This is a genomic window from Actinoplanes italicus, from assembly GCF_003001815.1.
Classification (GTDB): domain Bacteria; phylum Actinomycetota; class Actinomycetes; order Mycobacteriales; family Micromonosporaceae; genus Actinoplanes; species Actinoplanes italicus.
This window is the reverse complement of the sequence record NZ_PVMZ01000003.1, coordinates 279239-336909: the sequence shown is the minus strand read 5'-3', so window position 1 is coordinate 336909 and position 57671 is coordinate 279239. Positions and strand designations below refer to the sequence as shown.

General features: G+C 71.3%; 51 protein-coding genes and 1 other RNA gene (2 of these 52 running past the window's edge). 21 read left to right on the top strand and 31 right to left on the bottom strand.

All coding sequences use genetic code 11. From position 1 onward, the window contains the following. Positions 1-454: the end of a type VII secretion protein EccB gene (gene eccB / locus CLV67_RS09330; protein WP_106316771.1), read on the top strand. It extends 899 nt beyond the left edge of the window; 454 of the gene's 1353 nt are visible here — the last part of the coding sequence; its start codon lies off the left edge, out of view; the stop codon is at positions 452-454. A gap of 1253 nt (positions 455-1707) precedes the next feature. Here eccB and CLV67_RS09325 read toward each other — a convergent pair. From CLV67_RS09325 to CLV67_RS09310, 3 genes are all read right to left on the bottom strand, one after another. Next, complete coding sequence (locus tag CLV67_RS09325) at positions 1708-2883, bottom strand: S8 family serine peptidase (RefSeq protein ID WP_170153795.1); 1176 nt, start codon at positions 2881-2883, stop codon at positions 1708-1710. A 309-nt stretch (positions 2884-3192) separates the two neighbouring features. Beyond that, positions 3193-3477, bottom strand: coding sequence for a WXG100 family type VII secretion target (locus tag CLV67_RS09315; RefSeq protein ID WP_106316768.1), 285 nt, complete (start codon positions 3475-3477; stop codon positions 3193-3195). A gap of 47 nt (positions 3478-3524) precedes the next feature. Next, complete coding sequence (locus CLV67_RS09310; protein WP_239166265.1) at positions 3525-3881, bottom strand: WXG100 family type VII secretion target; 357 nt, start codon at positions 3879-3881, stop codon at positions 3525-3527. Positions 3882-4083: 202 nt separating this feature from the next. Here CLV67_RS09310 and CLV67_RS09305 point away from each other — a divergent pair, with 202 nt between their 5' ends. Both CLV67_RS09305 and CLV67_RS09300 read left to right on the top strand, forming a co-directional pair. After that, complete coding sequence (locus CLV67_RS09305) at positions 4084-5064, top strand: hypothetical protein (protein WP_106316766.1); 981 nt, start codon at positions 4084-4086, stop codon at positions 5062-5064. Positions 5065-5068: 4 nt separating this feature from the next. Beyond that, positions 5069-7279 carry a hypothetical protein gene (locus CLV67_RS09300; protein ID WP_106316765.1) on the top strand — a complete coding sequence of 737 codons (2211 nt, stop codon included), beginning with the start codon at positions 5069-5071 and terminating at the stop codon, positions 7277-7279. Here the strand turns inward: CLV67_RS09300 and CLV67_RS09295 are convergent. Then, a complete protein-coding gene (locus CLV67_RS09295; RefSeq protein ID WP_106316764.1) occupies positions 7265-7639 on the bottom strand; it encodes an RDD family protein in 375 nt (124 codons plus the stop codon). The genes CLV67_RS09300 and CLV67_RS09295 overlap by 15 nt on opposite strands. Before the next feature lie 190 nt (positions 7640-7829). Between CLV67_RS09295 and glnA (CLV67_RS09290) the strand changes: the two genes are divergently transcribed. Continuing rightward, entirely contained in the window at positions 7830-9254 is a 1425-nt protein-coding gene (gene glnA, locus CLV67_RS09290; RefSeq protein ID WP_106316763.1) for a type I glutamate--ammonia ligase, read from the top strand. 1557 nt (positions 9255-10811) lie between these two features. Then, positions 10812-11057, top strand: a complete 246-nt coding sequence (locus CLV67_RS09285; protein WP_146169032.1) for a hypothetical protein — start codon at positions 10812-10814, stop codon at positions 11055-11057. Here CLV67_RS09285 and CLV67_RS09280 read toward each other — a convergent pair whose 3' ends face one another. Next, positions 11058-11702 carry a YdcF family protein gene (locus tag CLV67_RS09280; RefSeq protein ID WP_170153794.1) on the bottom strand — a complete coding sequence of 215 codons (645 nt, stop codon included), beginning with the start codon at positions 11700-11702 and terminating at the stop codon, positions 11058-11060. A gap of 319 nt (positions 11703-12021) precedes the next feature. Between CLV67_RS09280 and CLV67_RS09275 the strand changes: the two genes are divergently transcribed. After that, positions 12022-15132 carry an AfsR/SARP family transcriptional regulator gene (locus tag CLV67_RS09275; RefSeq protein WP_106316760.1) on the top strand — a complete coding sequence of 1037 codons (3111 nt, stop codon included), beginning with the start codon at positions 12022-12024 and terminating at the stop codon, positions 15130-15132. Here CLV67_RS09275 and CLV67_RS09270 read toward each other — a convergent pair. The 5 genes from CLV67_RS09270 to mptB all read right to left on the bottom strand — a co-directional run bounded on the left by CLV67_RS09270 (position 15058) and on the right by mptB (position 21418). Next, positions 15058-15810 carry an ABC transporter permease gene (locus CLV67_RS09270; protein ID WP_106317131.1) on the bottom strand — a complete coding sequence of 251 codons (753 nt, stop codon included), beginning with the start codon at positions 15808-15810 and terminating at the stop codon, positions 15058-15060. The two genes, CLV67_RS09275 and CLV67_RS09270, sit on opposite strands and share 75 nt — an antisense overlap. A gap of 5 nt (positions 15811-15815) precedes the next feature. Then, positions 15816-16751, bottom strand: coding sequence for an ATP-binding cassette domain-containing protein (locus CLV67_RS09265; protein ID WP_203737049.1), 936 nt, complete (start codon positions 16749-16751; stop codon positions 15816-15818). A gap of 67 nt (positions 16752-16818) precedes the next feature. Next, positions 16819-18945 (bottom strand): esterase-like activity of phytase family protein, encoded by a 2127-nt coding sequence (locus CLV67_RS09260; RefSeq protein ID WP_106316758.1) that lies wholly within the window; start codon positions 18943-18945, stop codon positions 16819-16821. A gap of 9 nt (positions 18946-18954) precedes the next feature. After that, on the bottom strand, positions 18955-20043 hold the full coding sequence (locus CLV67_RS09255) for a glycosyltransferase 87 family protein (RefSeq protein WP_249037940.1): 1089 nt from the start codon (positions 20041-20043) through the stop codon (positions 18955-18957). After that, positions 20033-21418 carry a polyprenol phosphomannose-dependent alpha 1,6 mannosyltransferase MptB gene (mptB, locus tag CLV67_RS09250; protein WP_106316756.1) on the bottom strand — a complete coding sequence of 462 codons (1386 nt, stop codon included), beginning with the start codon at positions 21416-21418 and terminating at the stop codon, positions 20033-20035. Before mptB ends, CLV67_RS09255 begins: the two co-directional genes overlap by 11 nt. 57 nt (positions 21419-21475) lie before the next feature. Between mptB and CLV67_RS09245 the strand changes: the two genes are divergently transcribed. Continuing rightward, entirely contained in the window at positions 21476-23080 is a 1605-nt protein-coding gene (locus tag CLV67_RS09245) for a hypothetical protein (protein WP_106317129.1), read from the top strand. Between the two features lie 91 nt (positions 23081-23171). On the opposite strand, the gene CLV67_RS09240 is transcribed toward CLV67_RS09245, so the two are convergent. Then, complete coding sequence (locus CLV67_RS09240) at positions 23172-23387, bottom strand: hypothetical protein (protein ID WP_106316755.1); 216 nt, start codon at positions 23385-23387, stop codon at positions 23172-23174. A 65-nt stretch (positions 23388-23452) separates the two neighbouring features. Here CLV67_RS09240 and CLV67_RS09235 point away from each other — a divergent pair, with 65 nt between their 5' ends. Further along, entirely contained in the window at positions 23453-23893 is a 441-nt protein-coding gene (locus tag CLV67_RS09235) for a MarR family winged helix-turn-helix transcriptional regulator (protein WP_106316754.1), read from the top strand. Between the two features lie 158 nt (positions 23894-24051). Then, complete coding sequence (locus CLV67_RS09230) at positions 24052-24711, top strand: hypothetical protein (protein WP_146169031.1); 660 nt, start codon at positions 24052-24054, stop codon at positions 24709-24711. Here CLV67_RS09230 and CLV67_RS09225 read toward each other — a convergent pair whose 3' ends face one another. Together CLV67_RS09225 and CLV67_RS09220 are read right to left on the bottom strand one after the other, a co-directional pair. Next, entirely contained in the window at positions 24712-27663 is a 2952-nt protein-coding gene (locus CLV67_RS09225; protein WP_106317127.1) for a bifunctional [glutamine synthetase] adenylyltransferase/[glutamine synthetase]-adenylyl-L-tyrosine phosphorylase, read from the bottom strand. Beyond that, the gene (locus CLV67_RS09220) at positions 27663-28445 is read right to left on the bottom strand and encodes a type 1 glutamine amidotransferase (protein WP_106316752.1); all 783 of its coding nucleotides are present in this window, start codon (positions 28443-28445) and stop codon (positions 27663-27665) included. The genes CLV67_RS09225 and CLV67_RS09220 overlap by 1 nt, the downstream gene beginning before the upstream one ends. A gap of 34 nt (positions 28446-28479) precedes the next feature. Between CLV67_RS09220 and CLV67_RS09215 the strand changes: the two genes are divergently transcribed. Next, complete coding sequence (locus CLV67_RS09215) at positions 28480-29403, top strand: quinone oxidoreductase family protein (RefSeq protein WP_106316751.1); 924 nt, start codon at positions 28480-28482, stop codon at positions 29401-29403. On the opposite strand, the gene CLV67_RS09210 is transcribed toward CLV67_RS09215, so the two are convergent. After that, positions 29400-29846: a GNAT family N-acetyltransferase gene (locus CLV67_RS09210; protein ID WP_106316750.1), complete on the bottom strand. Its 447-nt coding sequence runs from the start codon at positions 29844-29846 to the stop codon at positions 29400-29402. The genes CLV67_RS09215 and CLV67_RS09210 overlap by 4 nt on opposite strands. Before the next feature lie 97 nt (positions 29847-29943). Here CLV67_RS09210 and CLV67_RS09205 point away from each other — a divergent pair, with 97 nt between their 5' ends. Continuing rightward, entirely contained in the window at positions 29944-30312 is a 369-nt protein-coding gene (locus tag CLV67_RS09205; RefSeq protein WP_106316749.1) for a VOC family protein, read from the top strand. A 14-nt stretch (positions 30313-30326) separates the two neighbouring features. On the opposite strand, the gene CLV67_RS09200 is transcribed toward CLV67_RS09205, so the two are convergent. Both CLV67_RS09200 and CLV67_RS09195 read right to left on the bottom strand, forming a co-directional pair. After that, positions 30327-31019, bottom strand: coding sequence for a helix-turn-helix transcriptional regulator (locus tag CLV67_RS09200; protein WP_106316748.1), 693 nt, complete (start codon positions 31017-31019; stop codon positions 30327-30329). 68 nt (positions 31020-31087) lie between these two features. Then, the gene (locus tag CLV67_RS09195; RefSeq protein ID WP_106316747.1) at positions 31088-31513 is read right to left on the bottom strand and encodes a DUF350 domain-containing protein; all 426 of its coding nucleotides are present in this window, start codon (positions 31511-31513) and stop codon (positions 31088-31090) included. A gap of 163 nt (positions 31514-31676) precedes the next feature. Here CLV67_RS09195 and CLV67_RS09190 point away from each other — a divergent pair, with 163 nt between their 5' ends. Then, entirely contained in the window at positions 31677-32312 is a 636-nt protein-coding gene (locus tag CLV67_RS09190) for an RNA polymerase sigma factor (protein WP_106316746.1), read from the top strand. A 59-nt stretch (positions 32313-32371) separates the two neighbouring features. Here the strand turns inward: CLV67_RS09190 and CLV67_RS09185 are convergent, their stop codons facing one another. Then, positions 32372-32818 (bottom strand): transposase, encoded by a 447-nt coding sequence (locus CLV67_RS09185; protein ID WP_146169030.1) that lies wholly within the window; start codon positions 32816-32818, stop codon positions 32372-32374. A 27-nt stretch (positions 32819-32845) separates the two neighbouring features. Further along, complete coding sequence (locus tag CLV67_RS50990) at positions 32846-33052, bottom strand: helix-turn-helix domain-containing protein (RefSeq protein ID WP_146169029.1); 207 nt, start codon at positions 33050-33052, stop codon at positions 32846-32848. Between the two features lie 158 nt (positions 33053-33210). Here CLV67_RS50990 and CLV67_RS09180 point away from each other — a divergent pair, with 158 nt between their 5' ends. Beyond that, positions 33211-33951: a hypothetical protein gene (locus tag CLV67_RS09180; protein WP_106316745.1), complete on the top strand. Its 741-nt coding sequence runs from the start codon at positions 33211-33213 to the stop codon at positions 33949-33951. Positions 33952-34732: 781 nt separating this feature from the next. Here CLV67_RS09180 and glnA (CLV67_RS09175) read toward each other — a convergent pair. Next, complete coding sequence (glnA, locus tag CLV67_RS09175; RefSeq protein ID WP_106316744.1) at positions 34733-36085, bottom strand: type I glutamate--ammonia ligase; 1353 nt, start codon at positions 36083-36085, stop codon at positions 34733-34735. 112 nt (positions 36086-36197) lie between these two features. Between glnA (CLV67_RS09175) and CLV67_RS09170 the strand changes: the two genes are divergently transcribed. Further along, complete coding sequence (locus CLV67_RS09170) at positions 36198-37940, top strand: NAD+ synthase (protein ID WP_106316743.1); 1743 nt, start codon at positions 36198-36200, stop codon at positions 37938-37940. A 62-nt stretch (positions 37941-38002) separates the two neighbouring features. Continuing rightward, a complete protein-coding gene (gene panB, locus CLV67_RS09165; RefSeq protein ID WP_106316742.1) occupies positions 38003-38833 on the top strand; it encodes a 3-methyl-2-oxobutanoate hydroxymethyltransferase in 831 nt (276 codons plus the stop codon). A gap of 96 nt (positions 38834-38929) precedes the next feature. On the opposite strand, the gene CLV67_RS09160 is transcribed toward panB, so the two are convergent. Together CLV67_RS09160 and CLV67_RS51765 are read right to left on the bottom strand one after the other, a co-directional pair. Next, on the bottom strand, positions 38930-40378 hold the full coding sequence (locus CLV67_RS09160; RefSeq protein ID WP_106316741.1) for an RNB domain-containing ribonuclease: 1449 nt from the start codon (positions 40376-40378) through the stop codon (positions 38930-38932). 91 nt (positions 40379-40469) lie between these two features. Beyond that, positions 40470-44459, bottom strand: coding sequence for a hypothetical protein (locus CLV67_RS51765; protein WP_170153774.1), 3990 nt, complete (start codon positions 44457-44459; stop codon positions 40470-40472). A gap of 952 nt (positions 44460-45411) precedes the next feature. Here CLV67_RS51765 and CLV67_RS09145 point away from each other — a divergent pair. Both CLV67_RS09145 and CLV67_RS50985 read left to right on the top strand, forming a co-directional pair. Beyond that, positions 45412-45858, top strand: coding sequence for a hypothetical protein (locus CLV67_RS09145; RefSeq protein WP_106316738.1), 447 nt, complete (start codon positions 45412-45414; stop codon positions 45856-45858). Between the two features lie 75 nt (positions 45859-45933). Then, positions 45934-46209 carry a hypothetical protein gene (locus tag CLV67_RS50985; protein ID WP_146169027.1) on the top strand — a complete coding sequence of 92 codons (276 nt, stop codon included), beginning with the start codon at positions 45934-45936 and terminating at the stop codon, positions 46207-46209. A 139-nt stretch (positions 46210-46348) separates the two neighbouring features. Here CLV67_RS50985 and CLV67_RS09140 read toward each other — a convergent pair whose 3' ends face one another. After that, the gene (locus CLV67_RS09140; protein ID WP_106316737.1) at positions 46349-46555 is read right to left on the bottom strand and encodes a hypothetical protein; all 207 of its coding nucleotides are present in this window, start codon (positions 46553-46555) and stop codon (positions 46349-46351) included. Positions 46556-46740: 185 nt separating this feature from the next. Continuing rightward, entirely contained in the window at positions 46741-47766 is a 1026-nt protein-coding gene (locus tag CLV67_RS09135; protein ID WP_106316736.1) for an aspartate-semialdehyde dehydrogenase, read from the bottom strand. 102 nt (positions 47767-47868) lie between these two features. Here CLV67_RS09135 and CLV67_RS09130 point away from each other — a divergent pair, with 102 nt between their 5' ends. Beyond that, positions 47869-48666 (top strand): class I SAM-dependent methyltransferase, encoded by a 798-nt coding sequence (locus CLV67_RS09130; protein ID WP_106316735.1) that lies wholly within the window; start codon positions 47869-47871, stop codon positions 48664-48666. Here CLV67_RS09130 and CLV67_RS09125 read toward each other — a convergent pair. The 5 genes from CLV67_RS09125 to CLV67_RS09105 form a co-directional block, all read right to left on the bottom strand. Further along, entirely contained in the window at positions 48663-49238 is a 576-nt protein-coding gene (locus CLV67_RS09125; protein ID WP_239166258.1) for a M15 family metallopeptidase, read from the bottom strand. The two genes, CLV67_RS09130 and CLV67_RS09125, sit on opposite strands and share 4 nt — an antisense overlap. A gap of 68 nt (positions 49239-49306) precedes the next feature. Next, positions 49307-49915 (bottom strand): GTP cyclohydrolase II, encoded by a 609-nt coding sequence (locus tag CLV67_RS09120; protein ID WP_106316733.1) that lies wholly within the window; start codon positions 49913-49915, stop codon positions 49307-49309. 89 nt (positions 49916-50004) lie between these two features. Further along, positions 50005-51153, bottom strand: coding sequence for an ABC transporter permease (locus CLV67_RS09115; RefSeq protein WP_239166257.1), 1149 nt, complete (start codon positions 51151-51153; stop codon positions 50005-50007). Between the two features lie 27 nt (positions 51154-51180). Next, positions 51181-52086 carry a serine/threonine dehydratase gene (locus CLV67_RS09110; protein WP_106316732.1) on the bottom strand — a complete coding sequence of 302 codons (906 nt, stop codon included), beginning with the start codon at positions 52084-52086 and terminating at the stop codon, positions 51181-51183. Positions 52087-52110: 24 nt separating this feature from the next. Then, positions 52111-53169, bottom strand: coding sequence for a type I glyceraldehyde-3-phosphate dehydrogenase (locus CLV67_RS09105; protein WP_106316731.1), 1059 nt, complete (start codon positions 53167-53169; stop codon positions 52111-52113). Positions 53170-53382: 213 nt separating this feature from the next. Between CLV67_RS09105 and CLV67_RS09100 the strand changes: the two genes are divergently transcribed. Beyond that, on the top strand, positions 53383-53838 hold the full coding sequence (locus CLV67_RS09100; protein ID WP_170153793.1) for a toll/interleukin-1 receptor domain-containing protein: 456 nt from the start codon (positions 53383-53385) through the stop codon (positions 53836-53838). Here CLV67_RS09100 and CLV67_RS09095 read toward each other — a convergent pair. Next, positions 53817-54584, bottom strand: a complete 768-nt coding sequence (locus CLV67_RS09095; protein WP_106316729.1) for a sulfite exporter TauE/SafE family protein — start codon at positions 54582-54584, stop codon at positions 53817-53819. The two genes, CLV67_RS09100 and CLV67_RS09095, sit on opposite strands and share 22 nt — an antisense overlap. 157 nt (positions 54585-54741) lie before the next feature. Here CLV67_RS09095 and rnpB point away from each other — a divergent pair. Next, positions 54742-55144, top strand: an RNA gene (gene rnpB, locus CLV67_RS09090) — RNase P RNA component class A. A gap of 103 nt (positions 55145-55247) precedes the next feature. On the opposite strand, the gene CLV67_RS09085 is transcribed toward rnpB, so the two are convergent. Then, a complete protein-coding gene (locus CLV67_RS09085; RefSeq protein WP_239166255.1) occupies positions 55248-55976 on the bottom strand; it encodes a DUF2637 domain-containing protein in 729 nt (242 codons plus the stop codon). A 182-nt stretch (positions 55977-56158) separates the two neighbouring features. Here CLV67_RS09085 and CLV67_RS09080 point away from each other — a divergent pair, with 182 nt between their 5' ends. Next, complete coding sequence (locus CLV67_RS09080) at positions 56159-56836, top strand: DUF6301 family protein (RefSeq protein ID WP_146169026.1); 678 nt, start codon at positions 56159-56161, stop codon at positions 56834-56836. 87 nt (positions 56837-56923) lie between these two features. Here CLV67_RS09080 and mctP read toward each other — a convergent pair whose 3' ends face one another. Beyond that, positions 56924-57671 carry the 3' portion of a monocarboxylate uptake permease MctP gene (mctP, locus tag CLV67_RS09075; protein ID WP_106316727.1) on the bottom strand. It continues 899 nt past the right edge of the window, so the window shows 748 of its 1647 coding nt (coding positions 900-1647); its start codon lies off the right edge, out of view — the gene reads right to left on this strand; its stop codon occupies positions 56924-56926.

The following is a 57671-nucleotide window of genomic DNA, read 5'->3' as shown; positions in this document are numbered from 1 at the left end:
CGCCGTCAACGACCTCACCGACATCCCGGAGAGCCGCGCCCTCCCCGCAGGCGCCCTCGGCGGCCCCGACCAGGTCCCCCCACTGGCCGCCATCGCCCGCGACGAATCCGCCTGCGCCGTCACCACGGACGCCGCCAAGCCCCCGGCCGTCTCGGTGGGCGGCCCGGCCAGCGCCTTCAACGCCGCCATCCCCACCAGTGGAAACGCCGGTGGCCGCCCCCTGGCCGACCGCGTCCAGGTTCCCGGCGGCCGGTTCGCCCTCGTCCGGGTTCCCGGCTCCGGCGGCTTCGCCCTGGTGACCGACGTCGGCCTGAGCCACCCCATCCCGAACCTCGACGCTCTCGCCGGTCTCGGCTACAACCCGGCGATCGCCGCCGAGGTCCCGACCGCCCTGATCAACTCCATCCCGGCGGGGGTCACCCTCGATCCCGCTGCCGCGGGCCAACCAGCCTGATCCGGTACGGCCAGAGCGTTCCCCACCGCACCCCCGCCGTCCCGGGGCTCCGCCGCGACCATCTCCCGGCGCAGGGCCCCAACGCCGCCGCCGGGCCGAATGCGCCACTCCCCGTTCGACCCCTCCCCGCAACCGCACGTGCTTCGCACGCGCGCACCGATCTCTGGCGCATCTGGTGGTCCTCGACCAGCCACACAGCCCTCCCCGGCGGGCCCCCTCACCACTCGCGGCCCCAGCCCCGCGTACACGGCGGACATGCCACGGGGCTCACGGACCATACTTTTCGGACAGACGGACCCACCGGTCCCGCCGATCACATCCTGCAGCGAATCGCGCATTCACCGGGCCGCGTGCCCGGTTGCATCACCTGCCTCCGAGGTCGAGGTCCCCGCCCGTCAGCCGCGGAATCCCCGCTGTCATGAGGTGCCCCGGGACAGCCGGCGGTTCTGGGCGGCCCGCGGGCCATACGGCAGACCGGTAATCCGAATGACGTGCCCCAGAGGGCCGAAGGGCTCCCAGGCCGCCCTTGACTCCGACTCCGGAGGCGCACCCCACCCGCAACAACTCAGTGCCAGGTGATCGTCTTGGCCGGTCTCCGGCACTGGGCCGCGAGCTACGGCTGCTACGCCGACCAGGAAAGGTCCACGAGCCACAGCCAACCGATCAACAGACCCACGGAGCAGTCTTCAAACCACAGCCAGCCGATCAACAGACCAGCGAAAGGGTCCCCAAGCCACAGCCAGCCGATCAACAGACCGGCGAAAGGGTCCCCAAGCACAGCCAGCCGATCAGCAGACCGGCGAAAGGGTTCACGAGCCACAGTCGACTGATCGGACAGAGGGAAAGGCGCACGATTCAGAGCCGACCGTTCAGCAGCGCTGGAAGCGTGCGCGCGCCGCAGCCGGACGATCAACAGATCGGCTAAGGGTTCGGGAGCCACTGGTGGCCGACAACGTCAATCGGCGGCTGGGGTTGTGGAGGCGTTCGCCTGGGTCGGTCGCACGTCGGGAACGGCGGCATGCCGGGGAACGCCGCGCACCAGGGACCACCCGGCGGGAGACCGCGGTACCAGGGACCACCCGGCGGGAGACCGCGGCACCTGGGACCGCCACGTGCCGGGACCGCCGAACACCGGGGACGACGGACACCGAGGGGACCGGCGCTGGGCGACTGCGCTGGGCGACTGCGCTGGGCGACTGCGCTGGGCGACTGCGCTGGGCGACGGCGGTGAGTCGGGTCTGGCGAGGTGGAGGTCAGGGGCGGCGGGCCGGTTCGGGGGGTGGGGTGTCGAGGAGCATGACGGGCGGGCCCGGTTCCAGGGGCTCGGGTGGGGACTTCGGGCGGACGGCCAGGCCCGGGCGCCACTGGCGGCGGCTTCGGCGGAAGGCTGCGGCGGCGAGCAGAAGGCCGACGACCAGGACGGCGGCGACCACGGCGCTGCTGATGGCGATGGCTCGGCGCCGCAGTTCGGCAGTGTCGTCGGGGAGTGGGGCCGCTTCCAGGGCGGGTAGCCGGCGGGCCTCGGTGTCGACCACGCGGGCGGTCAGGGCCGCGTAGGGATTGACGACTCCGGCGCCGAACGCGGGGCCGGTGGGAGCGGGGCTCGCGGTGGCGATCAGGCGGCGGGCCACCTCGGCCGGGGGCAGCCGGGGCTCGCGGGCCCGGAGCAGCGCCGCGGCGGCTCCGACGAAACCGGCGGCCACGGCGGTGCCGGACGTCTCGACGAGGCCTCGGCCGGTCTGGAGGGCCGGCACGGCCACGCCGGGTGCGACCAGGTCGACGTACTCGCCGAACTGGGAGGCCGGTGCGATCTGCCCGTTCTGGTCGACGGCTCCGACGCCGATCACGCCAGGATATGAGGCGGGGTACGGGTCGGGGTTGCCGTCGTCGCGGGAGCCGAGGTCACCTACGGCGGCGACGATGACCGTGCCCTGGGCGACGGCGGTGGCCACGGCGGATTTCAGGTCGGGGTCGTCCCGGTAGACGGGTGCGGCCACGACGACGACGTCGGCGTTCTGCTGTACGGCGGTGAGGATGCCGCGGGTCAGGGTGCCGGGTGTCGGCTCGGAGCCGGCCGGATCGTCGGGCATGACCCGGACCGGCAGGATCACGGCGCCCGGCGCCAGACCGGCCGCGTCACTGTCGCCGCCGTTGCGGAGTCCGCTGATGACGCCGGCCACCTGTGTGCCGGTGCCGGTGCAGTCCTGGTCTGCCGTGCCCGCGTTGTCGACGGTGTCGTCACCGGCGAGGACCCGGTCGCCGAGCTGCGGCTGTCCACGGTCGACACCGGTGGAGAGCACGGCGACACGCGTTCCGCCGCCGGTTTCGAGGGCGCCGATCGCGTCCGCCTGGAGCATGGCGCGGGCCCAGGAACCGTTGATCCGGTCCTCCCCCGGCTGCGCGCAATCCTGCCCGGGTACACCGCGCACGGAGGAGAGGCCAGGCACGCCGCGCACGGAGGAGAGGCCAGGCACGCCGCGCACGGAGGAGAGGCCGGGCACAACGGCCACGGAAGAAGATCCGGGTACAGCAAGCACGGAAGAAGACCCGGCAACGCCGAGCGCGGAAGAGGGAAGAACCGCGATCATGGTCACGGCCACCGAGAACGTCGTAATGATCGACGAGACGTTTCTCATGACGTACATAATGCACCCCCGAAAGCCCCAGAAATTCAACGGAGAGCATTGATCGGCCGCCGGAGGAATTCGGCGGCCGATCCGGGTGACGTTGTCGATTCGTCACATGTTGGAGGCGATCTGCGCGTCGACCTGCTGCATGCGCTCGGCCGAGGAACCCAGCTTGACACCGACGCTGGCGAGGGCCTGCTTGATCTCGGTGGCGCCCTGGTTCCACTTCTGCCGGGCCTCGTCGCAGGCGGTGCCGGCGGCGCCGGTCCAGTCCTGGGCGAAGAGCTGGGTGAACGCGGTGTACAGGTCGTTGAGCTGCTGATCCATCTGGCCCTGGAAGCTGTTGATGGATGACGAGACGTCAGCGATCTGGCCGAAGTTGTAGGTGATGTTCATGATTTCTCTCCCCGAATCTTGAAGTCCCGACCTTGAGATCAGGAGGGTCAGCCGCGAAGGGCGCTGAGGACGGCGCTGTCGCCACCGGCGGCGGCACCACGGATGGACTGGGCGGCCTCGTCGTCGTTCACTCCGTACGTCTGCGAGGCGGCCGACATCTTGCCGCCGAGCTCGTCCAGCGCCTGCATGATCTTGTTGAGACCGTCGTTGAGCTGCGCCGAGACGTCCTGGAGGGCGTTGTTCGCGGTTCCGGCGAAGGCGCCGCCGCTGAGTCCCTGGATCTGGCCGAGCAGCTGGTTCATGCCACGCGAGATGTTCTGGCCGGTGTCGGAGCACCGGTTCGCCATGGAGGTGAGCTGTTCCTGTGTGGCATGGACCTGACCCATGCCCGGAGTTGTCGCCACTGTCTCTCTCCCCGAATCTCGTGAGTGGGTTATGCATCTCCGTACGCCGTCCGCCCGTACTCGGTTCGAAGCTTTTTCAAAAGAATCTCGTCGAACCCGATCCGGGGTTCGGGCGTACTCTTCTGCGTCACCCGCTCATCGTGATCGACAATTATTTTGATCAATTGCGATGTGGCATCACCGACAGCCTGGGGGAGGCGTGATGGCCGCAGACGATCCCTACGCGGAGCAGACCGCGCAGAACACGAACGCGCCGTGGCTGGCCGGCGGTCCGTCCGTCGACGTCGACCTCGACGGTCTCCGCGAGTACGCGGCCTCCCTCACCAACCAGCAGATGGACATCGCGTCACGGGCGGCGTACCTGCGCCCGCTCGGGGACATCCCCGGCCAGGCGTTCACCGGCGAGGTGCTGGGCGAGGCCGACGCGGTGCGGGCCCGCCTGGTCGCGAACGCCGGCGAACTGACGGTCTACCTGCAGAAGCTGGCCGAGTCGGTGGGCAACATCGGCAGCGCGGCTCGCACGGTCGCCGACAGCTACGGTTCCGGTGACGCGATCTCCGCCGCTTCTCTCAACGACGTTCTCTTCGCGTACGGGGACAAGTCCGTACCGAGACCGGAAGGGCTGCCCCCGGGTGTCGGCGCGACGTTCTGGGAGCAGCAGTCGGCGTTCAGCACCGCGGTTCCGGCGGCGGGCAGCAGCGCCTGGCGGGTCACGTCGAACACACCGATCTCCGCCTATCAGACGCTGGAGACGGCGGCCGGGCCCAACGGGGAGCGCCGCGAGGTGATGACGTTCACGCCGCCGGGCGGCGCGACGACGGTCACGACGACGGTGTTCGGCGGCAACGGCGAGACGGTCTCCTCGGTGACGACCCGTACGTCGACCCGGTTCACCGGTGGCGCCGAAGTCACCGTGCAGGAGGTCTACGGGGCGGACGGCAAGCAGACCGGCACGACCGAGACGCGCACCGAGTTCGACGGCGACCGGGTGACCGGCCGCAGCACCGAGGTACGGGACGCGGCCGGCGAGACCGTGCAGAGGACGGTCGAGAGCACCGACCCGGCGACCCGTGAGCAGGTCCAGGTGGTCTCGGAACGCAACGAGAAGGGCGACCTCGTGGAGAAGAACCGGATCGTGACCGGCGAGGCCACCGGTGGCCGCACGCCCCGTGTGAACGGCTGATCCGATGGCTGACCACTACGGCGCCAGCGCGAACCCGAACTACGGGTACAGCCAGTACAGCGGACAGACGCACTACGGCAGCTACCCGCCGTCGACGCTGCCGTACACGGCACCGCCGGGGCCGGGCAACCAGACGACGATCGAGCAGATCTCGCACCGGATCTCGAACATGCATCCGGAGGAGATGGCCGCCCTGGCCGACCAGTGGCAGAACGCGTGGGCGTTCCTGGCCGACGTGCGCGGTTTCCTGATCAGGCAGAGCGATGTTCTGCGCGACGAGTCGTGGCAGTCGCCGGCCGCACGGGACGCGTTCCTGCGGAGGGGCCCGGGCGAGACGCTGACCTACCTGGACGTCTGGATGGACGCGGCCCAGCAGAACGTGACGGCGCTGCGGCATCTGGTCAACGTCTCCAACGAGGCCCGGTACGCGATGGCGCGGCTCGAGGTGAACTACGCGCGGGAGCTGAAGGACTCGGCCAACCTGGACTTCGCCGAGCACCTCGGCGTGTGGCTCAGCGAGGGGCAGGGCTGGGACGCCGCGGCCGAGGAGCACATCTCCGAGCAGCAGACGCAGATCCGGCAGCGGTACCAGCTGGAGGCACAGCGGCTGGCGCAGCACTACGGCGACCAGTTCTTCGACTACATCGCGGTGCTGTCCAACGGGGTCGGTCCGCCGGTGCAGCCGTTGAACGCGGTGCTCAACCAGCCGCCCGCGCTTCCGCCGGGAACGGGAGGGCCGGGCGGGATCGGCGGTCCCGGCCAGTTCGCGCCGCCGATCCCGGTGCTGCCGGTCGGCAACAATCCGCCCGCCGCGGAACTGCCGGGTGTGATCCCGCCCGGGCAGAACCAGCCGCCGGGACTGCTGCCGCCCGGCGTGCAACTCCCGGCCCCGGTGCAGCCTGGCGTCGTACCGCCGGGATCTCTGCCCCCCGGTGTGACGCCTCCCGGGACCCTGCCGCCGGGCGTCGCGTTGCCGCAGCCCGGTGGGGTCGCGCCGCCCGCTGTGTTCCCGCCCGGAACACTTCCCCCGGGCGCGCTGCCGGGTCAGCCACTTCCCGTTCCGGGAACCGGTGTCCCGGGCACCGGCGGGCCGGTCGTCATTCCGCCCGGCACCGTGCGCCCGGGCATTCCGCCGCAGGTCAACCGGCCGGGCGGACCGATCGTGGCGGTCCCGCCCAACCTTCCGGGACGGACGATCCGCCGACCGGCCGCACCGGTCACGCCGGTGGTGCCGCCGGGGGGCCGGGAGATCCGGCGTACCGGGCCCGTGGTGGTCCCGCCGCAGACCGGACGTCCCGGCGCGCAGCAGCGGCCGACCCGCACCACGCCCGGTGCCGCCCCGCAGCCGCAGACCGAGCGCCCCGGACGCGGCACGCCCGGCATCTTCGTCCCGCCGCCCGCCAACGGCAGGCCCGGCGTCACCCCGCCTCCCGCCACCGGAAGGCCCGGCGTCACCCCGCCTCCCGCCACCGGAAGGCCCGGAGAAAGGCGCAGATCCCAGCCGGGTACGCCGCCCGCACCGCCCCAGACGCAGAACGGCCGTCCCGGCCGCGACGCGCCCGGCGTGACGCCACCGCCCCCGGCGACGGGACGCCCCGGCGACCGCCGGAGCGCGCGGCCGGGCGGGACGACTCCGGTACCGCAGACGCCGGGCAGGTCGGACACGTTCGGCCGGCCGCCGGTGTCGGCTGCTCCGCCCGTACTCAAGAATCCGGTTGAAGATCGTGGTGCCCGGCCCGGAAGCGCCGCCGAGGTCCGGACGCCGTCAGCAACGCAGCGTCCCGGCGGCACCGCGCCGCCGGTGCTGAACCGGCCCGTCTCCCCTGCCGCTCCCCCGCCCTACCGCCCGCCCCGCCGGGAGCCCGGTGCGGCGGCCTGGTCGGATCTGTTCGGCGCCGAGGAGGCCCGCCGTCGCGGCGGAAACGGTGTGATCGACGCACCGGAGCGCGCCCGTCCGGACGGCGGGCCGTGGGGTCTGCGCAGCCGGGCGGCCACACGGCCGGAGGGTTACGCGGAGCCGAACAAGCCCGGCACCGTGGCTCCTGAGCTGGGAAAACGGCGAGGCGGTGGGGAGCCGATCCCGGTTCGCCAGACCGACGACCCCATCACCGACGATCAGGCCTTCGGCGTACGGACTCCGGGCGGCGGTGTGGTGGCCGGGCGCGGTGACGACCGTCCCGAGGAGGACATCGGCCGGGCGTTACGGGGCCGGTGACCGGGGTACACCCACGACGATCGAGCGGGCGAGCCGGTCGTGCAGGCCACGGCCCTCGCTGTTCAGGATGATCGCCGGGATGAACAGCCCGAGCAGGACCGCCCGAAGCAGGCCGCGGCCCAGGCCGATGACGCCGCCGTCCGGATAGGACGCACAGCGCACCCGGAACAGCCGCATGCCGGGTGTCTGCCCGAACAGGCCCAGGAAGAAGGTGTTGGCGAGGATCAGCACGAGAACCGCGGGCCACGACTTCTCGGCCGGGCTGGCGTAGAGACTCGCGATCAGCAGGCACAGCACCCAGTCGATGACCAGCGCGCCGAGCCGGGGGCCGAGCCCGGCAGGCTCGTTCAAAGCAACCACGGTCGCCGAGCGTACGCGATATGGTCCGAATGATCGGCTCGCGTACTGCCGTGCCTGCTCGAAGCACTACGTAACACGGCGGAAACAATAGGGATACGCCGGGGCAACTCCGGACCCATAACGTCGCGACCAGCCCTGCCAGGTGGCGGCTCGTGCCGCCCGGTATCGGAAAACTGTGCCAGGAGGACGTGTGTTCGCCAATCCCGAGGAACTCCTGCGATACCTCAAAGACGAGGACGTCAAGTTCGTCGACGTACGTTTCTGTGACCTGCCGGGTGTGATGCAGCACTTCAACATCCCGGTCGAGTCGTTCGACGACAGTGTTGCCACCGACGGCCTCGCCTTCGACGGATCCTCGATCCGCGGCTTCCAGGCCATCCACGAGTCCGACATGATGCTGCTGCCGGACGTCGCGACCGCCTTCATCGACCCGTTCCGGATCCAGAAGACGCTCGCCCTCAACTTCTTCATCCACGACCCGTTCACCCGCGAGGCCTACTCGCGCGACCCGCGGAACGTGGCCAAGAAGGCCGAGGCCTACCTGGCGGCCAGCGGCATCGCCGACACCGCCTACTTCGGCGCCGAGGCCGAGTTCTACATCTTCGACTCGATCCGCCACGAGACCTCGGCGCACCAGTCGTTCTACTACATCGACTCGATCGAGGGCGCCTGGAACACCGGCCGCGAGGAAGAGGGCGGCAACCGGGGTTACAAGACCGCCTACAAGGGTGGTTACTTCCCGGTCTCGCCGGTCGACCACTACAGCGACCTGCGTGACTCCATGGTCCGCCGCCTCGTCGACACCGGCTTCACCGTCGAGCGCTCGCACCACGAGGTCGGCACCGCGGGCCAGGCCGAGATCAACTACAAGTTCTCGACCCTGCTGCACGCCGGCGACCAGATGCAGCTGTTCAAGTACATCATCAAGAACACCGCGTGGGAGCACCGCAAGACCGCCACGTTCATGCCGAAGCCGCTCTTCGGTGACAACGGCTCCGGCATGCACACCCACCAGAGCCTGTGGCTGAACGGCGAGCCGCTGTTCTACGACGAGACCGGTTACGCCGGCCTGTCCGACACGGCCCGCTGGTACATCGGCGGCCTGCTGCACCACGCGCCGTCGCTGCTCGCGTTCACCAACCCGACCGTCAACTCGTACCGGCGCCTGGTGCCCGGCTACGAGGCCCCGGTCAACCTGGTCTACTCGCAGCGCAACCGGTCCGCCTGCACCCGTATCCCGGTGACCGGCAGTAACCCCAAGGCCAAGCGCATCGAGTTCCGCGTGCCGGACCCGTCGTCGAACCCGTACCTGGCGTTCTCGGCCCAGATGATGGCCGGCCTCGACGGCATCAAGAACAAGATCGAGCCCCCGGCCCCGATCGACAAGGACCTGTACGACCTGCCGCCGGAGGAGTGGGGCAGCGTCAAGCAGGTGCCCGGCTCGCTGGACGCCGTGCTGAACTCGCTCGAGGCTGACCACGAGTTCCTCACTGCCGGCGGCGTCTTCACCGACGACCTGATCTCCACGTGGATCGACTACAAGCGAACCAACGAGATCGACCCGGTCCGGCTCCGCCCGACCCCGCACGAGTTCGAGATGTACTACAACGTCTGATCTCGGTACCGCTCGACAAACGGCGGTCACGCCCGGCTTCGGCCGGCGTGGCCGCCGTTTCGCGTAGGCGCCGAGCCGGCGAACCCTTCTTCACCCCACCATCCTCACGCTCCCCCTCCGCGCCGCGCCGCTCCCCCTCCGCGCCGCGCCGCTCCCCCTTCGCGCCGCGCCGCCCTCACATTGACGCTCCGCGCCGCGCCGCCCTACGCGCCCCGTCGCCCTTGAGCTCGCCCTCCGCGCCGCGCCCACCCTCCGCGCCGCACCACCCTCCGCGCCGCACCACCCTCCGCGCCGCACCATCCTCCGCGGCGCACCACCCTCCGCGGCGCACCACCCTCCGCGGCGCTTGCCGTCTCCGAGGCGTGTAGCGGCGAAGCGCGATCGCCCGTCGCCATGACTATGAATCTTGGACACTCCGTCACCGCTTGTCCCCATCCTGTGCACGACTCGTCACCCAGCACCGACCAGCATTCAAGGTCCACAGAGGTCAGCCGAGATCGAGCACCTTCCCGTCAGGACGATGGTCATCACTCAAGAACCAACAGGCGACACCACCCGCCCAAGATCAAGCGCAAGCGGGTAAGCCGGCAGGCGATGACATGCGCACCTCACCCGGCCACACCTGATCGATCAGCAGTGACATGCGCACCCCTCCCGCCGATACCTGATCGATCAGCAGTGGCATGCGCACCCATCCGACAACATCTGATCGCCCAGCAGTGACATGCGCACCCCTCCCGCCGATACCTGATCACCCAGCAGTGGCATGCGCACCCATCCAACAACATCTGATCGCCCAGCAGTGACATGCGCACCCCTCCCGCCGATACCTGATCACCCAGCAGTGGCATGCGCACCCATCTCTGCCCAGGAAGCAGCCATATCAGAGGGCTGGCGTCCAGAAACGGTCCACGATGATCGTCCAGCACCGGGATATGGCGGTCAGCCGTCTCGCGAGCCGTCATTTACCACTGCAGGGAGCCTCTTCCGTGAGGCCCGCACCAAACACGGGTTGGCGGTGATGGAGGCAGAGTAGGGCGGCGCACTGCTGCCAGCGCGTTCCAAAGATTGCGGGTAACGGCCGGGATCGGAGCTAGGGCCATCCGTTTGCCCGTCAGCCGACATCGATCGGCGCGACGATGACGGCGGGCTTCGCACGCCGGCGAGCATGGCGAGAGCCGGGCCGTCGTAGCCGGTGACTAGCAGGTCGCAGGCCGCTTCGACGAACTCGGCAGCAGCAACAGCACAGCAGCGACAGCGACAGCGACGGTGGCGGCAACAGCGGTGGCGGCAACAGCGGTGGCGGCAATAGCGGTGGCGGCAACAGCGGTGGCGGCAATAGCGGTGGCGGCCGGCGATCCTAAGGGCGGCGACGTTACAGGCCCTGTCGAGGCTTCGGCGGAATCTACGGTTCGATGAGCGCGAATCGTCAGGCGGTACGCAAGGCCGGCATCGCGCGAGTATGCCAGTCGCTCTGGTGGTGTGCTGATGGTCCGGTGATCGCGGGCCGGATGCGGGGGACGGCTCCGGGCGTTTTGCGCTGCCACCATGATGGACATGTCTAAATTGCGCATGATCGCCCTGGTGGCCGCAGGTGCCGCCGCATTCGTCGGGATCAACGCCGGGCCGGCTTCGGCGCAGGCACCGGTTGCTGTGCAGGCCGCCTGGCCGGTCGCTCAGCCGAAGTGCGCGCACCTGGCGCCGGAGGGGGCGGTGTTCGTGACCCGGGTGCAGCCGCCGTTCGGGCTCGGGTACGACGTGTGGCGTCTGACGAACGGCCAGACCGTCAACATCTACTGCTGATCAGTGGTATGAGCGTTTGCCGAGTCGCTGGGCGGTTCTCCAGAGGCTTTCGGCTCGGCGGCTGGCTATCGCTATCGAGGCCGTCGGGTCGGACGGCAGGAACGCGCTGATCGCTCGGCTCACCGGGCCGGCCAGGGGGTTCTCCCGGGTCGGGCCGGGGGCCGGCACGACCACGCCCAGGTAATCGCGGCGTAGCGTGCGCGGAGCGACCACCGAGAGGATGCGGCTCAGGTGGCCGCGCTGGGCGACGATCGCCACCGGACGGCCGTCGCCGAAGTGGCCCTCGTGTTCGGCGCGCAGCAGGTTGGTGACGGTGTCGATCGAGCGGCGTTCGACGCGGATGGCGTCCGGGTCGGCACCCTCGGCCAGGAGCCAGTCGCGCATCAGGTCGGCCTCGGGCACGCCGCGGAAGGTCTCGCCGGGCGCTTCCGGTGTAGTCCAGGGGTCGCCCTTGCCGTCGACGGGAGACTTGTAGCCGGCGCAGACGATCAACCCTCGCCCCAGGTGGCGGTGCAGGGTCAGGGCGATCCGGCAACGGTCGGCACCACCGGGGTTCAGCCCGGCGCCGTCGGCGGACCGGCCGTGCCCGGGCACCAGGACGTGCGCGACCTGGTCCAGGGTCAGGCCGGGTGTCCCCGAAAGCACATGAAGCTCCACAAAAGATCATTTTGCCACTGGGTAGCCCCTGCCGCTCCGGGTACAGCGGCGGAAGAGGCCTGGGAGGCCCCGGCGGAGAAACCCGGGATGCCGCAGCGAGGGCGAAAGACCGCGACAAGAGCGCGAGCCCGACAACAGCGCGAGCCCAACAACAGCGGAAGAAACGCGGAGGAGCCCGAGAGGCCGCGGTGGGAGCGAGCGGAAGGCCACGGCCGAGGACGCCGGGAGGCCGCGGCGGGGCAAACGCGGCGGGAGCCAGAGCCGCGCCGGTACGGCGGTGGTGGCCGGGGACCGGCAGAATCGACGCGTGGAGATCGGGCTGCTCGGGCCGTTGGAGGTTCGGGACGGGGACGGGACGCTGCTGCCGGTGGCGGGCGCGCGGCTGCGTACCCTCGTGGTCCTTCTCGCCCTGGACGCCGGCCGGGAGGTCTCCGCGGACCGGTTGATCGACGGGTTGTGGGGTGAGACGCCGCCCGCCGCCGCACCGAACGCATTGCAGGCACTGGTCTCCCGGCTGCGGCGGGCCGTGCCGGGCCTCGAGGTGACCGCCGCACCGGCCGGATATCGCCTGGTCATCGACCCGGACCGGGTGGACGCGCACCGCTTCGCCCGGCTGGCCGCCACAGCGCCGGCCGAGGCTCTGGCGTTGTGGCGCGGTGACCTGGAGTTTCCGGAGCCGGCGCGGGCCGAGGCGGTCCGTCTGGAGTCGCTACGGCTCTCGGCGCTGCGTGCCCGGCTGGCCACCGAGTCGGTCACCCGGGACGTCGTTCCGGAGCTGGAGGCGCTGGTGGCGGCGCATCCGCTGGACGAGCCGCTGGCCGCGCTGCTGATCCGGGCGCTGTGGCGGGCCGGGAACCGGGGCCGGGCGCTGGAGGTCTTCGACGAGGTCCGGCGGGGGCTCGCCGATCAGCTCGGTGTCGACCCGTCGGCCGAGCTGGCCGGACTGCATCGGGAGCTGCTGCGCGCGGACGGCCCGGAGGGCAATCTGCCGGCCGAGGTGAGCAGTTTCGTCGGCCGGAACGCCGACGTCCGCGCGGTGTGTGCCCTGGTCGGCGCCCATCGGCTGGTCACCCTGACCGGTCCGGGCGGCAGCGGCAAGACGAGGCTTTCGGTCGAGGCCGGCGGTGCGGTTCCGGGTGCGGTGTGGCGGGTGGAGCTAGCTCCGGTACGCGACGCGGCTGATCTCCCGCAGGCGGTGCTGAGCGCACTGCGCCTGCGGGATCACGCGGCGCTGACCCGGCCGGGCACTCAGCGGCAGACCCCGCTGGACCGGCTCCGGGAGGCGGTGGCGAACCGGGAGTTGCTGCTGATCCTGGACAACTGCGAGCACGTGATCGAGGCCGCCGCCGGGCTGGCCGAGGCGCTGCTGCGGGCGGCGCCCGGACTGCGATTGCTGGCGACCAGCCGGGAGCCGCTCGGCATCACGGGTGAGCGGCTGTTCCCGGTGGAGCCACTGGCGCTGCCGGATGCCGGCGCGGATCCGGAGACGGCCGCCGCGGCTCCGGCGGTGCGTCTGCTCCTGGACCGCGCGTCCGGTCTCACGCTGAGCGCGGCGAACGTCGAGCCGGTCGTGCGGATCTGCCGTGCCCTGGACGGCATGCCGCTCGCGATCGAGCTGGCCGCGGCCCGGCTGCGGACCCTGCCGGCGGCGGTTCTGGCGGATCGGCTGGCCGACCGGTTCGGGCTGCTGACCGGTGGCAGCCGGACCGCGCTCCCCCGGCATCGCACGCTGCGTGCCGTGGTCGACTGGAGCTGGGATCTGCTGTCCGAGCCGGAACGGCGGGTGTGGCGGCGGCTCGCGGTGCTTCCGGCCGGAGCCGACGTGACCGCGATCGAGCGGATCTGCGGACCGGATCTGGATCAGCCGGCCGCCCTGGTCGACAAGTCGCTGCTGGTGCTGGGCCCGGACGGCCGCTACCGGATGCTGGAGACGATCCGGGAGTACGGCCTGGAGCGCCTGGACGAGGCCGGTGAGACCGACGAGGCACGCCGGGCGGTCGCGGCGCATCTGCTGGCCGTCGTCCGGGAGGCCGGCCCGTACCTGCGCGGCCCCGATCAGCTGGTGTGGCTACGGCGGCTGGACGAGGAGCACGACAACCTGCACGCCTCGGTCCGGGCCGCGATCGAGGCGGGTGACCGGCGGACGGCGGTGGCTCTCGGCGCCGCGCTCGGCTGGTACTGGTGGCTGCGCGGGCACCGGATGGAGGGCACCGCCCTGTACCGGGAGATGCTGGCCATGCCGGGCGAGGGGGACCGGTCCGAGACGGCGCTCGCTCAGGCGTACATGGCCCTCAACGGTTTTGAAGGGTTGATGAGCCTGCCGGAGATCCGGGAGTCGCTGCGGCGCGCCGATGATCTGGCCGATCCGGATCGTTCCGCGCATCCGGTGCTGCGCCTGCTGCCGACCCTGGTGACGCTCTCGTCCGGGGATCGTGGCGGTGACGGTTTCGGCGGGGCCGTCGGCCTGCTGGACGATCCGGATCCGTGGCTGCGTGCGGTGGCCCGCATGTTCATCGAGCAGATCCGGCTCAACTTCGGGGAGCAGACCGCCACGGCGGAGGACGGGCTGCTCGCGGCTCTGGACGGGTTCCGGGCGGTGGGTGAGCGCTGGGGCATCGGCATGACGCTCACCGCGCTGGCGGATCTCGCGGCCGCGCGTGGCGACTACGCCCGCGCGATCGGGTGGCAGCGGGAGGCGCTGGCGCTGGCCGAGGAGGTCGGCACCCGCGAGGAGTTGCCGCAGCTGACCGTCAAGCTGGCACATCAGTTGTGGCTGGCCGGTGACGCGGAGGACGCCCGCCGGTTGCTCACCCGGGCCGAGGGGTACGCCCGCGAGCCGGGCAACACGGAGATGCTGGCCGCGGTGCGGCACGGGCAGGCCACGTTCGCCCTGGCCGACGGCCGCCCGGACGAGGCCCTGCGGCTGGCCGCCGAGACGCTGCGCCTGGTCGGGCGTGCCACGGTCGCACCGCAGTTCCGGGCGCTGGCGTACAGCACCGCGGGCCGGGCCGAGAGTGCGGCCGGCAACCTGGTGCGGGCCGCTGAGCTGCACGCGGAGGCAATGCGGATCGCCGACGGCGCCCGTGACTCGCCGGTGGTCGCGGCGGTGCTGGCCGCGACGGCGGATCTGGCGATCCGGCAGGGCGAGCCGGTGCGGGCCGCGTTTCTCCTGGGGGCGGCCGATGCGGTACGCGGGACGCGCGACCGTTCCGACGTGGACGCGGAGCGGACCGCCCACGAGGCCCGCGACGCGCTGGGCGGCGCGGGCTTCGAGGCGGCGTACCGGGAGGGCGCGACGGTGACGATGGCGACGGCTCCGGCCGCCGCCGGGTGGGCGCCGGGTTCAGATCCGGCGTCGGAAGGCCCGCACCGCGAGCGGCGCGAAGACCACGAGCAGGCCACCCGCCCAGGCCAGTGACCAGGTGACCGGTCCGGCCACGGGTCCGCCGCTGAGCAGGCCGCGTACCGCGTCGGCCACCACGGTGGTCGGGTTGACCTCGGCGAACGCCTGCAGCCAGCCCGGCATGGTCGCCGGGTCGACGAACGCGCCGCTGGCCATGGTGAGCGGGAAGAACAGCACGAATCCGAAGATCTGCACCTTCTCCGGTGTGCTGACCAGCATCGCCACCAGCACGGACACCCAGGACAGGGCCACCGCGAAGACGAGCAGCAGGCCGATCGCGCCGAGGGTCGCGGCGGGGCCGGTCTCGATCCGGAAGCCCAGCACGATGCCGATCACCAGGAGCAGGGCGACCGCCCAGGCCTGTTTGATCACATCGGCCAGGATGCGGCCGGCGAGCGGCGCGGACCGGGCGATCGGCAGTGACCGGAGCCGGTCGAAGACGCCCTTGGTGATGTCGGTGTTGAGGCCGATCCCGGTGTTCATGGTGGCGAAGATCAGGTTCTGCACGACGATGCCGGGCAGGGCGAAGGTCAGGTACTCGGCGGGGCTGCCGGCCATCGCACCGCCGAAGACGTACGTGAAGAGCAGCAGGAACATGATCGGCTGGACGCTGAAGTCGATCAGCTCGAACGGGTTGTGCTTGATCTGCACCAGGGTCCGCCAGGCCAGCGTCCCGGTGTTGCGCAGCGCCATCGTCGTCACGCGCGTGCTCCCGTCAGGCTGAGAAAGACCTCGTCCAGACTGGGACTGCGCAGTGCCAGTTCGGCCACGGCCAGTCCCTGCTCGTCGAGGTCACGGACGAGTTTCGCGAGTGCGCCGGGGTCACTGACCGGTGCCAGGACCACGTCGCCGGACACGTCGACCGGCCCGGCGGCGACCCGGCCGACCGCTTCGCGGATCCGGCCCGTCTCGTCGATGACGGCCGGGCGCACGGTCACGGTCTGCGCGCCGACGCGCGACTTGAGGTCGGCGGGGGTGCCGGTGGCGATGACCCGGCCGTGGTCGATCACCACGATCTCGCCGGCCAGCTGGTCGGCCTCGTCCAGGTACTGGGTGGTGAGCAGCACGGTGACGCCGTCGGCGACGAGGCCGCGGACGATGTCCCAGACCTCGTTGCGGCTGCGCGGGTCGAGACCGGTGGTGGGTTCGTCGAGGTAGAGGACCCTCGGATCGCCGACCAGGCTGGCCGCCAGGTCGAGGCGGCGGCGCATGCCACCGGAGTACTTGCCGGCGGCCCGTCCGGCGGCGGCGGTGAGCTCGAAGCGTTCCAGCAGGGCGGCGGCGCGGGCGCGGGCGGCCGGGCGGGACAGCCCGAGCAGCCGGCCGATCATGAGCAGGTTCTCGGTGCCGGTCAAGGTCTCGTCGACCGAGGCGTACTGGCCGGTCAGGCCGATCAGCCCACGGACCTCGTGCGGCCGGCGGGCGACGTCGAACCCGCCGACCTCGGCGTGCCCGGCGTCCGGGCGGACCAGGGTGGCCAGGATCCGGACGGCGGTGGTCTTCCCGGCCCCGTTGGGCCCCAGCAGGCCGAGGACCGTGCCCGGGCGCACGGCCAGGTCGACGCCGTCGAGGGCGGTGGTCTCGCCGAAGCGTTTCACCAGCCCTTCGGCGTGGATCGCATAGGTGGTGTCCATGCCGGACACGGTGCTCCCCGGTGCTGACATGGCGCTGATACGTCGATCAGCGCCATGTCAGGTCACGTCAGAGCAGTCGGCTCAGGTCCAGGAAGACCGTCTCGCCGGTCGCGTCGTCGAGCCCGTCGTTGTCGGTGACGGCGTAGGTGCGGCCGTTCCCCGCCACGGCGAGGCCCTCGACCTTGTCCTGCACCCAGCCACCGTCCGCCCTCAACAGCGGCAGGAGGTCCTTGACCAGCTTCTTCGACACGGTCGGGGTGCCGGTCCAGGTCTTGGGCACGTCGAAGGTGTAGATGCGCTTGATCGCGGCGAGCGTGCCGCGCTGGTTGTCGCGCTCGATCACGGCGAACGTGTTCGCGTCGACGGCGACCAGCTCGGACAGTCCGACCCAGCCGGTGGGCGCGGTCTCGAGCGGGTAGAGCAGCCAGGACCAGGTCTTGCTGACCGTGTCGTAGCGGCCGATCCGGGCGGTGTTCGCCGGGTCGCCCTTGACGGCCCGCTGGACGGCCACCCAGACGCTGGCGCCGACCTCGGTGACGCCCTCCAGGCCGTTGCTGGTGATCGCGGCCGCGACGTCGGCGGAGAGCGGGATCTCCTCCTGCACCTCGCCGCGCGCGTTCAGGCGTACCAGAAGGTTGGGGTCCTTGCCCGCGCCGGTGCCCTCGACGGCCAGCCAGTAACCGCCTGCCTTGCGCACCACCAGGCCTTCGACGTCGTAGCCCACCGGCGCTCCGTCCTTGGTGACGGTCAGCTCGCTGTCGATGACGCCGCCGGTGGTGAGGCCGAGGACGCGGGTCGGCGAGTAGACGGCGTCGGTGACGCTCGCCAGCCGGTCCCGGCGGCCGGGAACCGCCGAGAGGGCGGAGAGGGCGCCCCACGGGATGTCGTTCCGCGAAACCAGGGCGGAGTTGCGCGGGGAGCCGAAGCCGTAGACCTGGACGGTGCCGCGGATGCCGATCGAGGCGTCCTCCTCCTCGGAGGAGACGACGACCAGGTTGCGGGACGGGACCGCGACGACGCCCTCGGGGCCGTTGGTGGTCGGCAGGAGCTGCTTGAAGCGCGGCTTGGCCGGGTTCGACACGTCGTAGACGGCGGTGAAGTTGCCGCGCTCCGAGTTGACGAAGACGTACGGGGTCCGGTTGAGGACGGCGAACGCGACGTTCTCGGCCTCGACACCCTTGGCGTCGGAGCGCTTGTCCGGGTACTGGCCGTGGGCGACGGCGAGGTGCTCGAGGCTGTTGCCGGCGTCCCAGACGACCTTGCCGGTCTTCTTGCTGAAGATCGACCAGCCGCGGGAGCCGCCCTCGTAGTCGCCCTCGTTGGCGGTGGCGAACAGGTCGTCGTTGATCCAGGCCACACCGTCGGGCTCGCGCTTCGCGGTGATCGTGCCGTCCAGCGAGATCTTGTCGTCGTCCGTGGTGTCGACCTGAGTGACGGTCACTTCACCGGCACTGAAGTCGGACAAAACGCGCCTGGAACCGAGCGAGACCACGACGAGGTGATTGTTCTCCTGCAGCGAGACGACGGCCTCGTCGCGGGAGTTGATGCTGACGTACTCCGGCTCCGGGTCGGTGGGCGCCACCGCCGACAGACCGGACAGATCAACCCGGGAGACCTTCCAGGTACGGGTGTCGATCACGGCGAGCCAACCGGCCGGGGCCTGCGGGATCGCGCCGCCGCCCGCGTCCTCGTCACGCTCGTTCTCGATGGCGACGGCGATGTAGCGGCCGCTCGGAGCGACGGCGACCGAGTCGGGCTGGCCGCCGAGGTCGATCTCCCTCTTCACCGCGCGGGTCGCGGAGTCGATCACGACGAGCTTGCCGGACGGGGCGGTGAAGCTGGTCCGGGTGTTGACACCGGCGAGCAGCAGGCGGCCCAGGTGCGCCACCGAGGTGGGCTCGCCGCCGACCGCGAGGGTGCCGGCCGGCTTCGGCGCGGACGGGTTGCTGATGTCGACGAATCCGAGGCGTTTACCAGGGCTGTCGGTGTAGACGACCGTGCGGCCGTCCTCGGTGACCGTGGAGATCTCGGCTGCCGCGGTGTCGTCGATCGACGAGTTCAGGTAGGCCGGGAACGTGGAGAGCCGGCGGAATTCCTGCGAGCGGCCGTGCGCGGCCGCCGCGGTGGGCACGGCACCCACCGCGGCCACGGCCACGACGGAGACGACCGCCGAGGTGGTACGGCGTAGAGACATGCGCTCTGACTACGCGATGATCTTGTCCTTCTCGTGGACATCGGACGAACGACGGGTGCCGAGAGGTGTCCAGAGCAGCAGAGCCAGGCCGAACCAGACATAAAGATTGCCGCCGAGCATGTGCAGCGGCGGCCGGGGCGCCTTCTCCCACAGCCACGTGACGTGCGAGGTCATCAGCACGTACGCGGAGGCGCCCAGATAGAACCGGGGCCGGTCGGAGTCGAACACCGACAGGCACCGCACCAGCGCCGGGAGCACCCACACCCAGTGGTGCACCCAGGTGACCGGGCTGATGAGGCAGCTCAGGATGCCGGTGAGGGCCAGGCCGCCGAGCACGTCGTCGGGCGCCTTCGCCACCCGCCACGCCCAGGCGCCGAGGGTCAGCAGCACGCACACGACCCACACCTTCGACTCGATCGTGTCGATCGGCAGACGGGCCAGCAGGCCGCGTTCGGACTGGTTGGACAGGTAGTGCAGCAGCCCGACCCGGTTGGTGTCCCAGAGCGCCGAGGTCCAGAACTCGCGGGACTCGTCCGGGAAGATCGCCCCGGCCAGCAGGGTGACACCGGTGGCCGTGCCGATCGCGGTGCCGGCGGCCCGCCAGCGCCGGGTCACCAGCAGATAGATGATGAAGACGCCGGGCGTCAGCTTGATCGCGGTGGCCAGGCCGATGCCGATTCCGGCCCACTTGCGGCCCTTGGCGAGCCCGAGCAGCATGTCGGCGGCGACCAGGGTCAGCAGGAGCGTGTTGACCTGGCCGAAACTGATCGTTTCGCGCACCGGCTCGAAGGACAGTGCCAGGCAGAGGAAGATCATGAACGTGAAGCCGAGCGGCCAGCCCCGGCTACGGATCAGCGGACCGGTCATCCACCAGACCAGCAGACCCGTGGTGATCACCGTGCCGATCGACGCGAGGATCATGACCATCAACACCGGCAGGGCCGCCATCGGCGACATCACCAGACCGGCGAAGGGCGGATAGGTGAAGCCGTACGGCGTACCCGGGCGAAGGAAGTCGTAGACCATGCCGCCGTCCCGGAACCAGTACACGATCGCCCCGTGATAGACCCGGGAGTCGAAGTACGAGTTACGGAACACCGCTAGAACGATCAGCCCCACCGTGATCGACAGCAAGCCGCCGACTATCGCTTTTCGTTTCATACAGAACTTTCCACACTAGACAACCAACGAGCACGGTCACGACGATCGCTCCCTGCGCTTTCGTCGCCAAGGCCAGGTTGTACCCGTCGGGCAAACAGAGGACTCCGGCCACCGCGCAGGGGGCGGCGAGCCACCGGGTGTCCCCGGGCAGGGTGACCGCCAGGACGGTCAGCGGCCACAGGGCGTACCAGGGATGGAACACCGGGGCCAGCAGGACGGTCGCGGCCAGGGCCAGGCCGGCGTGCAGCACCGGGTCCCGATGGCGCGCCCGCAGCCACAGCCACACCAGGACCGCGGACAGGACGATCATCCCCGCGATCCGGGCGCCGGTCACCGCGCCGGGCACCCCGAGCAGCTCCAGGGTCATGCCGACCGCGGTCGGCGGCGCCGTCCACTGCACCGACACCCCGCTGCCGGACAGGCCGGTCACCCAGCCGAGCCCCAGCCCGGTGCCGAACGACACGGCCGTCAGCGTCGCCACCGCTCCCCCGGCCAGCATCGCCTTGCGGGCCAGGCCCGGGAACAGCAGCGCCACGAACGGCAGCACCACGACCGCTGTCGCCTTCACGCCGACGGCCAGACCCAGCAGCACCCCGGCGAGCAGCACGCGCCGGGACACGGCGGCGAGCAGCCCGCCGGCCAGCAGCGCCACCATCACCGCCTCGTTGTGGGCGCCCGAGATCAGGTGGATCGGCACGAGCGGACAGGCCAGGGCCAGCCACACCGCGCGCTCCGGCGGGACACCGGTGTGGCGTGCCAGCCGCACCAGGCACCATGCCAGCGCCACCACCCCGAGCACCGCGATCCCCCGCAGCAGCGCGACGGTCCCGGTCAGCGAGCCGCCCAGCTCGGCGGCCGCCGCCGCCATCGCCAGGAAGACCGGGCCGTAAGGGGCCGGTGATCCGCGCCACGTCGGCGCCACGGCGTCGGTCCAGGGACAACCCAGAAGATCGACACCACCGGCGTACGGGTCGAGCCCGGCCGCCAGCTGCCAGCCCTGACACGCGTAGGAGTGGACGTCATAACTGCCGAGCGGCAGGAACGGCAGCAGAGGCAGCGCCCACAGAGCGGCAGTCACCAAGGCGTGGCGCAGCGACGGCACCACCCGCCGCCCGGCCCACCAGGCGCCGGTCAGCAGCAGCGTGCCGGCCAGCCAGCAGAGCGGCAGCAACACACCGTCACGCCCGGCGAGGATCGTTCGGGGCGTCACCGTGGGTTCCCACGGACTGCTCGCCCCGCCCAGCCACGCCGCCCCCGCGAGCAGCAGACTGCCTGCCAGCCCCGTGCAGCGGACGACGATCGGACGGGGCATGCCGCAGACCCTACCGTGACAGGCTGCTACCACCGACGTACCGGTATGGTCGGCGGGATGTGGGCCCGGCGACGGCTGGAGTGGAGCGCCGCGCTGGTCGCGACCGCGCTCGGCGTGGTCTACCTGCTGCTCCCGCCGATGGGGTCGGACCTGGCCGCGCAGGTCGCACGGGCCGGGTTCCTCGAAGCACACGGGACGGTGCCGGTCGACCTGCGCTGGTACGCCGGGGTCGAGCAGTTCGGCTACAGCCTGGTGTCACCGGCGGTGATGGCGCTGCTCGGCGTGCGGATCACCGGGGTGCTGACACTGGTCGCCGGTCCGGTGCTGCTGGCCGTGCTGCTGCGGCGCACCGGAGCCGTGCGGCCGGTGGCCGGCGCTCTCCTGGGTGTCGCCGCCTTCGCCGGGAACCTGATCAGCGGGCGGGTGACGTACGGCCTCGGGATCTGTTTCGGCCTCGCGGCCCTGATCGCGCTCACCCTGCCGAACCGCCGCACCCGAGTGGCGGCGGCTGTTCTCCTCGCCCTGCTGTGCGCCGCGACGAGCCCGGTCGCCGGCCTGTTCCTAGGCCTGGCCGGCGTGGCCCTGACCCTGTCAACCCCACCGGCTGGGTCACACCGCTGTCTCACCGCGCCCGGGACAGCGGTACGGCACCGCCGGGGGGCGGGGTTGCTGGTGGCGGTTCCGGCCGCCGTGCCGCTCGCGGTCACCTCGCTGCTGTTCGGGGACGGCGGGTGGATGAACATCAGCCGCACCGACACCGTGCACGCCGTGGTGACCGGCGTGGTCGTGGCTGTTCTCGTGCCGGTGCGGGCGGTGCGGATCGGTGCGCTCCTGTCGTCGGCCGGCGTGCTGGCCGCGTCGCTGATCCACACGCCGGTGGGGCTGAACGCGACACGGCTCGCGGTGATGTTCGCGCTGCCGGTGCTGGCCGCCTGGGCGGTGCTGCCCCGACGGAGATCGACTCCCTCGTGGGCCGTGGTCGTGCTGCTCGCGGTGGTGGCGTGGTGGCAGCCGCCGGTGGTGGCGAACGACATTCGTGACATCGGCAACCCGTCGGCGGATCCGGCGTACTTCCGGCCACTGCTGGACCGGCTGGCCGCCGAGACGCTGACCGGGCGGGTGGAGATCCCGCCGACCCGGTCGTACTGGGAGGCCGCGTCGATGGCGGAGATACCGCTGGCACGGGGGTGGCTGCGGCAGGCCGACATCGACCGGAACCCGCTGTTCTTCACCACCGTGCCGGGCGCGGCCGGGACCGGCGTCGAGCTGAACGCCGACAGCTACCGGGCCTGGCTCGATCATGAGGCCGTCCAGTTCGTGGCGGTGCCCGACGTGGAACTCGCGTGGCCCGGCCGGGACGAGGCCGCGCTGGTGACGGGCGGGTTGCCGTACCTCACCCTGATCTGGACCGGACCGCACTGGCGCCTGTACGCGGTGGCCGCGCCGCGTGCGATCGTCGGCGCCCCGGCCACACTGGTCCGGCAGGACGCCGCGACGATCGTGCTGGACGCGCCGGCCGCCGGGGAGATCGCCGTGCGGGTGCGCCACCACCGCTGGCTGACCGTCTCCGGCGGCGCCACAGTGACCGCCGCCGAGGGCGACTGGACCCGGCTCCGTGTCCCGGCCGCCGGCCGCTACACCCTGACCAGCAGTCTGTTCTAGGGTGCGCCAATGTTCGCGGGGCTCGACGACATCGACTGGGGTTCGCTGGGGCACGTCTCCCGCCTGAACGGGCAATTCGGCGGGGCGGCGCTCAGCTGACGCCGGAACGGCGGGCCTCGCGCTCGGCGCGTTTGCGCTCACGCTGCTCGCGGGTGTAGCGCTTGCGGTTCTCAAGGTCGCGTTTCCACTGCTCACGAGCGAAGTGGTCGGCCCCGTGCACGGCGCCCTTGGTCTGGGCCGGCCCGATCAGCGACCGGAAGAACCAGTCGTCGAACGTGCGGTGAAACCAGGCCTTGAAGCTCGACATGACGTCTCCCGATATGCTTGGTGGTCCAATCATTTGTACACCAACTATTGGTAGGCTGACCACCCATGAGTGACCCGGTCGAGGACCCCCTGGCGCTGGAGCAGCAGGTCTGCTTCGCGCTGTCGGTGGCCGCCCGCAGTGTCGTGGCGATCTACCGGCCCCTGCTCGAACCGATGGGCCTGACACACCCGCAGTACCTCGTGATGCTCGCCCTCTGGCAGCATGCCCCGCTTTCGGTGCGCCGGCTCAGCGAACTTCTGCAACTCGACCCGGGCACCCTTTCCCCACTGCTCAAAAGACTCGAGGCCATCGGGTACGTCCGGCGCGAGCGCGACCGGTCCGACGAGCGGAGCCTCGCGCTCACGCTGACCGAACGCGGCCGGGCCCTGCGCGCCGACGCCGAGAAGATCCCGCCCGCCGTGGTCGAGCGGCTCGGCATGCCGATCGAGGAGCTTCGCCGCGTGCACGAGGCACTGACGCGGGTGATCGCCGCCGCCACCGGCTGACACGGGCAGGTGACCCTCCGCGGCATCCATCCGCCGGCTTCGTTGAGCACGGTGGGAGGACGAGCCGGATGTGGATCTGCGTCAACTGCGGTGCACGCAACATCGGAATGCCGGACCCGTGTACGGCGTGCGAGCGGCCGCGCCGCGAGTCACGGGCCGTGGAGATCTGGAAGCCCGAGCCGGCCGCGCCGCTCTGGATACCGGAGCCGGCCGAGCCCGAGCCACCCTCACGCAGCCGCGTGCTGCCGGCCCTGCCGATCGTCGTGCTCATCGGCGCTCTGGGCACCGCGGCGGTGGTCGGCGGACCGCGCCTGATGGGTGCCGAGCGGCAACCCTTGGCCGCCGCCACCACGGCGCCGGCCCCGGCCGCCTCCCGGACCAGCTCCACGCCGATCCTGGAGGACGCCGAGGTCCGCCTGGTGACCGTGGACCCGGCCGTCGACGACCCCCGCGCCCGTGACGTGGCGGCCATGTTCGACGACTACTTCACCGGCATCAACGAGCGCGACTACCGGGCGGTGGCAAGGGTGCTCGACCCGGCCGGGGAGCTCGATCCGGGCGTACCCGGTCAGCTGAAGGCCTTCGCCAAGGGCACCTCGACCAGCCGGGACTCCGACGTCGTGCTGCGGAGGCTCAGCTCGACGGCGTCGGGGCGGCTGCGGGCCGAGGTGAGCTTCCGCAGCGAGCAGAAGGCCGGTCACGGCCCGCCGGAACGCCCCGACGAGAGCTGCACCCGCTGGGACGTCGTCTACATCCTCACCGTCGACGACGGCGACTATCGCATGCTGCGGAGCGACGGCACGAACCGACCGTGCTGATCAGGCCTCCAGCACCCGTTCCATCGCCGCCCGGGACCGCCGGGTCAGCCGCAGGTAGCGGTCCACGAACTCACCCGGGTCGCCGCCGTCCAGCAGGAGCACCACGCCCGCCAGCTCGACCCCGTGCCGGGGCAGCTGGTCGGTCGGACGGCCACGGACCAGGGTGAGGGCGTTGCGCACCTGCGCCGCGAGCGTCCAGCCGGCCGCCATCTCGGCCGCGTCCGACGCGGCGACCAGGCCCGCCTCCACCGCCGAGGCCAGCGCCTCCAGAGTCCGGGTCTTACGCAGCTCCGGAACCGCGTGGGCGTGCCGCAGCTGGGTGACCTGCACCGCCCACTCGACGTCGGCGAGACCGCCCCGGCCCAGCTTGGTGTGCGTGTGCGGGTCCGCGCCGCGGGGCAGCCGCTCGGTCTCCACCCGGGCCTTGATCCGGCGGATCTCGGTGACCTGTTCACGGGTCAGGCCGCCGGCCGGATAGCGCACACCGTCGGCCAGGACCTCGAACCGCCGTCCCAGGTCGGCGTCACCGCCGACGAACCGGGCCCGCAGCAGCGCCTGCGCCTCCCACACCTTCGACCAGCGCTCGTAGTACTGCCGGTAGGCCTGAAGGCTTCGCACCAGTGAACCCTGACGCCCCTCCGGGCGCAGGTCGGCGTCCACCCCGAGCGCCGGGTCGGGGGCGGGCGCGTTCAGCAGGCGGCGCATCTCCTCGGCGATCGCGTGCGCCGCCCCGCTGGCCTCGCCCTCCGGGCAGCCGGCCGGTGGCTCGTAGACGAAGAGCACGTCGGCGTCCGACGGGTAGCTCATCTCGTAGCTGCCTAGCCTGCCCATGCCGATGACGGCGAACCGCAACCCCTCCGGGCCGGGTTTCGCGCGATGGGCGATCCGCAGGGCCGCGTTGAGGGTGGCGTCGGTGACGTCGGAGAGCGCCACACCGATCTCCTCGACCGACAACGGGCGCTCCGGCGCCAGGTCACCGCCCTGACTCAGGATGTCGGCGCAGGCCAGCCGGAACAGCTCACGGCGGCGCAGCGCGCGGACCGCGGCGATCGCCTTGACCGGGTCGGCGTGCCGCTCCCCGGCCGCGGCGAACCCGTCGAGCAGCGACTCGCGGGGCCGTGGCTGCAGCTCGGCGTCGTCGGCGAGCAGTCGCAGCGCCTCCGGGTCGCGGGTCAGCAGGTCGGTGGCGTACCGGGAGAGGCTCAGGACCCGGGCCAGGCGGCGTGCCACCGGGCCGCCGTCGCGCAGCAGGCGCAAATACCACGGTGTGCTGCCCAGCTTGTCCGACACCTGGCGGTAGCTGAGCAGGCCACGGTCGGGTTCCGGGGCGTCGGCGAAGTCCTGCAGCAGCATCGGCAGCAGCGTGCGCTGAATCGCCGACGTCCGGGTCACGCCGCCGGTCAGCGCCTCCAGGTGACGCAGCGCGCCGGCCGGGTCGGCGAAACCGAGGATCTCCAGCCGCTTGCGGGCCGACTCGGTCGTCATCCGCAGTTCCTCGGCCGGCACCCGGGCGACCGCCTCCAGCAGCGGGCGGTAGAGCAGCTTCACGTGCAGGCGGCGGACGTTCGCGGCGTGGCCCACCCAGTCCGAGCGGAACGCCTCGACGGCGTCGCGGCCGGGCAGGGCGGTGTAGCCGAGGGCGGCCGCCAGCCAGCGCAGACCGCCCGGGTCATCAGGCACGGTGTGCGTACGTTTGAGCTGCTGAAGTTGGAGGCGGTGCTCGACACCGCGCAGGAAGCGGTAACCGCGCAGCAGCGTCTCGCCGTCCTCGCGGCCGACGTACCCGCCGGTGACCAGGGCCCGCAGCGCCGGCAGGGTCCCGCCGCCGCGCAGCGTCTCGTCGACCCGGCCGTGCACCAGCTGGAGCAGCTGGACCGCGAACTCGATGTCACGCAGGCCGCCCGGACCGCGTTTGATCTCGCGGTCCAGTTCCTTCTTCGGGATGTTGTCGATGATCTTGCGGCGCATGTCGCGGACGTCGGCGACCGCCTCGGGCCGTTCGGCGGCGTGCCAGACCAGCGGCGCCAGGTCGGCGATCCACTCCTGCGCCAGGGCCAGGTCACCGGCGGCCGGACGGGCCTTGAGCAGCGCCTGGAACTCCCACGTGCGGGCCCAGCGGCGATAGTAGGCCTGATGGCTGGCCAGCGTGCGGACCAGCGGGCCACGGCTGCCCTCCGGGCGCAGCGCGGCGTCCACCGGCCAGGCCACCTGGCCGCAGATCTCGATCAGCCGGGCCGCGATCGTGGTACCGGCCTGCAGATCCTCGTCGCCGGCGGCCACGAAGATCACGTCGACGTCGGAGACGTAGTTGAGCTCGTTGCCGCCGCACTTGCCCATCGCCACGACCGCGAGCCGCGGCTCGGCCACCGACGACGGCAGGGCGGCGACGGCGATCGAGTAGGCGACGGCCAGGGTCTCGTCGGCCAGGCGGGACAGGGCGGCCATGGTGGGCTCCAGGCCGCGGCCCGCCGTCAGGTCGGCGGCAGCGATACGCAAGAGCGAGATGCGGTACGCCTTACGCAGCGCCGGCACGGTCAGGTCCTCGAAGTCGGCCAGCCCGCCGTCGGCGTCCGGGGGCATGCCGCTGCGCCCGGTGGCCAGGGTGCGCCACTCCTCCGGGTTGGCGACCAGGTGGTCGCCGAGCGCCGACGACGCGCCGAGCACCGCGACGAGCCGCCGCCGCAACCCGTGGTCCTCGGACATCTCGCCGAGCAGCTCCTCGGCCTTCTTGCCGCTCCGCTCCGCCGACTCGACCACCCGGTGCAGCTGACGCAGCGCCAGGTTGGGGTCGGCGGCCTTGGAGAGCGCCTCCAGCAGGCTCGCGGCCCGCTCGTCGACCGGGGCCTGCGCCTCGGTGTCCCACAGCCTCAGCCCGCCCGGCCCGAGCAGGTCGGTGGCGCGGGCGCCGTTGTCGGCGAAGCCGTACCGGGCGAGGCGGGTGGGCCTGGTCATCACTGCCCCAGCAGGGGCAGGGTCCGGCCGGTGGGGTTCGGTATGTCGGCGTCGGCCAGCGTGCCGAGCGCGAGGGAGGCGAACCGCATGGCGAACGGCTGCCACACCTCCTCCACGTCGGCCAGCGCCCCGGCGGTGGCCTGCACCACGGCCTCCGGGTCGTAGCCGAGCTCGGCCAGCGTGGCGCTGTCGCTGCGCGCCCAGTCGGCGATCATCTCGGCGTCGCACTCGATGTGGAACTGCAGGCCCCAGGCCCGGTCGCCGATCCGGAACGCCTGGTGCGGGAACCGGCTCGACGCGGCGAGCAGCACCGCGTTCATCGGCAGCTCGGTGATCTCGTCGCGGTGCCACTGAAGCACGTCGGGCAGCAGCGGAACCCACTTGAACAGCGGGTCGTCGTCGGCCGCGTCCCGTTTGGCGACCAGGCCGGGACCGATCTCCGGCCCGGCCGTGCCGCGCTCCACGGTGCCGCCGTGCGCGTGCGCGAGCAACTGGCCGCCGAGGCAGACGCCGAGGGTGGGCACGCGGTACCGGACCGCCTTGCGCAACAGCCCCTCCAGCTGCGGGAACCAGGGCGCGCCCGGCTCGCCGGCGTGGTCGGGGAAGGCGTTCTGATCGCCGCCCAGCACGATCAGCGCCAGGAAGCCGTCCAGGGTCTCCGGCAGCGGATCACCGGCGTACGGCCGGAGCACGGTGAGCTCCAGCCCGGCCTCGGTGAGCCAGTCCCCGAGCCGTCGGAGGTCGTCGCTGGGGTCGTTCTCGATGACTAGTGCGGTGGCCACACGTCGAGGCTAACGGGTGCTGTTTGAATGAGGCATGCTCGCCGCCGTGATCACCGCCTTCGGCGGTCCCGACGTGTTCGCGCTGACCGAGATCCCGGAGCCCGCGGGCGACGTCGTCGACGTGACGCTGGCCGGGGTGAACTACGCCGACGTCCACCGGCGGCGCGGGGAGTACGAGAAGCCGCCCCTACCCGCCGTGCTGGGCGCCGACGTGGTCGGCCGGCGCCGTTCCGACGGCCGGCGCGTCGCCGCCCTGCTGCGCGGTGGTGGTGGATACGCGCAGGTGGCGCCGGCCCAGCACGTGGTCGAGGTGCCCGGCGACGTCAGCGACGAGCAGGCGCTGGCCGTGCTCGAGCAGGGTCTGACGGCCTGGCACAGCCTGCACACCCTCGGCCGGGTCACCGCCGACGACGTGGTGGTCGTGACCGCGGGCGCCGGCGGGGTCGGGCATCTCGCCGTCCAGCTGGCCCGGGCGGCCGGGGCACGGGTGATCGCGCTGGCCTCGTCACCGGCGAAGCGGGCGCTCGCCGCTCAGCTCGGTGCGCACGCCACGGTCGACTCCCGGCATCCGGACCTCGGCGCGGCTCTCGACGAGACGCCGACCCTGGTGCTGGACAGCGTGGGCGGGCGTACGTTCGAGCAGCTGCACGCTGCCCTGGCGCCGTTCGGGCGGATCGTGGCGTACGGCGGCGCCAGTGAAGTCGCGAACACGGTCGCGGTGGACGACCTGATGACGGCCTCGACCGGGGTGCTCGGGTTCTGGCTGCAGCGGGTGCTCGACGACCCCGAGCTCTACCGGATCAGCGCGGCCCGGCTGTTCCACCTGGCCGGGCGGGGTGTGCTGACCGCACGGATCGGGGGCCGCCATCCGCTCTCGGCGGTCGGCCGGGCGCACGCCGACCTGGAGAGCCGGGTCACGTCCGGCAAGCTCGTGATCGACGTGCACCGCCTGGCCTAGGAGCTCGGGGGTGTCCACCTCGCGACGACCTCGTCGTCCTCGGTCTCGCCGGTCTCCACGAAGCCCATCGAGAGGTACAGGTCGCGGGCCGCGGTGTTGGCCGGCTGGTAGCTCAGCGCCACGTTCGGGGTGCCCGGCTCGGCGATCAGACGTTCGCGCAGCTGCCGGACGATCTCGCGGCCGATGCCCCGGCGCTGCTTCCCGGCGTCCACCACGAGGCCGCCGATCCACCGGCTGCCGTCGTCGTCGACGCCCCAGATCACGAACCCGACCACCTCGTCATCGCGGACCGCGGCGAGCGGCTTCCACGTGTCGCCGTAGTGGCACATGCACAGGTAGTAGGTGACCTCGGCGACGAACTGCTCCTGGTCGGGGTGGACGGTGAGGGCGGCGCAGTCGCGCCAGTTGGCCGGGGTGACCGGTTCGAGTCTGATCTCTGCCATTCGGGTGATCTTGCCAAAGTCCGGAAACACCGACAGGACGGTGTCGCGGCGGTCCCGCAGAGTCGTGGTGAGTCACGAATCCACGAGGGAGATGAGCATGTCCGCAGTCAACGGGATCGCCTGGTTCCAGATCGGCTCCGACCAGCCGGAGCAGGCCGCACGCTTTTACGGTGAGGTGTTCGGGTGGACCTTCGCCGACGACGAGGCGGCCGGAGCCGCGTACCGCATCATCACCACCCCGGCCGAGGATGGTCTGCAGGGCGGGCTCGCCGACACCCGCGGCGAGAGCCCGAACCACGCCGTCTTCTCGGTGCTGGTGGCCGACGTCGACGCCACCTGCGAGCAGGCCGAGGCGACCGGCGGCAAGGTGCTGATCAAGCGGAGCACGCCGAGCGGGATCGTCATCGCGCACCTGCTCGACCCGTCGGGCAACCAGTTCCAGGTGTTCACCCCGCCGGCCGCCTGAGGCGCCGGATCAGCTCAGGTCAGGGTCAGCGGGCGGAGCCGGTGTGGGATGTCCACACCGGCTTCGTCCAGTGATCGGGGCCGCACCGTCTCGCGGGTCGGGGTCACCGAGGTGATCCGGTCCGGCCGGAAGACCCGCACCGAGTGGCGCAACCGGCACCAGGCGATCAGATACCACCGGTCGCGGACCCCGACGTAGCCCAGCGGCTCGATCTCGCGATACGTCTCGGCGCCGTGCCGGTCGGCATATCCGATCCGCAGCACGCAGCCCAGCGGCAGTGCGCCGCCGCCCAGACGCGGCAGGGCGGCCGCCGGCACGTCACCGGCCAGCTGGATGCGGTCGGCCAGCTCGCGGGCCGCCGCCACGTCCTCCGGGCGCATCGCGGCCAGCACCTTGCGCAGCGCGCTCGCCGCCGGCTGGCGGAACGGTGTGCCGGCCATGCTGCGCAGCGCCAGCGCCATGGCGACCGCCTCCTCGGGCGTGAGGTTGACCGGTGGCAGCGTGTGCGTGCGGTCCAGGCAGTAGCCGCCGGTGCGGCCGGTCTCGGCGTAGACCGGGGTGCCGGACTGCTGGAGCGCGGAGATGTCGCGCTCCACCGTGCGCACGCTCACCTCGAAGCGCTGCGCCAGCCAGCGGGCGCTGCGCGGACGCGGCGCGACCGCCCTCAGCTCCTCGACGAGGGCGTACAGCCGATCGGTACGGTTCACCCCGCGAACGCTAGACCGGGGGTACGACAGAACGGCCGTGGCGGGTGGCCCCGCCACGGCCCGGCCCGTCAGGAGATGCAGGCGCAGACGATCAGGGCCGCCCCGAAATGCGACGCGGCGCTGACCAGGGCACCCGGGTGGCGGTCCTGGGTACAGATGACCTCGCCCAGCTTGCCCGGGGTCAGCCAGTCCAGCACCAGGAAGGCCAGGCCCATGATGCCGATCCCGATGATGCCGAACAGGGCGGTGGAGGCCAGTCCCTGCCCGAACGACTCGTAGGTGGTGAAGATCGAGGTGAAGACGATGGCGGCGATGCCCAGCTGATTGGCCGCCAGCAGTAGCGCCGCGTTCGGGTTGCGCTCCACCCAGATCAGATCCCGCAGCTTGCCCGGCGTCAGCACGTCGATCAGAACGAACCCGACGGCCATCAACCCGATGCCGATGCCGCCGAACACTATGCTGCGCCCGGCACCCTCAAGCAGATCCTCCAGCACGTCTTCTCCCTCGTCATATGTGGTCCGCACAAGACCGTATCGGAGCCGATCTACCGAGTCGATCGGACTACCGGAGCCGCGGTGACGTTTTTACGTAAACGTGCGCTGTACCAGGGGAGCCCGCATGCGGTGTGAGGGCGGAGCGAGGCGCGGAGGTCGTTGGATGGTGGCACCGGAGGGCCTCGACGCCGTGGTGCTGGCGGCGCAGTCGGGTGACGACACGGCGTTCCGCCTGCTCTACCGCACCCAGCAGCCGGCGCTGTTGCGTTACCTGCGGGTGCTGGTCGGAGAGGACGCCGAGGACGTCGCCTCCGAGGCCTGGCTGCAGATCGCCCGCGACCTGGGTGCGTTCTCCGGCGACTGGGACGGGTTCCGGGGCTGGACCGCCACCATCGCGCGGCACCGGGCCATGGACCTGCTCCGGGCCCAGCGCCGCCGGCCGCAGACGAGCGCCCCGGTCGAGTTCCTGACCGAGCTGAGCGCCGGCGACGACACCGCCGACCGCGCGATGGAACTGGTCACCACCGACGCGGCGCTCGCGCTGATCGCGACGCTGCCGCCGGAACAGGCCGAGGCGGTGATGCTCCGGGTGGTGGTCGGCCTCGACGCGCGCGCCACCGGGAAGATCCTCGGACGGCGGGCGGGCGCTGTCCGTACCGCCGCCTATCGGGGGTTGAAGCAGTTGGCCGCCAGGCTCGCCCAGCAGGCGCCACAACGCCCGCCCGAACCCCGGAGACCGGCCTCATGGACCACCACGGTGACAACTTCGGCGGCCGCGGCGCTGAAGGAGGTGAGTTGACATCTCCCCGCTCTGAAGGGACGCGGATTCCACTGGGTCGCCCCAGAGTCTTTCCTGCTTCATCGCCGATTGCCTGCCCGGGAGGAGGTTCCCCGTTGAGGTCTGACATCAGCTCCACAGGCCGTCACCGCCAGCCCGGCGTCGGACAAGGTCAGCAGCCGGTTGACTCCGGCATCAATCCCGACCGCCGTCGCCGCGGATGGGGCAGTGGTGGCGGGGACCTCGACACGCAGCGACACGAACCAGCGACCGGCCCGATCCTGGCTGACCGTAACCGTCGACGGCACGGCACCATCCGGGATCTGCCGCGACCACACCACCTTCAGCGGTGTGTCCGTCAGCTTCGCCAGCCGCAACTCACCATTCCGGAACGTGAAAGCACTCGCGGTGAATTCCGCCGACCGCCGCGACCGCTTCCGGGATTTGAACCGCGGGAACCGGCACTCGCGTTTGAAGAATTTCGTGTAGGCGGTATCCAGGTGTCGCAACGCCTGTTGCAACGGCACACACGACACCTCGTTCAAAAACGTGTACTAGGGCGTTTTCTTCCAGGTGGTCAACATGGCCGAAGTCGCACCGTAGCCGATTTTGTCCTGCCGCTGCTCCCCGGCATCGCGGCGGGCCTGCAACCCCAGGTTGTACACCAACCGCACACAGCCAAACGTCCGTGTCAACAACTCGGCCTGGGCTGGAGTCGGGTAGAAGCGGAACCTGAACCCCCGCTCCACGATCGCCCCCATCCACACAGGATAGAACACCCGTACGATCGCAGGCCCGGCGGGACGTCACCCCCGACTTCGCTTCGTTTTGGCGGCGAATCGGCTACTTCCATCCTGCTACGCAGGGCATTCCGTTTCCTCTCCGGCCGGCAAGCCGGAGGATGCACCGAAGGTTTCAGATGACCAGCCCCGAGGAGTGGAGCCCGATGGACCGGAGGACCGCGGACCGCCTGCTGCGCGGCGACCGGACCGGGCACCCGCTCGACGAGGTGCTCGCCGCGGCGACCGCACCCGGCACCGATCGGGAACTCGCCGGGGAGGCCGCCGCGCTGGCGGCGTTCCGGACGGCCACGCACTCCCCCGCGGCCCGCCGCCGCCCCTCGATCGTCCGGTCGACGCTGGCCCGGCTGCTGACCCTCAAGGTCGCGGCGGTCGCGCTCGGCACGTCGGCGACGCTCGGCGGGGTCGCCCTGACCGCGAACACCCGCTCGCTGGCCGAGAACACGGCCGAGCACCAGCCCGCCTTCTCCGCTCCGGCCACCAGACCGATCACGCCTAGGAACGCCACCCCGGTCGCCCCCACCACGCCCCGGCCATCGGCCTCGGCATCGGCGCGGCCGGACCGGGTCGCCGAGCTCTGCCGGGACTTCAGCCGCCACAACCGGGACGACCGCAGGCGTTTCCTGGCCGACGGCCGGTACGGCGAGCTGGTGGAACGGGCCGGGGACGACGACCGAGACCGGGTCGAGCGGTTCTGCGGCAGCCGGCCGCGCCCCGCGAGCAGCAGCACGCGCCCGGAACACGACTACCGGGACGACGACTACGAGCAGCAGCGGCCGGACGGTGGCGACCAGTGGTCGCCACGGCCTCGGCCGAGCGCGAGCACCAGCAGGAACAGCAGCTGGGAGCCGCGCAGATGAAGCCGGCACCCGGCGGACCGGATCTGGGGAACGGGCGGTCCGCCGGGTGCCTTTGACGGTTCAGCTACCGGTGTATGGGCCGCCCCCGCCCCGCGGCCGGTAGTTGCGCCGAAGCCAGGCGGTGGCGGCTCGGACACCGCCGCCGCCTGGCGCCTCAACCGGCTCCTGCGCAACCACCCGCGCTGTCTCAACCCGCATGAACGGCCCACAGACGCCCGCCACTCGATTGCCCATTCAAGACGGTGGCATGCGAGTTGACCCGGTAATCCGTTGGATGGACCATCTCGAAGTCTGACCGCGGCCACCGGAAAGAACGGTTCATGCTCATCTGAACAATTGATGTTGCGGAGGGCTTTGATGGTCGAAAAAGATGGGACTCCCTGCACCGCTAGCGACACCACCGAACCTCCGGACAGGGCATCGGCGCCCACGATCGCACAAGGATGGGCGTGGGCTATCCGGTGGGGAGCGGACAACATTGCCGCCAATGCCAGGCTCGCGATCGCTGCCGCCAACGGAACCGTCATCCGATCAGAAGGCGGGTTTCTGCATTTCTCAGGCCCGAATGGAGAGGTATCGACATTCATAACGCAGCTTGTCGCAGATGGCCCGCTCTCGTTCTACGTTTTGTCGATCGCGGACTTGGACTACGCGAGAGCGGTAAGCCTCAAAGACACTATCCATGCGGATCTAAAGAATCGGCTTGGCATCCCAGCCTGAACGGAACCGAGGCCGGCGGGGTGCCCCCCACCGGCCTCGGTTCGTACGACAGGCTTCGCTTTTACAGGGCGCCGAGGTAGCGCTGGCGCTCGTAGGGGGTGACCTCGCGGCGGAACTGCTCCCACTCCTGGCGCTTGTTGCGCAGGAAGAAGTCGAAGACGTGCTCGCCGAGCACCTCGGCGATCAGCTCGGAGCCGGACATCACGTCGATCGCCTCGGACAGGTTCTCCGGGAGCGCCTCGTAGCCGGCGGCCTTGCGCTCGGCCGGTGACAGCGACCACACGTCGTCCTCGGCGCCGGCGGGCAGCTCGTATCCCTCTTCGATGCCCTTGAGGCCCGCGCCGAGCATGACCGCGAACGCCAGGTACGGGTTGGCGGCCGAGTCGATCGAGCGGACCTCGACGCGCGCTGAGTTGGGCTTGCCGAACGCCGGGACGCGGACCAGGGCCGACCGGTTCAGGTGGCCCCAGCTGACGAACGCCGGGGACTCGGTGATCCGGTCCGGAAGCTGCAGCGGGAAGAGCCGCTTGTACGAGTTGACCCACTGGTTGGTGACAGCGGTGTACTCACGGGCGTGCACCAGCAGACCGGCGATGAACGACCGCGCCGTCTTGGACAGCTTCTGCGGGTCCTCGCTGTCGTAGAAGACGTTGCGCTCGCCCTCGAACAGCGACAGGTGGGTGTGCATGCCGGAGCCGGGCTGGTCGGTGTACGGCTTCGGCATGAAGGTGGCCTTGACGCCCTGCGACAGCGCCACCTCCTTGACCACGTGCCGGAACGTCATGATGTTGTCGGCCGTGGTGAGCGCGTCCGCATAGCGCAGGTCGATCTCCTGCTGGCCGGGCGCGACCTCGTGGTGGCTGAACTCGACCGAGATGCCGATCCGCTCCAGGGCAAGCACGGCCTGCCGGCGGAAGTCGCGGGCCACCGCGTGGGTGGTGTGGTCGAAGTAACCGCCGGTGTCGACCGGGATCGGCACCGAGCCGTCGTTGGCGCCGTCCTGGATCAGGAAGAACTCGACCTCGGGGTGGGTGTAGAAGGTGAAGCCCTTCTCGGCTGCCTTGGCCAGCGCCCGGCGCAGCACGTGGCGCGGGTCGGCCCAGGCGGCGCTGCCGTCGGGGAGCAGGATGTCGCAGAACATCCTGGCGCTCTCGCCGCTGACCCCGCCCTCGAACGGGAACACCTGGAAGGTGGTCGGGTCGGGCATGGCGACCATGTCGGACTCGTAGACCCGCGCGAAGCCCTCGATCGCCGAGCCGTCGATGCCGATGCCCTCCTCGAAGGCGGACTCCAGCTCGGCCGGGGCGACCGACACGCTCTTCAGCGTGCCCAGCACATCGGTGAACCAGAGCCGGACGAAACGGATGTCGCGCTCCTCGAGCGTGCGAAGCACGAACTCCTGCTGTCGGTCCACTGCCACCCCTCGTCCGAGTCCACCTACCGAGTGCGAGACTACGCTGACCATCCCCTGTGACGTCGGCCCGGGTCAGGATCCAAAGGGCCGGGTTGGGGGAAGAATGAGGGTCATGCCCACGTTGCGCATCGCCCTCGCTCAGGTGAACTCGACAGTCGGTGACATTCGCGGCAACGCGGAGTCGGTCCGCCGCTGGTCCCGCACGGCGGCCGGCGCGGGCGCGCACCTCGTCGCGTTCCCCGAGATGATGCTGACCGGCTACCCCATCGAGGACCTGGTCTTCCGTAACTCGTTCGTCGAGGCCTCGCAGCGGGCGCTGCGCACGCTCGCCGCCGACCTGGCCGCCGACGGCCTGGGCGAGCTCGCCGTCGTGGTCGGTTACGTGGACGCCGACGGCCCGCCCGCGATCAGCGCCGACGCGACGCCGGGGGTCGGGCGGCGCGACGCGTCCGCGCTGCTGCACCGCGGTGAGGTGGTCGCCACCTACTTCAAGCACCACCTGCCCAACTACGGCGTCTTCGACGAGGACCGCTACTTCGAGGCCGGCGACACGCTCACCGTGGTCCGGCTCGGCGGGGTGGACGTGGCTCTGACCGTGTGCGAGGACATCTGGCAGGCCGGCGGGCCGTTCACCGCCGCCCGGCGGGCCGGGGTCGGCCTGGTCGTCAACATCAACGCCTCGCCGTACGAGCTGAACAAGGACGACGTCCGGCTCGCGCTGGTCCAGCGGCGGGCCGTCGAGGCGGGTGCCACGGTCGCGTTCGTGAACATGGTCGGCGGGCAGGACGAGCTGGTCTTCGACGGCGACTCGATGATCGTCTCGTCGTCCGGGGAGCTGCTCGCCCGCACCGGCCAGTTCACCGAGGAGATGCTGGTCCACGATCTCGACCTGCCGCTCGCCGGCGATGACGCACCGGCCCCGGAGCACGGGGACGGGATGCGGATCAGCCACGCCACGATCGACGCCGCTCTGCCCCCGCGCGCGGAGAGGAAGAGCGGCGGCATCGCGGACCGGGTCGAGGACGAGGCGGAGATCTGGTCCGCCCTGGTGCTCGGTCTGCGCGACTACGTGAACAAGAACCGCTTCCCCTCGGTGATCTTCGGGCTCTCCGGCGGCATCGACTCGGCTGTCGTCGCCGCGATCGCCGTCGACGCCCTCGGCCCCGAGCGGGTGGTCGGCGTCTCGCTGCCCAGCGGCTTCTCCTCCGGCCACTCCAAGGACGACGCGGCCGACCTGGCCAAGCGCACCGGCCTCGACTACCGCACCGAGCCGATCCAGGCGATGGTCGACTCGTTCCTGGCGAACATGTCGCTGTCCGGCCTGGCGGTGGAGAACCTGCAGGCCCGGGTCCGCGGCGTGATCCTGATGGCGCTCTCCAACCAGGAGGGGCACCTCGTCCTGACCACCGGCAACAAGAGCGAGCTGGCGGTCGGCTACTCGACCCTCTACGGCGACTCGGTCGGCGGCTTCAACCCGCTCAAGGATGTGCCGAAGACCATGGTGTGGCAGCTCGCACGGTGGCGGAACACCCAGCCCGGAACACCCCCGATCCCGGAGAACTCGATCACGAAGGCGCCGAGCGCCGAGCTGCGCCCGGACCAGAAGGACTCCGACTCGCTGCCCGACTACGAGATCCTCGACCCGATCATCAAGGGGTACGTCGACCGCGACCTGGGCCGCGACGAGCTGATCGCGGCCGGCAACGATCCGGCGCTGGTCGACCGCACGCTCCGCATGATCGACCTCGCGGAGTACAAACGGCGTCAGTCCGCGCCCGGCACCAAGATCTCCGGCAAGGCGTTCGGCCGTGATCGTCGCCTCCCCATTACCAACTTGTTTCGCGAAGGCCTGTGAAGGTGTAACGATGTGCGGACCCGGGGACCGCACTCGCGCGGCCTCGAGGGAGGAGAAGCGCCATGTCTGAGATCCCCACCCTGTACGGTGGCCCGCCGACCCGCCGGGTCCGCACCCGTGACCTGCTCAACGCCAAGGTCCGCGGTGACCGCTGGCCGATGCTCACGTCCTACGACATGTACACCGCGCAGATCTTCGACCAGTCCGGGGTGCCGGTCCTGTTGGTCGGCGACTCGGCGGCCAACAACGTCTACGGCTACGAGACGACCGTCCCGGTCACCGTCGACGAACTGTTGCCGCTGGTCCGCGCGGTGGTCCGGGCCACCAAGACCGCGCTGATCGTCGGCGACCTGCCGTTCGGCAGCTACGAGGAGGGCCCCACCCAGGCGCTGCGCACCGCCGTCCGGTTCATGAAGGAGGGCGGCTGCCACGCGGTCAAGCTGGAGGGCGGCCGCCGGATGGCACCGCAGATCGAGGCGATCACCGGCGCCGGCATCCCGGTGATGGCACACATCGGTTTCACCCCGCAGCGCGAGCACGCCATCGGCGGATACCGCGTCCAGGGCCGGGAGAACGAGGGTGCTGAGGTCATCTCGGACGCCCGGGCGGTCGCCGACGCGGGCGCGTTCGCCGTGGTCCTGGAGATGGTGCCCGGCGAGGTCTCCAAGCAGATCACCAAGGAGCTGCCGATCCCCACGGTCGGCATCGGCGCAGGCCCCGACACCGATGCTCAGGTGCTGGTCTGGCAGGACATGGCCGGACTGCGCACCGGCAAGGCGCCGCGCTTCGTGAAGCGCTACGCCGACCTGGCCGGCGCTCTCACCGAAGCCACGCGGCAGTTCGCCGACGAAGTGCGCAACGGCGAGTTCCCCGCGGCAGAACACACCTTCTGATTTCGTACGGGGTCCGCGGCGCTCAACCGCAGCGGACCCCGTCCCGTCATGGCACCACCCGCCGGACCGCCACGTGGCACCTGACGGGCGGCCCGCTCAGGCCCGCTCGAACCCGACCGTGCGGCTGACCGGGTCCGCGGCCGTGAGCCGGACCCGGATCCGCTGGCCGAGCGGCAGGTCACCGACACACTTGGCGCGCACCGCCGGCTCGTCGAGGGCGATGGTCCCGCCGGCCGGCCGCTTCCCGTTCGCCTCGTCCCGGTCCAGCACGGCCGCCTCGAACATCTCGCCGACCCGGCCCTGCAGCAGGATGGCCTCGGCCAGGTCGATGGCACCCCGGTCGGCGGCGCCGGCGACCCGGTCCGTGGTCGACATCGCCTTCGGCAGGCGCGGCAGAGCCTGCGCCGCCCAGTCGGGGATCGCGCTTCCCTCGTACAGCGAAAGGCTCATCTCGGTCGCGTAGCGATCGGCAAGTCGCCGCAGCGGTGCCGTTACGTGCGCATAGGGCGCCCCGACCCCGCCGTGCGTCTTGTCCGGGTCAGCCTTGGCGCCGCGGTCCTCTCCGGCCTGCGTGGGGACACCGAACGCCGTGTAGGCCGCGCCGCGCAGCAGCTCGGCCGCCTGGTCGAGGAACGCCGCGCCCCGCGGATCCGCCGGGTCGACGGCCGCCACGACCGCACCGACCCGCGCCCCGTCCGGCCACGGAATGCCGAGCGGCCCGGCCGCCGCCCGCAGCTTCTCCACCGCCTCCGGCTTCGGCGCGGGCATGGTCCGTAGCAGGCCGATCCCACCGTCCAGCATGATCCGCGCCGCGGCCATGCCGGTGAGCAGCGAGATCTGCGCGTTGTGCTCCTCGATTGCCAGCGGCGCCCGCAGCACCAGCCGCCACCCGCTGCTGTCCCGCTCGACCTCCTGCGACGGCAGCGGAAGGTTGACCGCACCCCGATCCGAGGCCCGCCGCGCGAGCAGCCCGCCGATCTCCGGCAGCAGCGTCAGCATCTCCGGCGCGTTCCCCGCGTCGATCTGCCGCTGCACCCCGGCGTAGTCCAGTTTCGCCCGGCTGCGCACCCGCGCCCGCTCCAGGCGGACGGTCACGGTCTCCCCGTCACCGTCCAGATCGATCGTCCACACGACAGCCGCCCGCTCGCCGTCCGGCAGCAGACTGACCGCATCCTCACTGAGCACCGGCGGATGCAGCGGAACCCGCCCGTCCGGCAGATAGATGGTCTGCCCCCGAACCCAGCTCTCCGCCTCCAGCGGCCCACCCGGCCGCACATAGGCGGCCACATCGGCGATCGCGTAGTGAACCCGATAGCCACCACCGGCCCGCCGGCTCAGGTGCATGGCCTGATCGAGATCCCGCGACGTGGCCGGATCGATCGTCACGAACTCGATCCCCGTCAGATCCCGCTCAGGCAGCCGCGTCCCACCGGCCGCGTCTCCCGCCTCAGCGAGCACCGCCTCCGGGAACTCGTCCGGCAACCCCAGCTCCCGCCGCAGCCCCGAGAAGTCGATCTGCGGCGCCACCACCCGTTTGATCGGCACGGCTCATTCCTACCAGCCCGCACCCGGCGCCCGCCCGCCACCCGTTGCGCGCTGCCGGGTGAGGACACCCGGCAGCGCGCTACGGTCACTGTCAGCGACGGCGTGCCACCGCACGCGACGCCTGAACCGGCTCGCTCTTGGCGGCGCCACGAGCGGTTCGAGCACTTCCCGGCGTACGGCTGGAAGCACCCGCGTTCACCCCGGAACTCCGCCCGCCCCGCGTGGCCTTGGCCCCGTTCCCGGTGCCGGCCGCCGCCTTGCCGGTTGCCGCCTTGCCGGCGTTCCCGGTGCCGGTCGCCGCCTTGCCGGTTGCCGCTTTGCCGGTTGCCGCCTTGGCCCCGCTTGCGCCGGTCGCCGCTTTGCCGGCGTTTCCGGCGCCGGCCGCCGCTTTGCCACCCGTCGCCCGCGCGGGCGACGACTTGGCGTTGGCAGCCTTGGCCGCGGTGCTCTGGGACGCGGTCGACCTGCTCGCCGCCGTCCTGCTCGCCGCGGCCTTGCCGGTGGCGGTCCGGCCCGTGCCGCTGTTCCCGCCGCTTGCCCTGCCCGCGGCGCCCCGGGTCGACGCCGTCGTCCCGCTGACCGTCGCGGCAGCTCCCGCAGCCTTCGCCGCGGCACCGGCCGCCTCCGCTGCCGCGCCGGCCGCCTTCGCTGCGGCTCCGGCTGCTTTCGCGGTCGCCTTGGCCACCTTCGCGGCTGCGGCGCCGGTCGGCTTCGTCAGCGCTCCGACGGCTTTCGCCCCGGTCGCCTTCGTCCCGGTCGCCTTCGTCCCGGTCGCCTTTGTTGCGGTCGCCTTCGCCCCGGTCGCCTTCGTTCCAGCGGCCTTCGCCCCGGCGGCCTTCGTTCCGGTCGTCCTTGTTCCTGTCGCCTTCGCTCCGGCCGCGGTGGCCCTCGCGATCGTTCCGGTGCTCCGCGCCCCGGTACCTGCTGATCTCGCAGTGGCCGTCCGCGCCGTCGTGCCCTTGGTGGCCGACGCCTTGGTCCCCACGGCCTTCGTCGCCGTCGCCTTGGTGCCCACGGCCTTGACCCCGGCGGACTTCCCGGCAGCAGCCCCGGCTCCCGTGGCCCTGGTAGCGGTCGATCCCGCCCCCGGCGCGCGGGTCGCCGCTGCTTTTCCGGCCGCCTTCTTCGCGGCTTTGCCCGCCGCTCCGATTCCAGCGGCCTTGGCCACCGCGGAACCCGATCCAGCGGTCTTCGCAGTTGCGGAACCACGTCCAACGGTCTTCGCGGCACCCGACCCGGTCCCGGCGGTCTTTGCCGGCGCGGACCCACGTCCGGCGGCCTTCGCGGCGGCACCCTTCGCAGCGGTCCCCCGCCCCGCCGCCTTGACCGGCGCTGCCTTGACCGGGGCAGCCTTCGCCGACGTGGCCTTACCGGATGTGGCCATCCGGCCCGTACCGGCCGCTGCCGAACCCGCCGTTACCTTGGCCGCCGTCTTCTTCGCAGCACCGGTTCCGCCGGCTGTCTTCACTCCGGAGCTCCGGCCTGCACCGACACCGGCGGTCCCGCCCGCAGTTCTCTTCGCCCCAGTGCCCGCGGCCGTCACCTTCGTACCGCCGGCAGTGTTCTTAGCGGCACCCCGCCCCGCGACGGCACGAGTACCGGCTGCCTTGGTCGAAGCCGCCTTCGCCCCGGTGCCGCGGCCCGTGCCGGCAGCAGCGTCCCCAGCAGTCTTGGCAGCCGCCTTCCTGGCGGTCGCCGCCTTGCCCGTTCCCGCAGCCTTCGCCGCAGTGACCCCGGCAGCCGCGCCCGTAGCCCTGGCTCCCGCAGCCTTGCCGACCGCCACCTTGCTGGCCGCCGCCTTGGCACTCGCAGCCTTGCCGACCGCCACCTTGGCACCCGCACCCGACGAGGTCGCCGCTTTCCCAGCCGCCGCTTTCCCAGCCGTAGCCTTCCCAGCCGCAGCCTTCACAGCCGTCCCCGCGGTCCCAGCCCGCGTCCCGGCCTTCGCCGCTGTTCGCGCGGTCCCGGCCGTCTTACCGGCCATCGCCCCCGTACCCGCGGCAGCCTTGGCCGCCCCGCTGCCGGCCGCAGCCTTGCTCGCGGTCTTCCTGGCCGCCGTGGTCGTCGTCGCGCTTCCCGCCGCAGCCTTCTTCGGCGCTGACGCCTTCGTCCCAGCCGCGCCGGTACCTCGTGCCTTGGCCGCCGCACTGCCGGCCGTCGCCCTGCCGGCCGTCGCCCTGGTACCGGCCGTCCTTCCGGCCGCTTTACCCGCAGCGCTGTCAACGAGGGTCTTGGCTCCGGCCGCCTTGGCGCCCGCTGCCTTGGCCCCTGCCGCCCTGCCGCCAGCGGTGGCCTTGGCCGCCCCCGCAGCCGTCGCCTTACCCGCCACACTCCGGGAAGACGAACCAGCAGCCGTCGCCTTGGTGCCGGCCACCTTCGTGCCCGTCGCCTTGGCAGCTGTGGCCTTCCGGCCGGCGGATTCCGCGATGCCGGTCTCCGTCCTGCTCCCGGCCGTGGCCCTGGTCGTCCTGGTGGCGGCGGTACGTCCCGTGCTCGCCTTCGCACCCCGTCCAGCAGCCGTCCCTCGCGTACCGGTGGTCGCCGAGGTCCCCTCAGTCCGTGCAGCGCGTCGACCGTCGGTGGCCTTGATCGCGGTAGCTGCCGCCCCCGCGGCCTTGGCCGCCGTCGTAGCGACCTCCGCAGCCTTGGCCGCCGTGGTCGCGGCCTCCGCAGCCTTGGCGGCCGCCCTACCCGCCGTCGCCTTGCCCGCCACAGCCGTCTTCGTCGCGGCGGCCCGGGTCGCGGCTGTCTTGGTAGCGGCTGTCTTGGTAGCGGCTGTCTTGGTAGCGGCTGTCTTGGTAGCGGCTGTCTTGGTAGCGGTCTTGGTGGCCGTCTTCTTGGGCGCCGTGACCTTGGCAGCGCCCGCCGATACCCCTGCCCGGCCAGCGGCGGTCCCCGTACGGGTACCTCGTCGCGCCGGAGTCACGGCCGGCTGGTCTGTCACCTCGTCGAGCTCGGCCGCGACGTCCTCAGCGATCTCGTCCTCGTCGAACCGGTCGTCCTCCGAAGCGGCCGCGGCACGGCGTCCCGTGCCCAGGGACGCGTCATCCCGCTTACCGGCCGCAGGCGTTCCGCTCGCGGCAACGGCCGGCACCGGCTCGATCGCCTCTTCGTCGAGACCCTCGTCCAGCTGGGCTTCGGCATCGTCGTCTTCGTCGTAGTCGTTCTCGTCGTCGTCGTAGTCGTAGTCGCCCTCGGCGTCGTCCGCACCGGAGTCGTCGGGCAGGCCGAGCGCCGAACCCCCGGTCGCCGCCTCGATCGGCTGCCGGAGGTCATCGTCCTCGGCTTCGCCGTCCGGGCCGTCTACCGATTCGGCGTCGTCGTCCCCGTCCCCGTCCAGGTCGCGTCCATCCATGCTCGAGACCCGAGCCAGCGTCGAGACCCAGCCCGACTCGACGGCGTCCGCCGGACCGGTGTACTCGGGAAGATCCTCGTCGTCGGACTCGTCCGACTCGGTGTCATCGCTGCCGATCGCTTCCAGATCGGGCCGGTCGGCACCCCACTGGTCCGATTCTTCATTCGGTTGTACGGGCCCGCGGTGCGGTGGGAACCATCCGCCCACGAAGGAGATGTCCTGCGGCGCACCGGTGTCGGCGTTCTCGTCGAATTCGGACTGCCCCCCGGAGCCGACCTGGTCCGGACGCATCCGCGCGGCCAGGTAGTCGCTCGCACGCCCTTGAGCGGCCTCGTCCCAGTTCCCGGCGTCACCGGTCGAGACGGTCACCTGGTTCTTCGGCAGGTTGCTCGTGGCCGCCGCGACACGCCGCGCCCCACCGGCACGCCCACCGCGGGAAGCCGCCTTCCCGCTCGCCGCGGCCTTCCCGCCCGTGGACCGGATCGGCACCACGACCGCGCTCTTGGCCGCCCTACCCGTCGCGGAGACCTTGCCGGCGGCCCGGCCGCTACTGACGGCCGTGCCGGCCACACCCCTCGAAGACTTACCGGCGGCCGTGCCGGTCGCGCCTTTCACAGCCTTACCGGCGGCCGTGCCGGTCACGCCCTTCACAGCCTTACCGGCGGCCGAGCCGGTCACGCCCTTCACAGCCTTGGAAGCGGTGTTGCCCGCTGCCCGCTTCGCCACAGGCGCGGCTTTGACCGCCGTCCTAGCGGCGACACTCCTGGCCGGCTTGGTCAACGTAACGGTCTTGGCGGCCGCCGCTGCGACACTCCCCGGTGCGGTCCGGATCCCCTTGCCAGCAGCTGGAGCGCTCTTCCCTGCAGCGCTCACCGCGGACCGGCTCCTGCCGGCCGCGGCTTTCGCTCCAGCGGGCGCCCGGCCGGTCAACGCGGTAGCGGGCGCACCACCCTCACCCGTCGCGGCGCTGCGGCTCGCCCGGCCGGCCTTCGCGGTTCCCGACCCGCCGGCCGTGGCTTTACCCGCGGATACCGAGACCGAGGCCCGACCCGTCGCAGCGGCCGGCTTCGATGCCGCAACCGCCGTTGACCGCCCGGCGGCACTCCGGCTTCCGGGTGCCGCAGCCGCGACGGCCCGGCCTTTGGCGGGTGCGGCAGCTGGGGTGGTGCGACCTTTGGCAGCTACCGCCGCCGTGCCGCTACGTCCTTTACCGGTCGCCGCGGCCTTCTCAGCCGTCGCCACCCGAGCAGCGACCACACGGACCGGCTTACCGGCAGCGACAACTGCCTTCTTCGGGCCGGCGGCCTCCGCGGACGCCCGTCCCCCGGTCCGCTGCGCCGCGACCTTGGCGGTCCCCGCCTTGGGCCGGGCGACGCCACCCGCACTCTCGGCCCTGGAACCGGTCGCGGTCATCCGCTTGCTACCAGCGACCGCGGTCTTCCCCGCAGCGGTCCGGCCACCGGCAGCACCGGTCGCCTTACCCGCGCGACCAGAGACGGGACCCGAACCGGCCGCGCGAGCAGACGCAGCAGTCCCACGAGCCGACACGGCGCCCGAACCGGCCGCGCGAGCAGACGCAGCACCCGAACCGGCCGCGCGAGCAGACGCAGCAGTCCCACGAGCCGGCGCGGCGGCCGAGCCGGCCGCGCGACCCGCGGGCACCCGGGCGCCGGCGGCCTTGGTCGTCGCGCCCGTAGCGGTCCGGCTCGCGCTGGTCTTCGACGCCACAGCGCGGGTGCCCGGAACCGTTGCGCGCTTCCCCGCCGCTGCCGGCCTGGCGGTGCTCGGCTCGGACGCGGAGCGCTGCGCCACCGGCCGGCGAACGGCAGCCGTGGTCTTGCCGGCGCCTGCCGCCGCGGCTTTCGCGGGCGACCGCTTGGCGGCGGGGGTGGCCGGTGCCACGGTGGTCTGCCTGGTGCGGCTCGCGCCCGTGGCGCTCCGGGTCGTGGCCGGGGTCCGTGGCTTCACGATCCCGGTTTCCGAAGACGATGCCGAACGGCCCGTGGCCGAGTTCTTTCCGCTGACCGCGCTTGCTTTCCTGGCCGGTTGCCGCACGGCGACCGGCTCCGCCGCACTCTTCTTCGCGGCGGCCTTCACCACGGCGGCCTTCACTGCGGCTGGCTGAGACTTCCCGGTCGTACGGGACGACGCCGCCCGGACGGCCGACGCGTCGGGCTTCGGCTTGGCCGAGGAGCGAACAGTGCCGGACCTGCTGGAAGTGCCGCCGACGGCGCCTCGCCCGGCCTTGGCGGCGGTCTTGGGCGCCGGGCTTTTCGCGGAAACGACCGGTGCGGCCGTGGAACGGGTAGCCTTCCGAGGGGTCGAACCCGTGGAGGCTTTGGCGGCGGTGGCGGTCGCGCGGCTGCCCGTACCGGATGGGGTGGTTCTGCGTTCCGATCCTCTGCCTTCGGCAGCGGGCCCTGTCGAAGCCTTTTTGGCAGCGGGCATCGAGGTGTTCCTCCTTGCGAATGACTGAACTTTTTCAACGTGGCGAGGCGCCGGTCCACAGACCCGCAGGGCTCGGCCCGATGCCAGGTTGAGAGAGGTTCACTGCGGGCACGTCCGCGCCGGGAGACTCACGGCTCCGGCTCGGTCGGCCGGAGGGCGGGATTACGTCAGCTGGCTTCCCCTGTCCAGCGGGCGTCCTCGGCATCCCACTCGGCATTGCGCTTCTCGACGGTCTCGAGTGCCCGCGTCGCTTCGTCAGCCGTGGCGTAGGGACCGAGCCGGTATTGAGCGGGGCACACGTCGTCGCCGCTCTCCACCCGGTGGTCGCGAAGGCACCAGAAATAGCCCGCTCCGCCCAGCCCACTGTCGTTCATTCCATCACTGTGCCGCTAAAACCGGCCAAGCGCTACCGATTCGGGCAAAAAGTCCCAAATTCCCATTGTAAAGCGTAACCACGCAGACACCGGCCCACACGGAACGTGCTCGCCGTACCGGAAAAGACAACGCCGCCCCGGTCGGACGGTGACCGGGGCGGCGTTGCTGGAGAAAGCGATGCTGATCAGCGTAGTTCGGCGGCGACCAGCTCGGCGATCTGGACCGCGTTGAGGGCCGCGCCCTTGCGGAGGTTGTCGTTGGAGATGAAGAACGACAGACCGTTCTCGGCGGTGGGGTCGACGCGGAGGCGACCCACGTAGGACGGGTCACGGCCGGCGGCCTGCAGCGGGGTCGGCACGTCGGAGAGCTCGACACCGGGCGCGGTGGCGAGGATCTCGCGGGCCCGCTCCACGCTCAGCGGGTTGGCGAAGCGGGCGTTGACCTGCAGCGAGTGGCCGGTGAAGACGGGCACCCGGACGCAGGTGCCGGAGACCTGCAGGCCCGGCAGGTCGAGGATCTTGCGGCTCTCGTTGCGGAGCTTCTGCTCCTCGTCGGTCTCGAAGCTGCCGTCGTCGACGAAGGAGCCCGCCTGCGGGATCACGTTGAACGCGATCGGCTGCGGGAACACCTTGGACTCGGGGAACTCGACCGCGGAGCCGTCGTGGGTGAGCTCGGTGGCCCGGTCGGCGACCTTCTTGACCTGCTCGTCCAGCTCGGCCACCCCGGCGAGCCCGGCGCCGCCGACCGCCTGGTAGGTGGTGGCGATGAAGGAGACCAGCCCGGCCTCGTCGTGCAGCGGGCGCAGCACCGGCATGGCGGCCATGGTGGTGCAGTTCGGGTTGGCGATGATGCCCTTGGGGCGTACGCGAGCGGCGTCAGGGTTGACCTCGGCGACGACGAGCGGGACGTCGGGGTCCATCCGGTACGCCGACGAGTTGTCGACGATGACCGCGCCGGCCTCGGCGAAGCGCGGGGCGAACTCCTTCGAGCCGCCCTTGCCTGCCGAGAAGAGCACGATGTCGAGGCCGGAGTAATCGGCCGTGGCGGTGTCCTCGACGGTCACCTCGCTGTCGCCCCACGAGATGGTGCGGCCCGCGCTGCGCGCGGAAGCGAAGAGCCGGAGCTGGGTCACAGGGAACTGGCGCTCGGCCAGGATGCGGCGCATGACGCCGCCCACCTGTCCCGTCGCACCGACGATACCGATCCTCATGGACACCAAAGTACGTCCTGAACTGCGAGGGAAGAAATCGCCTTAACCACATGGTGAGACAGCTGTCCCACATTCGAAGATGCAGGGCCTAGCGTGAGGGCCATGGCGACCTACACCCACGGACACCACGAGTCGGTCTTGCGCTCACACCGCTGGCGCACCGCAGAGAATTCGGCGGCGTACCTGCTGCCGCAGCTTTCCTCCGGAATTTCCCTGCTGGACGTCGGATGCGGCCCCGGCACGATCACGGCCGAGCTGGCGGAGCTGGTCGCACCCGGCCGGGTGACGGCCCTGGAACAGACCGAGACGGCCCTCGACCTGGCCCGCGCCGAGATCGCGCGCCGCGGTCTGACCGGCGTCGACTTCGCGGTCGGCGATGTGCACGCGCTGGACTTCGCCGAAGGCACCTTCGACGTGGTGCACGCCCACCAGGTGCTGCAGCACGTCGCCGACCCGGTGGCGGCGCTGCGCGAGATGCGCCGGGTCACGAAGCCGGGCGGCGTGGTCGCGGCCCGGGACAGCGACTACGCGGCGTTCACCTGGTTCCCGCTGCTGCCCGAGCTCGACGATTGGCTGGATCTGTACCAGCGGGTGGCGCGGGGCAACGGCGGCGAGCCGGACGCGGGGCGACGGCTGCTGGCGTGGGCTCGCCAGGCGGGGTTCACCGACGTCACCGCGACGGCGAGCGTGTGGTGCTTCGCCAACCCGCAGGATCGTGAGTGGTGGGGCGGCATGTGGGAGGAGCGGGTGCTCAAATCGGACTTCTATGAAAAATCACTGAGCAGCGGCGCCGCCCGCCGGGAAGACCTGGAAAAGATCTCGGCCGGCTGGCGCCGGTGGGCCGACGACCCCGACGGCTGGCTGATCATCCCGCACGGCGAAATCATCTGCCGGGTCTAGGACGGCGGGCGGAACGCCCAGTGCCACGACTCCCGCGGCACGTTCTCCACGAACCCGTAATTCTTGGCGTTCTTCCGCATCCAGGAGAGCGCCTCGGAGTTGAGGTCCAGGTCGGTGGCCATGCCCCAGCCGTGCTCGCTGGTGCCGGGCTTGGCCGCCAGACCACCCTGCGAGTACAGACCCTTGCGGCGGGCCAGGTCGACCTGCTCGGCGTACGGCCGGTAGGAGTCGGTGATGCCGATCTTGACGCCGTCCCGTTTGGCGTCCTCGATCATCTGGTTCAGCTTCTCGGCGGCCGGCGCCCAGAGTTTGTGCCTGGTGCTGCCGACCTGGCCGAGCGCGTCGGGCGGGATCTTGCCGTTGCCGTACGCGACGAGATCCTCCGGCACGCCCTTGCTGTTGAGCTTGTAGGCCTTGTCCGACGCGCCGGTGGAGGCCACCGCGCTCTGAAGATGGCTGGCGAAGGTCGCCTGCCCGGGCGTCTGTGTCCGGGCACGCGCCGTCGTGGTCGCGGCCTGCTGACCCTGCAGTGCGAGGATCCGGCTCTGAATGTCCGCGATGCGCGAATTCACTCCCTCGATTCCCACGCCTTACCCGTTCGGCGCGCCCCAGGGAATCTGAGGCGCAACCGCCGAGAAACTCAGGACGCGGGGGCCAGATCGATCGTGTGCTGGGTGTGGGCCACCTTGGCCTGCAGGTAGCGGACGTTCGCCGGGGAGGCGTGCACCCCGGTCGGCCGGACCGCCCGCACGTCGACACCGAGCTCACGCAACTGCCGGGACTTGTCCGGGTTGTTGGTGAGCAGGTCGACCGCCTCGGCGCCGAGGGCGGTGAGCATCTGCGCGGCGGCGGTGTATTCGCGCTCGTCGTCGGCGTGCCCGAGAGCCCGGTTCGCCTCGTAGGTGTCCATCCCGGTGTCCTGCAGGGCGTAGGCGTCGAGTTTCGCGTACAGCCCGATGCCACGGCCCTCCTGGCGCAGGTAGAGCAGGTAGCCGCCGGCCTCGGTGATGCGCTCCACGGCCTCGCGCAGCTGTGGGCCGCAGTCGCAGCGCTGCGAGCCGAAGACATCGCCGGTCATGCACTCGGAGTGCAGCCGCACGAGCGGCACCTCGGACTTCGCGACGTCCCCGAGGGCGAGTGCGAGGTGTTCCTTACCGTCGGACAGACCGGTGAAGGTGACGACCTCGGCGGTGGTGCGATACCCGTCGGGGAACTCCAGCGGAACGGTGACGCGCGTACGAACCGGCATGCCCTCTCCCTGTGCACTTGACACTTCAAGTACGGATCGACCGTACGCGCCGGTTCATGAGGTGGCCACGGTTGCGGGTGGGTCGCCGATCACAGGCCCAGATCAACCTCGGATGTACGGTCTGTCCGGTTCGGAAGAATGTTGGTGATGAGCACGATCAGGCAGCCGATCGCCGCGTAGAGCACCAGCACGGTCAGATGACCACCGATGTGCGCATCCGGAAAGTAGAGATTGTCACGAACCGCCTCGACCCCCGCACCGGTCGGCAGGTGCTCCCCCAGCTCCCGCCCGAATGCCGGCAGGAACTCCGGCAGGATGCTGGCGCCCGAGATCACCGTCCCGATCGTGAAGTAGAAGGCGCCGACCAGCGCACCGGCCGGGCCCACCAGAGCCACCGCACCGGCGGTCGACCCCGTCACGGCCAGCGAGATCAGCGAGAAGATCAGGAGCATCTCGACCTGGTCGGCGCCCTCGCCCACTCCGAACCAGCTCATCGACCACAGGACCGCGGCGGCCGACCCCACCGCATAGAGGATCAGTGTGGCCAGATGTGCGACTCCACGGCGCCATGATCTTCTGGTACGGGGAATGAGGCGCCCGAGTCCCATGGAGGCGATCGTGCCGCCCAGTGACAACGCCTGAGTCAGAAAGCCCAGCGACACCCCGTTGACGTCGTCCGCGGGCAGGGGCACGACGTCGGTCACCTTCGGCGCCGCGATCAGCGACTCGGCCACGGTGACGCCGACCGTGTCGCCGCCCCGCGCCGTCGCCGTGAGCTGCTGCGCCTTCTGCTGCTGCATGACGTTGTTGTAGGTGGACCGCAGCAGCGACGAGGCCGAGGCACCGGCCGCGCCGGCCACGTAGAGCATCGGCTCGTCACCGGTGACGTCCACTCCGCCGTACACGTCGCGCCGCTTGATCGCCGTGACCAGCGCCTCGGCCGAGTCGTAGTCGGCGACCGCGAACGCGCCGTTCTCCTCCAGCGTGGCGGTGATCGACCCGCGCTGGCCGGCGCCGGCGATCAGCCCGACCGGCAGGTCGTGCGGCGCGGCCCGGTGGCCCATGCCCAGGTAGTACGCGGTGAGCAGCAGCTGCACCAGAACGCCGACCGCGCAGACGGCTGTCGCGAACCGCCGGAATTGTTTGACCGAGGTCTCCGCTGCCGAAGGCTTCCCGGTCTTTTCGGGCTGCTCGGCCTCTTCAGGCCGCTCGTCCGGTTCGGGCTTTTCGTCCGTCACCAGCAGAGCCTCGCCGAATCAGCCCGCCTACGTGGCCAGATCAGCGGGATCGGTGTTGGCGCCGCAGAGCAGCACGACGACCCGTTCGCCCGGTTCGGGGCGGTAGGCGCCGGAGATCAGAGCGGCCTGGGCGGCTGCGGTGCCGTGCTCGACGACGAGCCGGTGCTCGTCCCACAGCCTGCGACGGGCCTCCACGATCGCCGCGTCGTCCACGAGCACCGAGTCGATCTTCGCGGTTCGGGCCAGCCCGAAGGCGATGTCCCCGATCCGGCGGGCGCCGAGCGAATCGGCAGCGACACCGCCGACTCCGACGTCGACCGGTTCGCCGGCTTCGAGTGCGGCGTACAGGGCCCGTGCGCCCACCGGCTCGACCGCCACGATGCGGGCGTTCCGCGAGACGGCCGCGATCAGGCCGGCGACGAGACCGCCACCGCCGACCGCCACCAGCACCGTGTCGAAGTCGACCTGTTCCTGCAGCTCGAGACCGATCGTTCCGTTCCCCGCGACCATCGCCGGGTCGTCGTAGGCGTGGCAGAACCGGGCGCCGGTCTCAGCGGCCCGCACGACTGCGGCCGCGTACGCCTCCGCGTACTCCCCGCCCTCCTGAACCACCCGGGCACCGAGCTTGCCGAGTTTCGCCACCTTGACCGCGGGGGCCGTGACCGGCACGAACACCTCGACCTGATGACCCAGCTCGCGAGCCGCGTAGGCGGCGGCCAGCCCGGCGTTGCCACCGGACGCGGCGATCAGCCCGGCCGCGGACACCTCGCCCGCGAGGATCTGGTTCATCATGCCGCGGGTCTTGAAAGACCCCGCGTGCTGCGTGAACTCGAGCTTGAACCACCGGTCCGGGCCGGCGGCGAGCACCGGGGTCCGCCGGACCCGCCCGTCGATGCGCTTCGCCGCGGCACGCACGTCCGCCAAGTCGACCACAGCGCAAGCCTAGGCGATGCCGGGCTAGGCCACGCTCCAGGAGACCCGGCTCGACCCGACCGGTGAACGTTCGCCCACGAGCTTGGCCAGGTCCAGCAAACGGTTGGAGAAGCCCCACTCGTTGTCGAACCAGCCGCGCACCTTCACCCCGCCGTCGGCCGTGGTCTGCGTGCCGGACGGGTCGAACAGGCAGGACGCCGAGCAGTTCTTCACGTCGATGGAAACCGTCGGGTCGGGGTCGTAGGCGAGCACTCCGCGCAGCGGCCCGGCCGCCGCCTCGGCCATCGCCCGGTTGACCTCCTCGGCCGTGACCGGGCGGTCGGTCTGGCCGGAGAGCTCGGCCAGCGAGCCGATCGGGGTGGGCACGCAGTAGTAGCTGTAACGCATCTCGCCGATCTCCGGCAGCGCGACACGGACCAGGTCACCGACCACGTAGTTGTGCGGGATGATGCTCTCCCCGGCGGCCCGGCCCAGCCGTGGGTCGTCCCGCGAGGTGCCGACCATCGAGTCCTGCACCCGCTGCCAGCCCTGACTGGCCAGGATCACCGAGGTGTTCACCGACCGCAGCCCGAACCGGTCGAGCAGCACCTTCGCCATCACGGTGAGCGCGTTGACCCCGCACGAGGCAGGAGAGACGACGTCGTGCGCCTCCGGGTCGTAGCTCTGATGGTTGGCCCCGAACACCAGGAACGCGTCCGGGTCGTCGGCGGAGGCGCTGATCACCACCTTGCGGGCGCCGCCGTGCGTGATGTGCTTGCGGGCCGTGGTGCCGGCCCGGAACCGGCCGGTCGCCTCGATCACCACGTCGACACCGTGTTCGGCCCACGGGATCCGCTCCGGGCGCTCGTGGTGGAAAGCCCGGATGGCGTGGTCGTTCACCACGAGGTAGTCACCGCGGGCGGTCACCGTGCCGGGGAACGCACCGCGGATGCTGTCGCGGCGCAGGCCGTACGCCAGCTTGTCGGTCGTGGCGATGTCGTTCACCGCGGCGATCTCCACACCCGGGTTTGGCATGGAAGCCACGATCCGGGTCAAACTTCGGCCGATCCGCCCGAGTCCATTGATCCCGATCGCGACAGTCATCGAGCGCTCCTCGATTGTGATGCTTTGTCAGCATTTCCCCCGTGACTCCGCGGTCCCTGTTCGCTCAAGGATGCACCCGCCGTCACGACCCCGACACTATGAGTTGTGCAAGTTGCACGTCAACGGACGACATTCTCACACCATGCGGTCGAGTGGCGACGCAAACCCCATCGAGCACTATGGACTACCGTCCGGCATGCTGGAGGTGTGCCCGTGCTCATCTCCCACCCGCTCGCCGATGAGCCGTGGGCAGAGTGGATCGCCAATTCGCTGCGTGCCGCGGGCCACGAGGTGGTCCTCGACCCGGCCGACGCGACCTTCGCGCAGCGCCTCACCGAGGCCCGGCACAGCGGCACCGGACCCATCCTGCTGCTGCTCTCCGCCGAGCACCGGGCCGTCGCCACCGACTGGGAGCTGCTGGTCCGCTCCCCCGCTCTCGTCGGCCGTCTGATCACCCTGCGTCTCGACGCGTGCGAGGCACCCCGCGCGTTGCGCGCCCTGCCCTGCCGCAACCTGCACGGTCTCGACGAGGAGGAGGCCCTGGAGGTTCTGCTCAATCTCGCCGGTGGTGTCCGCCGCGAGAAGGTCCGGACCCACGGCCTGCCCGCCGTCCCGTTTTCGCGCGATGGGTCATTCGCGGATTCCGGTCAGGCCAGAAATGCCCGGTAGAAGAGGACCAGTCCGATGGCCGTCCCGAAAGAGACGATCAGAATTTGCAGGACCCGCTGCGGCAGCCGCCGGGCGAGACGCGCGCCGACGTACCCACCGATGATCGTGGCAGGGGCGAGCGTGACCGCCGCAGCCCAGTCGACCGTCGCGAACGTCGCGAAGACCACCAGCGTCACCAGGCCCACCGTGGCCGACAGCACGTTCTTCAGCGCGTTGATCCGCTTCAGGTCCTCGTCGATGATCAGGGCCAGCGCCGCCACATACATCACACCGAGCGCCGCCCCGAAGTAACCACCGTAGATCGCGCCCACGAAAACCGTCGCCTGCAACACCACCCCGGCCCGCCGCGGCGACATCCCGCGCGGGTGTCCGACCAGGCCACGCAGCCGCTCCTGAAACGCCAGCGTCGCCGCCGCCCCCAGCACCAGGAACGGCACGACCACCTCGAACGCCCGCGCCGGAGTGAGCAGGAGCAGCGCGCACCCCGCCGCCGTACCCAGCGCCGCCGCCGGAATCGTGACCCGGGCCCGCCTGCCCTGCCCGGCGAGATCGGCCCGGCTGCCGAAGACGCTCGACAGGTACCCCGGGAACACCGAAACCGAGTTGGTCACGTTCGCCTCGACCGTCGGAAGTCCGGTAGCGATCAGCGTCGGAAAGGTGATGAGCGACCCGCCCCCGGCGATGGCGTTGACCGCCCCGGCCGCGAACCCGGCCGCGACCAGCAGCAGGATGTGCGTGAGATCCATGGTGCCGGTGAATCTACGGCTTTCCGCCCGCCCGGGCCCACTGATCTCCGCTACGCCCGACCCGCGGTGTCACCGCCTCAGAACGTGGACACCGGCACGCCCGACCGGCCGGGCCGAGGGCGTGACAGGCGGGCACGTAAGATTGCGGCGCGACGGACGAGTCGGTTGGGCGGTCGCGTCGGCACCCGCAAAAGTGCCGCCGAGGAACGTCCGGACTCCGCAGAGCAGGGTGGTTGTTAACGGCAACCCGGGGCGACCCGCGGGAAAGTGCCACAGAAAACAGACCGCCGAGGGCGTACGCCATCGGTAAGGGTGAAACGGTGAGGTAAGAGCTCACCAGCACCCCGGGTGACCGGGGTGGCTCGGTAAACCCCACCCGGAGCAAGGCCAAGCAAGGCCCGAGCCGCATGGCGAGGGCCGGCGCAGGCGTTTGAGGGCTGCTCGCCCGAGCCTGCGGGTAGGCTGCTCGAGCCTGCCGGCAACGGCAGGCCTAGATGGATGGCCGCCACCGGCGACCCCGGTCGCCGGTACAGAATCCGGCGTACACGCCGGCTCGTCCGCCGCCCTTTCATCGCACCGCCGGCCATGCGCGGCGGCCTCACCGCGGCGCGCCCTGCCGGCACTCGGCAGGGCGAGCAGGGCGGTGGCGCATCGCAGGGCGCGTCAGGTGGCGCGGTGGGCTCCGACGATCTCGTCGTATTCGGCTCGGCCCTCCCGTAGGAAGCGGTCCAGCTCGGACTGCTGCAGGGCCTCCTTGTCGGCGCGGGCCTTGGCCTTTTCGGCGGCTCGGGCGGCGCGGGCCCGGGCCGCCTCCTCGGCCGCGCGCGCCGAGGCCTCGGCGGCCTCCTGTTTGGCCCGGCGGGTGGCGGCGGCCTTCGCGGCGCGGGCCTTGGCCACGTCGGGGTCGAGTTTGCGGTTCGGGCGGACCTCGGTGATCACGGCGACCTCGCGGGCCTCGATGGCGGCGAAGTCGGGACGGATCTTGGCGGCGACCCATTCGACTCCGGCTACCAGGCCTACGACCAGGGCGAAGATGATGCGGAGGCCGAGTGGGCCGGGGGCGGCGAAGTTCACGGCGGCCGAGATGATCACGACGATGGCGAGGATCTTCATGGCTGCCCGTTTGGCGTCGGCGGCCATGCCGGCGGTGTGGGCGATGGTCAGCATGGAGAGCATGGCCAGGTCGAAGACGGCCGGCACGATCCAGGCGAACATTCCGGCGCCGAGTGTCGCCAGGTAGTGGGCCTGGTGCAGGTAACTGGCGGCCAGCGCGCCGACGAGGATCAGGTTGTTGGCACGTTTGATGGTCCGGATGGCCCTGAGCATGCCGGGCACCGCGTCCTTGGCATATTCGGTCGCGAACTGCTGCGTCAGAGTCGTCTGGGTGGGCAACGCTGAGCTCCTGGCGGGAAGGCGGTCGGGCGGTGCAGAACCCGACGCTACCGAACTAAAGGCCCGACTCGGACGAATACTGAAATTCGTCTCGCGTACGCCCTAACCGTCACGTGCCCCGGCGATGTGACTTTCGTCAGCGAGAATGGCCGCCGGACACGGCGAACGGGGGTGGCGTGGGGGTGCTGGATCGAGCCGTGGCCGCGTTCGCCGGTGGCGGCTGGGGCTGGACCGTGGGCGAGCTGGAAGGGCTGGTCACGGCTGCGGGCTGGGTCTACCGGGCACCGCTGGAGGGCACCGTGAGCTGCGAGTTCGACGCGGTGCCGGGCCGGGCGGGGGCGTTCCTGTTCCGGGACGAGGTGACTGCCGTCTACCTGATCATCAAGCAGCGGGCGGGTACGGCTGTGCTGGCCCGGCGCGACGAGTTCGTGGCCGCTATAGATCAGGTAGCCGAGCTGCTGGGCCCGCCCGCGAGCCGGTGCCCGGGTCCGGATCCGAGCGTGGGCTGGCGCGTGGCCGCCGGAGCGCTGGAGATCGTCGACCGGCCGGGTGCGCTCGATCTGTGGCTGCGCCCGGCCCCGAAGCCGGCGCCCCGGACGATCGGGTCACCGGAGAGGACCGGAGCACACGGAAGCGCCGACGTGCACGGAAGCACTGAAGACCTGGCGGCCGCCGCGGCGATCCTGCCGCTCGGCGGAGTCCTGCGACTGCTCGACGGCACGGAACCGGTCGCCGAACTGCGACAGGCCGAAGACCACCTGACCGTGCACACCGGTGGCGGCCGGACGGAGATTCTGCAATGGCCGGCCGCAGGTGGGGCGTACCGGAGGATGATTGTTGATCTTGGATCCGGGAGATGACGGGAACGCGGCGGACCGGAGACACCGGATCGCGGCGGGCCGGAGCGACGGGCTGGCGATGAGCAGCCCGCCGCAAACCGAAAATGATCAGGTCGAGGAGACGTTGTCGACCGGGGTGGTGCGCTGCCGCTCGATGCGAGGGTCGCCCTCGTCGGCGAGGTAGTCGGACGGCTCGGTGCCGTCCACGCCCTCGGGCGTCTTCGCGGCCCGCAGAGCGAGCGTCACGATGGCCGCGACAAGGGCGTTGACCAGCACGGCCACGAAGCCCACATAGATCGTGCGGGTGGTGTCGAAGCCGAACTCGGACAGCGGGAACGCCGAACCGCCGAAGTGCTTGCGGCCGGTGGCGGCGTTCGGGATCTGCCAGAGCATCCAGAAGCCGATCCCCATGCCGGCCGCCCAGCCGGCGATGAGCGCGCCCCGGTGCAGCCAGCGGGTGTAGAGGCCGATCACCACGGCGGGCGCCGTCTGCAGGATGATCACGCCGCCGATCAGCTGCAGGTCGATGGAGAACTGCGGGTCGAGGAAGACGATGCAGGCGACCGCGCCGATCTTCACCACCAGCGAGGTGATCTTGGCGACGTTCGCCTCCTGCGCGTGGGTGGCGTCCTTGCGCAGGTACTCCTTGTAGATGTTGCGGGTGAACAGGTTCGCCGCGGCGATCGACATGATCGCGGCCGGGACCAGCGCGCCGATGCCGATGGCCGCGAAGGCGACGCCGGTGAACCAGGCCGGGAACTGCTGGTCGAAGAGGACCGGCACGACCGTGTTGCTGTCGACGGTGCCGGGATTGGTCCCGGGCAGCGGCTTCACGCCGGCGGCGATGGCCATGTAC

Coding starts and splice junctions, on each gene's coding strand:
- CLV67_RS09315 (WP_106316768.1), bottom strand. CDS start 3,477: ATGAACATCACCTACAACTTCGGCCAGATCGCTGACGTCTCGTCATCC.
- CLV67_RS09305 (WP_106316766.1), top strand. CDS start 4,084: ATGGCCGCAGACGATCCCTACGCGGAGCAGACCGCGCAGAACACGAAC.
- CLV67_RS09300 (WP_106316765.1), top strand. CDS start 5,069: ATGGCTGACCACTACGGCGCCAGCGCGAACCCGAACTACGGGTACAGC.
- CLV67_RS09285 (WP_146169032.1), top strand. CDS start 10,812: ATGTCTAAATTGCGCATGATCGCCCTGGTGGCCGCAGGTGCCGCCGCA.
- CLV67_RS09270 (WP_106317131.1), bottom strand. CDS start 15,810: ATGGCGCTGCGCAACACCGGGACGCTGGCCTGGCGGACCCTGGTGCAG.
- CLV67_RS09265 (WP_203737049.1), bottom strand. CDS start 16,751: ATGGACACCACCTATGCGATCCACGCCGAAGGGCTGGTGAAACGCTTC.
- CLV67_RS09260 (WP_106316758.1), bottom strand. CDS start 18,945: ATGTCTCTACGCCGTACCACCTCGGCGGTCGTCTCCGTCGTGGCCGTG.
- mptB (WP_106316756.1), bottom strand. CDS start 21,418: ATGCCCCGTCCGATCGTCGTCCGCTGCACGGGGCTGGCAGGCAGTCTG.
- CLV67_RS09245 (WP_106317129.1), top strand. CDS start 21,476: ATGTGGGCCCGGCGACGGCTGGAGTGGAGCGCCGCGCTGGTCGCGACC.
- CLV67_RS09240 (WP_106316755.1), bottom strand. CDS start 23,387: ATGTCGAGCTTCAAGGCCTGGTTTCACCGCACGTTCGACGACTGGTTC.
- CLV67_RS09235 (WP_106316754.1), top strand. CDS start 23,453: ATGAGTGACCCGGTCGAGGACCCCCTGGCGCTGGAGCAGCAGGTCTGC.
- CLV67_RS09225 (WP_106317127.1), bottom strand. CDS start 27,663: ATGACCAGGCCCACCCGCCTCGCCCGGTACGGCTTCGCCGACAACGGC.
- CLV67_RS09215 (WP_106316751.1), top strand. CDS start 28,480: ATGCTCGCCGCCGTGATCACCGCCTTCGGCGGTCCCGACGTGTTCGCG.
- CLV67_RS09210 (WP_106316750.1), bottom strand. CDS start 29,846: ATGGCAGAGATCAGACTCGAACCGGTCACCCCGGCCAACTGGCGCGAC.
- CLV67_RS09205 (WP_106316749.1), top strand. CDS start 29,944: ATGTCCGCAGTCAACGGGATCGCCTGGTTCCAGATCGGCTCCGACCAG.
- CLV67_RS09190 (WP_106316746.1), top strand. CDS start 31,677: ATGGTGGCACCGGAGGGCCTCGACGCCGTGGTGCTGGCGGCGCAGTCG.
- CLV67_RS50990 (WP_146169029.1), bottom strand. CDS start 33,052: ATGGGGGCGATCGTGGAGCGGGGGTTCAGGTTCCGCTTCTACCCGACT.
- CLV67_RS09180 (WP_106316745.1), top strand. CDS start 33,211: ATGACCAGCCCCGAGGAGTGGAGCCCGATGGACCGGAGGACCGCGGAC.
- CLV67_RS09170 (WP_106316743.1), top strand. CDS start 36,198: ATGCCCACGTTGCGCATCGCCCTCGCTCAGGTGAACTCGACAGTCGGT.
- panB (WP_106316742.1), top strand. CDS start 38,003: ATGTCTGAGATCCCCACCCTGTACGGTGGCCCGCCGACCCGCCGGGTC.
- CLV67_RS09140 (WP_106316737.1), bottom strand. CDS start 46,555: ATGAACGACAGTGGGCTGGGCGGAGCGGGCTATTTCTGGTGCCTTCGC.
- CLV67_RS09135 (WP_106316736.1), bottom strand. CDS start 47,766: ATGAGGATCGGTATCGTCGGTGCGACGGGACAGGTGGGCGGCGTCATG.
- CLV67_RS09130 (WP_106316735.1), top strand. CDS start 47,869: ATGGCGACCTACACCCACGGACACCACGAGTCGGTCTTGCGCTCACAC.
- CLV67_RS09120 (WP_106316733.1), bottom strand. CDS start 49,915: ATGCCGGTTCGTACGCGCGTCACCGTTCCGCTGGAGTTCCCCGACGGG.
- CLV67_RS09105 (WP_106316731.1), bottom strand. CDS start 53,169: ATGACTGTCGCGATCGGGATCAATGGACTCGGGCGGATCGGCCGAAGT.
- CLV67_RS09095 (WP_106316729.1), bottom strand. CDS start 54,584: ATGGATCTCACGCACATCCTGCTGCTGGTCGCGGCCGGGTTCGCGGCC.